55 protein-coding genes, 2 tRNA genes and 2 pseudogenes (2 of these 59 running past the window's edge) are annotated in these 56,111 nt (G+C 59.6%); 40 read left to right on the top strand and 19 right to left on the bottom strand.

The genetic code is table 11. The features are described from left to right. The 4 genes in view from livH to CKW18_RS11835 are tightly spaced (each overlapping or abutting the next) and all read left to right on the top strand, a layout consistent with a single transcriptional unit that may run on beyond the window. A protein-coding gene (livH, locus tag CKW18_RS11850) for a high-affinity branched-chain amino acid ABC transporter permease LivH (RefSeq protein WP_007918526.1) crosses the window boundary here: on the top strand, positions 1-809 show its 3' portion. 115 nt of this gene lie to the left of the window's left edge; only the last 809 of its 924 coding nucleotides appear in the window; the start codon falls outside the window, past its left edge; it ends in the stop codon at positions 807-809. Then, on the top strand, positions 806-2,062 hold the full coding sequence (locus CKW18_RS11845) for a high-affinity branched-chain amino acid ABC transporter permease LivM (protein WP_095188963.1): 1,257 nt from the start codon (positions 806-808) through the stop codon (positions 2,060-2,062). Before livH ends, CKW18_RS11845 begins: the two co-directional genes overlap by 4 nt. After that, positions 2,059-2,826, top strand: a complete 768-nt coding sequence (gene livG, locus CKW18_RS11840) for a high-affinity branched-chain amino acid ABC transporter ATP-binding protein LivG (protein ID WP_095188962.1) — start codon at positions 2,059-2,061, stop codon at positions 2,824-2,826. The genes CKW18_RS11845 and livG overlap by 4 nt, the downstream gene beginning before the upstream one ends. After that, positions 2,827-3,528: an ABC transporter ATP-binding protein gene (locus CKW18_RS11835; protein ID WP_095188961.1), complete on the top strand. Its 702-nt coding sequence runs from the start codon at positions 2,827-2,829 to the stop codon at positions 3,526-3,528. Positions 3,529-3,628: 100 nt separating this feature from the next. Here CKW18_RS11835 and acpP read toward each other — a convergent pair whose 3' ends face one another. Together acpP and CKW18_RS11825 are read right to left on the bottom strand one after the other, a co-directional pair. Beyond that, positions 3,629-3,853 carry an acyl carrier protein gene (gene acpP / locus CKW18_RS11830; RefSeq protein ID WP_095188960.1) on the bottom strand — a complete coding sequence of 75 codons (225 nt, stop codon included), beginning with the start codon at positions 3,851-3,853 and terminating at the stop codon, positions 3,629-3,631. 106 nt (positions 3,854-3,959) lie between these two features. Continuing rightward, positions 3,960-4,226, bottom strand: coding sequence for a hypothetical protein (locus CKW18_RS11825; RefSeq protein WP_095188959.1), 267 nt, complete (start codon positions 4,224-4,226; stop codon positions 3,960-3,962). Positions 4,227-4,577: 351 nt separating this feature from the next. Here CKW18_RS11825 and CKW18_RS11820 point away from each other — a divergent pair, with 351 nt between their 5' ends. From CKW18_RS11820 to CKW18_RS11805, 4 genes are read left to right on the top strand one after another with little or no spacing between them, the layout of a single operon-like run. Further along, on the top strand, positions 4,578-4,883 hold the full coding sequence (locus CKW18_RS11820) for a DUF2282 domain-containing protein (RefSeq protein WP_095188958.1): 306 nt from the start codon (positions 4,578-4,580) through the stop codon (positions 4,881-4,883). A gap of 25 nt (positions 4,884-4,908) precedes the next feature. Then, positions 4,909-5,796, top strand: coding sequence for a DUF692 domain-containing protein (locus CKW18_RS11815; protein ID WP_095188957.1), 888 nt, complete (start codon positions 4,909-4,911; stop codon positions 5,794-5,796). After that, positions 5,793-6,551 carry a DUF2063 domain-containing protein gene (locus tag CKW18_RS11810; protein WP_095188956.1) on the top strand — a complete coding sequence of 253 codons (759 nt, stop codon included), beginning with the start codon at positions 5,793-5,795 and terminating at the stop codon, positions 6,549-6,551. Before CKW18_RS11815 ends, CKW18_RS11810 begins: the two co-directional genes overlap by 4 nt. After that, the gene (locus tag CKW18_RS11805) at positions 6,548-7,024 is read left to right on the top strand and encodes a DoxX family protein (RefSeq protein ID WP_095188955.1); all 477 of its coding nucleotides are present in this window, start codon (positions 6,548-6,550) and stop codon (positions 7,022-7,024) included. The genes CKW18_RS11810 and CKW18_RS11805 overlap by 4 nt, the downstream gene beginning before the upstream one ends. A 130-nt stretch (positions 7,025-7,154) precedes the next feature. Here the strand turns inward: CKW18_RS11805 and CKW18_RS11800 are convergent. After that, positions 7,155-8,074, bottom strand: a pseudogene (locus CKW18_RS11800) (LysR family transcriptional regulator). Positions 8,075-8,178: 104 nt separating this feature from the next. Between CKW18_RS11800 and CKW18_RS11795 the strand changes: the two are divergent. From CKW18_RS11795 to CKW18_RS11785, 3 genes are all read left to right on the top strand, one after another. Further along, a complete protein-coding gene (locus CKW18_RS11795; RefSeq protein ID WP_095188954.1) occupies positions 8,179-8,778 on the top strand; it encodes a short chain dehydrogenase in 600 nt (199 codons plus the stop codon). Between the two features lie 135 nt (positions 8,779-8,913). Next, positions 8,914-9,567: a COG3650 family protein gene (locus tag CKW18_RS11790; RefSeq protein WP_095188953.1), complete on the top strand. Its 654-nt coding sequence runs from the start codon at positions 8,914-8,916 to the stop codon at positions 9,565-9,567. A gap of 97 nt (positions 9,568-9,664) precedes the next feature. Continuing rightward, complete coding sequence (locus tag CKW18_RS11785; protein ID WP_095188952.1) at positions 9,665-11,278, top strand: NAD(P)/FAD-dependent oxidoreductase; 1,614 nt, start codon at positions 9,665-9,667, stop codon at positions 11,276-11,278. Positions 11,279-11,413: 135 nt separating this feature from the next. Here CKW18_RS11785 and CKW18_RS11780 read toward each other — a convergent pair whose 3' ends face one another. Then, a complete protein-coding gene (locus tag CKW18_RS11780) occupies positions 11,414-12,508 on the bottom strand; it encodes a PLP-dependent cysteine synthase family protein (protein WP_095188951.1) in 1,095 nt (364 codons plus the stop codon). 254 nt (positions 12,509-12,762) lie between these two features. On the opposite strand from CKW18_RS11780, the gene nhaA reads away from it, so the two are divergent. The 5 genes and pseudogenes from nhaA (at position 12,763) to CKW18_RS11755 (ending at position 16,630) form a co-directional block, all read left to right on the top strand. Then, positions 12,763-13,965, top strand: a complete 1,203-nt coding sequence (gene nhaA, locus CKW18_RS11775; protein WP_095188950.1) for a Na+/H+ antiporter NhaA — start codon at positions 12,763-12,765, stop codon at positions 13,963-13,965. A 105-nt stretch (positions 13,966-14,070) separates the two neighbouring features. Continuing rightward, entirely contained in the window at positions 14,071-14,340 is a 270-nt protein-coding gene (locus CKW18_RS11770) for a hypothetical protein (protein ID WP_095188949.1), read from the top strand. Then, positions 14,337-15,078: pseudogene (locus CKW18_RS11765) on the top strand (zeta toxin family protein). The gene CKW18_RS11770 and the pseudogene CKW18_RS11765 overlap by 4 nt, the downstream one beginning before the upstream one ends. Positions 15,079-15,191: 113 nt before the next feature. Continuing rightward, positions 15,192-16,364 (top strand): S-type pyocin domain-containing protein, encoded by a 1,173-nt coding sequence (locus tag CKW18_RS11760; protein WP_095188948.1) that lies wholly within the window; start codon positions 15,192-15,194, stop codon positions 16,362-16,364. Positions 16,365-16,381: 17 nt separating this feature from the next. Then, entirely contained in the window at positions 16,382-16,630 is a 249-nt protein-coding gene (locus CKW18_RS11755; RefSeq protein ID WP_095188947.1) for a pyocin S6 family toxin immunity protein, read from the top strand. A gap of 87 nt (positions 16,631-16,717) precedes the next feature. Here CKW18_RS11755 and CKW18_RS11750 read toward each other — a convergent pair whose 3' ends face one another. Further along, entirely contained in the window at positions 16,718-17,182 is a 465-nt protein-coding gene (locus CKW18_RS11750) for a glycine zipper 2TM domain-containing protein (RefSeq protein ID WP_008086349.1), read from the bottom strand. 167 nt (positions 17,183-17,349) lie between these two features. On the opposite strand from CKW18_RS11750, the gene CKW18_RS11745 reads away from it, so the two are divergent. After that, positions 17,350-17,586, top strand: coding sequence for a hypothetical protein (locus tag CKW18_RS11745; protein ID WP_095188946.1), 237 nt, complete (start codon positions 17,350-17,352; stop codon positions 17,584-17,586). Positions 17,587-17,591: 5 nt separating this feature from the next. Here CKW18_RS11745 and pdxH read toward each other — a convergent pair whose 3' ends face one another. The 5 genes from pdxH to dinG all read right to left on the bottom strand — a co-directional run bounded on the left by pdxH (position 17,592) and on the right by dinG (position 25,578). Then, entirely contained in the window at positions 17,592-18,239 is a 648-nt protein-coding gene (gene pdxH / locus CKW18_RS11740; RefSeq protein ID WP_095188945.1) for a pyridoxamine 5'-phosphate oxidase, read from the bottom strand. Between the two features lie 24 nt (positions 18,240-18,263). Beyond that, complete coding sequence (locus CKW18_RS11735; protein ID WP_095188944.1) at positions 18,264-19,367, bottom strand: OmpA family protein; 1,104 nt, start codon at positions 19,365-19,367, stop codon at positions 18,264-18,266. A gap of 113 nt (positions 19,368-19,480) precedes the next feature. After that, entirely contained in the window at positions 19,481-20,626 is a 1,146-nt protein-coding gene (locus tag CKW18_RS11730; protein ID WP_095188943.1) for a serine hydrolase domain-containing protein, read from the bottom strand. Positions 20,627-20,842: 216 nt separating this feature from the next. Beyond that, positions 20,843-23,338: a beta-galactosidase gene (locus CKW18_RS11725; protein WP_095188942.1), complete on the bottom strand. Its 2,496-nt coding sequence runs from the start codon at positions 23,336-23,338 to the stop codon at positions 20,843-20,845. 95 nt (positions 23,339-23,433) lie between these two features. Beyond that, positions 23,434-25,578 carry an ATP-dependent DNA helicase DinG gene (gene dinG, locus CKW18_RS11720; RefSeq protein ID WP_095188941.1) on the bottom strand — a complete coding sequence of 715 codons (2,145 nt, stop codon included), beginning with the start codon at positions 25,576-25,578 and terminating at the stop codon, positions 23,434-23,436. Between the two features lie 98 nt (positions 25,579-25,676). On the opposite strand from dinG, the gene CKW18_RS11715 reads away from it, so the two are divergent. Next, positions 25,677-26,135: a CopD family protein gene (locus CKW18_RS11715; RefSeq protein WP_095188940.1), complete on the top strand. Its 459-nt coding sequence runs from the start codon at positions 25,677-25,679 to the stop codon at positions 26,133-26,135. Between the two features lie 107 nt (positions 26,136-26,242). Here the strand turns inward: CKW18_RS11715 and CKW18_RS11710 are convergent, their stop codons facing one another. The 4 genes from CKW18_RS11710 to CKW18_RS11695 all read right to left on the bottom strand — a co-directional run bounded on the left by CKW18_RS11710 (position 26,243) and on the right by CKW18_RS11695 (position 28,943). Further along, entirely contained in the window at positions 26,243-27,001 is a 759-nt protein-coding gene (locus tag CKW18_RS11710) for a collagen-like protein (protein WP_095188939.1), read from the bottom strand. Then, positions 26,994-27,275 (bottom strand): DUF1145 domain-containing protein, encoded by a 282-nt coding sequence (locus tag CKW18_RS11705; protein ID WP_095188938.1) that lies wholly within the window; start codon positions 27,273-27,275, stop codon positions 26,994-26,996. Before CKW18_RS11705 ends, CKW18_RS11710 begins: the two co-directional genes overlap by 8 nt. Positions 27,276-27,435: 160 nt before the next feature. Continuing rightward, positions 27,436-28,158, bottom strand: coding sequence for an OmpA family protein (locus CKW18_RS11700; RefSeq protein ID WP_095188937.1), 723 nt, complete (start codon positions 28,156-28,158; stop codon positions 27,436-27,438). Positions 28,159-28,247: 89 nt separating this feature from the next. Continuing rightward, positions 28,248-28,943: an OmpA family protein gene (locus tag CKW18_RS11695; RefSeq protein WP_095188936.1), complete on the bottom strand. Its 696-nt coding sequence runs from the start codon at positions 28,941-28,943 to the stop codon at positions 28,248-28,250. Positions 28,944-29,142: 199 nt separating this feature from the next. On the opposite strand from CKW18_RS11695, the gene CKW18_RS11690 reads away from it, so the two are divergent. From CKW18_RS11690 to CKW18_RS11675, 4 genes are all read left to right on the top strand, one after another. Further along, the gene (locus tag CKW18_RS11690) at positions 29,143-29,640 is read left to right on the top strand and encodes a DUF6231 family protein (protein WP_095188935.1); all 498 of its coding nucleotides are present in this window, start codon (positions 29,143-29,145) and stop codon (positions 29,638-29,640) included. 4 nt (positions 29,641-29,644) lie between these two features. Beyond that, complete coding sequence (locus tag CKW18_RS11685; RefSeq protein WP_095188934.1) at positions 29,645-30,121, top strand: YchJ family protein; 477 nt, start codon at positions 29,645-29,647, stop codon at positions 30,119-30,121. Between the two features lie 103 nt (positions 30,122-30,224). After that, a complete protein-coding gene (locus CKW18_RS11680) occupies positions 30,225-30,719 on the top strand; it encodes an LEA type 2 family protein (protein WP_095188933.1) in 495 nt (164 codons plus the stop codon). Beyond that, positions 30,716-30,916 carry an SEC-C metal-binding domain-containing protein gene (locus CKW18_RS11675; protein WP_034146774.1) on the top strand — a complete coding sequence of 67 codons (201 nt, stop codon included), beginning with the start codon at positions 30,716-30,718 and terminating at the stop codon, positions 30,914-30,916. Before CKW18_RS11680 ends, CKW18_RS11675 begins: the two co-directional genes overlap by 4 nt. A 242-nt stretch (positions 30,917-31,158) precedes the next feature. Here CKW18_RS11675 and CKW18_RS11670 read toward each other — a convergent pair whose 3' ends face one another. Continuing rightward, entirely contained in the window at positions 31,159-31,716 is a 558-nt protein-coding gene (locus CKW18_RS11670; RefSeq protein WP_095188932.1) for a cysteine hydrolase family protein, read from the bottom strand. A 192-nt stretch (positions 31,717-31,908) separates the two neighbouring features. Between CKW18_RS11670 and CKW18_RS11665 the strand changes: the two genes are divergently transcribed. From CKW18_RS11665 to pdeM, 10 genes are all read left to right on the top strand, one after another. Then, a complete protein-coding gene (locus CKW18_RS11665) occupies positions 31,909-34,359 on the top strand; it encodes a penicillin acylase family protein (protein ID WP_095188931.1) in 2,451 nt (816 codons plus the stop codon). 192 nt (positions 34,360-34,551) lie between these two features. Further along, a complete protein-coding gene (locus CKW18_RS11660) occupies positions 34,552-35,586 on the top strand; it encodes a ligase-associated DNA damage response exonuclease (RefSeq protein WP_095188930.1) in 1,035 nt (344 codons plus the stop codon). Beyond that, complete coding sequence (locus CKW18_RS11655) at positions 35,583-37,271, top strand: ATP-dependent DNA ligase (RefSeq protein WP_095188929.1); 1,689 nt, start codon at positions 35,583-35,585, stop codon at positions 37,269-37,271. The genes CKW18_RS11660 and CKW18_RS11655 overlap by 4 nt, the downstream gene beginning before the upstream one ends. A 325-nt stretch (positions 37,272-37,596) precedes the next feature. Then, on the top strand, positions 37,597-38,379 hold the full coding sequence (locus CKW18_RS11650) for a transporter substrate-binding domain-containing protein (protein ID WP_095188928.1): 783 nt from the start codon (positions 37,597-37,599) through the stop codon (positions 38,377-38,379). A gap of 56 nt (positions 38,380-38,435) precedes the next feature. After that, entirely contained in the window at positions 38,436-39,164 is a 729-nt protein-coding gene (locus CKW18_RS11645) for an ABC transporter permease (protein ID WP_095188927.1), read from the top strand. After that, entirely contained in the window at positions 39,161-39,871 is a 711-nt protein-coding gene (locus CKW18_RS11640; protein WP_095188926.1) for an ABC transporter permease, read from the top strand. The genes CKW18_RS11645 and CKW18_RS11640 overlap by 4 nt, the downstream gene beginning before the upstream one ends. A gap of 10 nt (positions 39,872-39,881) precedes the next feature. After that, the gene (locus CKW18_RS11635; RefSeq protein WP_095188925.1) at positions 39,882-41,000 is read left to right on the top strand and encodes a succinylglutamate desuccinylase/aspartoacylase family protein; all 1,119 of its coding nucleotides are present in this window, start codon (positions 39,882-39,884) and stop codon (positions 40,998-41,000) included. 13 nt (positions 41,001-41,013) lie between these two features. Next, complete coding sequence (locus tag CKW18_RS11630; protein ID WP_095188924.1) at positions 41,014-41,778, top strand: ABC transporter ATP-binding protein; 765 nt, start codon at positions 41,014-41,016, stop codon at positions 41,776-41,778. 192 nt (positions 41,779-41,970) lie between these two features. Continuing rightward, entirely contained in the window at positions 41,971-44,460 is a 2,490-nt protein-coding gene (locus CKW18_RS11625) for a ligase-associated DNA damage response DEXH box helicase (protein WP_095188923.1), read from the top strand. Continuing rightward, entirely contained in the window at positions 44,457-45,113 is a 657-nt protein-coding gene (pdeM, locus tag CKW18_RS11620) for a ligase-associated DNA damage response endonuclease PdeM (protein ID WP_095188922.1), read from the top strand. The genes CKW18_RS11625 and pdeM overlap by 4 nt, the downstream gene beginning before the upstream one ends. A gap of 46 nt (positions 45,114-45,159) precedes the next feature. On the opposite strand, the gene CKW18_RS11615 is transcribed toward pdeM, so the two are convergent. Beyond that, positions 45,160-45,369: a hypothetical protein gene (locus CKW18_RS11615; protein WP_095188921.1), complete on the bottom strand. Its 210-nt coding sequence runs from the start codon at positions 45,367-45,369 to the stop codon at positions 45,160-45,162. A gap of 107 nt (positions 45,370-45,476) precedes the next feature. Continuing rightward, positions 45,477-46,043, bottom strand: a complete 567-nt coding sequence (gene dcd / locus CKW18_RS11610) for a dCTP deaminase (protein ID WP_007904652.1) — start codon at positions 46,041-46,043, stop codon at positions 45,477-45,479. A 353-nt stretch (positions 46,044-46,396) separates the two neighbouring features. Between dcd and CKW18_RS11605 the strand changes: the two genes are divergently transcribed. After that, positions 46,397-46,606, top strand: a complete 210-nt coding sequence (locus CKW18_RS11605) for a cold-shock protein (RefSeq protein WP_002554837.1) — start codon at positions 46,397-46,399, stop codon at positions 46,604-46,606. A 154-nt stretch (positions 46,607-46,760) separates the two neighbouring features. Here CKW18_RS11605 and CKW18_RS11600 read toward each other — a convergent pair whose 3' ends face one another. Further along, positions 46,761-47,768 carry a DUF481 domain-containing protein gene (locus tag CKW18_RS11600; protein ID WP_095188920.1) on the bottom strand — a complete coding sequence of 336 codons (1,008 nt, stop codon included), beginning with the start codon at positions 47,766-47,768 and terminating at the stop codon, positions 46,761-46,763. 163 nt (positions 47,769-47,931) lie between these two features. Between CKW18_RS11600 and CKW18_RS11595 the strand changes: the two genes are divergently transcribed. The 4 genes from CKW18_RS11595 to CKW18_RS11580 all read left to right on the top strand — a co-directional run bounded on the left by CKW18_RS11595 (position 47,932) and on the right by CKW18_RS11580 (position 52,704). After that, on the top strand, positions 47,932-48,285 hold the full coding sequence (locus CKW18_RS11595; protein ID WP_095188919.1) for an MGMT family protein: 354 nt from the start codon (positions 47,932-47,934) through the stop codon (positions 48,283-48,285). Between the two features lie 43 nt (positions 48,286-48,328). After that, complete coding sequence (locus CKW18_RS11590) at positions 48,329-49,888, top strand: AmpG family muropeptide MFS transporter (protein WP_095188918.1); 1,560 nt, start codon at positions 48,329-48,331, stop codon at positions 49,886-49,888. 129 nt (positions 49,889-50,017) lie between these two features. Further along, on the top strand, positions 50,018-51,733 hold the full coding sequence (locus CKW18_RS11585; RefSeq protein WP_095188917.1) for a proline--tRNA ligase: 1,716 nt from the start codon (positions 50,018-50,020) through the stop codon (positions 51,731-51,733). A 17-nt stretch (positions 51,734-51,750) separates the two neighbouring features. Then, positions 51,751-52,704: a hypothetical protein gene (locus tag CKW18_RS11580; RefSeq protein ID WP_095188916.1), complete on the top strand. Its 954-nt coding sequence runs from the start codon at positions 51,751-51,753 to the stop codon at positions 52,702-52,704. A gap of 102 nt (positions 52,705-52,806) precedes the next feature. Here CKW18_RS11580 and dinB read toward each other — a convergent pair whose 3' ends face one another. Next, positions 52,807-53,868, bottom strand: a complete 1,062-nt coding sequence (dinB, locus tag CKW18_RS11575; protein WP_095188915.1) for a DNA polymerase IV — start codon at positions 53,866-53,868, stop codon at positions 52,807-52,809. A gap of 280 nt (positions 53,869-54,148) precedes the next feature. Between dinB and CKW18_RS11565 the strand changes: the two genes are divergently transcribed. The 3 genes from CKW18_RS11565 to mprF all read left to right on the top strand — a co-directional run. Further along, positions 54,149-54,225: transfer RNA gene (locus tag CKW18_RS11565), tRNA-Met, on the top strand. A 221-nt stretch (positions 54,226-54,446) separates the two neighbouring features. Continuing rightward, positions 54,447-54,523: transfer RNA gene (locus CKW18_RS11560), tRNA-Met, on the top strand. Positions 54,524-54,802: 279 nt separating this feature from the next. Next, positions 54,803-56,111: the 5' portion of a bifunctional lysylphosphatidylglycerol flippase/synthetase MprF gene (gene mprF, locus CKW18_RS11555; protein WP_095188913.1), read on the top strand. 1,331 nt of this gene lie beyond the right edge of the window; 1,309 of the gene's 2,640 nt are visible here — the first part of the coding sequence; it begins with the start codon at positions 54,803-54,805; its stop codon lies off the right edge, out of view.

Here is a 56,111-nt window from a genome sequence, read left to right as displayed (position 1 = left end):
ACTTCGCCCACGGCGAGGTCTACATGATCGGCTCTTATGTGGCGTTCATCGCCATTGCCGGGCTGACCATGATGGGACTCGACAGTGTCCCGCTGTTGATGACGGCGGCGTTCATCGCCAGCATCGTCGTCACCAGCTCTTACGGTTACAGCATCGAACGCATTGCCTACCGCCCGTTGCGCGGCAGCAACCGTCTGATCCCGCTGATTTCCGCCATCGGTATGTCGATCTTCCTGCAGAACACGGTTCTGCTGGCGCAAGACTCCAAGGACAAAGCAATCCCCAACCTGATTCCGGGCAACATTGCCTTCGGCCCAGGTGGTGCACAAGAAGTGCTGATTTCCTACATGCAAATCGTGGTGTTCGTGGTGACCCTGATCGCCATGCTCGGCCTGACGCTGTTCATCTCACGCTCTCGCCTGGGTCGCGCCTGCCGCGCCTGTGCCGAAGACATCAAGATGGCCAACCTGCTGGGCATCAACACCAACAACATCATCGCCCTGACCTTCGTCATTGGTGCTGCGCTGGCGGCGGTTGCTGCTGTGCTGCTGAGCATGCAATACGGGGTGATCAACCCGAACGCCGGTTTCCTCGTCGGCCTCAAGGCCTTTACCGCTGCGGTACTGGGCGGCATCGGCAGCATCCCCGGCGCCATGCTCGGCGGGCTGGTGCTTGGGGTGGCGGAAGCCTTTGGCGCCGATATCTTTGGCGACCAGTACAAGGACGTCGTGGCATTCGGCTTGTTGGTTCTGGTGCTGTTGTTCCGTCCGACCGGGATTCTGGGCCGTCCGGAGGTTGAGAAAGTATGACTAGGAATCTTAAACAGGCGCTGTTCAGTGCGCTCTTGGTTTGGGCAGTTGCGTATCCTGTGCTCGGACTGAAACTGACCATCGTCGGCATCAACCTGGAAGTGCACAACACCAGCCCGGCCGTGCTGGCGACTATCGCCATCTGTTCGGTACTGATGTTTTTGCGCGTGCTGTTCAACCAGCAGATCAGCAAGGCCTGGCGTGCTTCGCCGGGCATGCCGCTGATCCCGGCCAAGGCCAGCAACTTCCTGACCCTGCCAACCACCCAGCGCTATTTCATCATTGCGCTGATTCTGCTGGCGCTGGTGTGGCCGTTCTTCGGCTCCCGTGGCGCGGTGGACATTGCTACGCTGATCCTGATCTACGTGATGCTCGGCCTTGGCCTGAACATCGTCGTCGGTCTGGCCGGTCTGCTCGACCTGGGTTACGTCGGTTTCTATGCCGTCGGCGCCTACAGCTACGCGCTGCTGTCGCACTACTACGGCCTGAGCTTCTGGATCTGCCTGCCGATTGCCGGCCTGATGGCGGCGACGTTCGGCTTCTTGCTGGGCTTCCCGGTGTTGCGACTGCGCGGTGACTATCTGGCGATCGTGACCCTCGGCTTCGGCGAGATCATCCGTTTGTTCCTGCGTAACCTGACCGATATTACTGGTGGCCCGAACGGCATCAGCAACATCGAGAAACCGACGTTCTTCGGCCTGACCTTTGAACGTAAGGCCGCAGAAGGCATGCAAACCTTCCACGAGTACTTCGGCCTGCAATACAACTCGATCAACAAGGTGATCTTCCTCTACCTCGTTGCCCTGTTGCTGGCGCTGGCGGCATTGTTCGTCATCAACCGCCTGCTGCGCATGCCGATCGGCCGTGCGTGGGAAGCGCTGCGTGAAGACGAAATCGCCTGCCGCGCACTCGGTCTCAACCCGACGATCATCAAACTGTCCGCGTTCACCCTCGGTGCTGCGTTCGCCGGTTTCGCCGGCAGCTTCTTCGCCGCCCGTCAGGGCCTGGTGACGCCGGAATCGTTCACCTTCATCGAGTCGGCGATCATCCTCGCCATCGTCGTGCTGGGTGGCATGGGCTCGCAACTGGGCGTGATTCTCGCGGCCGTGGTGATGATCCTGTTGCCGGAAATGATGCGTGAGTTCAGTGAGTACCGCATGTTGATGTTCGGTGCCCTGATGGTGTTGATGATGATCTGGCGTCCACAAGGTCTGCTGCCGATGCAACGCCCACACATGGAGTTGCGAAAATGAGCCGCGAGATACTTAAAGTCGAAAACCTGAGCATGCGCTTCGGCGGCTTGCTGGCGGTCAATGGCGTGGCCCTGACCGTCAAAGAGAAACAAGTGGTCGCACTGATCGGGCCCAATGGCGCGGGCAAGACCACCGTGTTCAACTGCCTGACCGGTTTCTATCAGCCATCGGGCGGCAGCATTCTGCTCGACGGTGAACCGATCCAGGGTTTGCCTGGGCACAAGATCGCCCTCAAAGGCGTGGTGCGCACTTTCCAGAACGTGCGGTTGTTCAAGGACATGACAGCGGTCGAGAACCTGTTGATCGCCCAGCACCGTCACCTGAACACCAACTTCCTGTCCGGCCTGTTCAAGACCCCGGCGTTCCGCAAAAGCGAGCGCGAGGCGATGGAATTTGCCGAGTACTGGCTGGAAAAGGTCAACCTCAAGGAGTTCGCCAACCGTCCCGCCGGCACCCTGGCCTACGGTCAGCAGCGTCGTCTGGAAATCGCCCGCTGCATGATGACCCGCCCGCGGATCCTCATGCTCGACGAACCGGCCGCAGGGCTCAACCCGAAGGAAACCGAAGACCTCAAGGCGCTGATCGGCGTGCTGCGTGAAGAGCACAACGTCACCGTGCTGCTGATCGAACACGACATGAAGCTGGTCATGAGCATTTCCGACCACATCGTCGTGATCAACCAGGGCACGCCTCTGGCTGACGGCACACCGGAACAGATTCGCGACAATCCTGAAGTGATCAAAGCCTACCTGGGGGAAGCGTAAATGCTGCAGTTCGAAAACGTTTCCACCTTCTACGGCAAGATCCAGGCCCTGCACAGCGTCAACGTCGAAGTCCGTCAGGGCGAGATCGTGACCCTGATCGGCGCCAACGGTGCCGGCAAGTCCACACTGCTGATGACGCTGTGCGGTTCGCCGCAAGCGCACAGCGGCAGCATCCGCTACATGGGTGAGGAACTGGTCGGCCAGGACTCGTCGCAGATCATGCGTAAAAGCATCGCCGTGGTGCCGGAAGGTCGTCGGGTGTTTGCCCGTCTGACTGTCGAAGAAAACCTGTCCATGGGCGGTTTCTTCACCGACAAGGGCGACTATCAGGAACAAATGGATAAGGTTCTCGGACTTTTCCCACGCCTGAAAGAGCGCTTCGCCCAACGCGGCGGCACCATGTCCGGCGGCGAGCAGCAAATGCTCGCCATCGGCCGTGCGCTGATGAGCAAGCCGAAACTGCTGCTGCTCGACGAGCCATCACTGGGCCTGGCACCGATCATCATCCAGCAGATCTTCGACATCATCGAACAGCTGCGCAAGGACGGTGTGACGGTGTTCCTGGTCGAGCAAAACGCCAACCAGGCGCTGAAAATCGCTGACCGTGCGTACGTTCTGGAGAACGGCCGCGTCGTGATGCAGGGCACCGGTGAAGCGCTGCTGACCGACCCGAAAGTGCGCGAGGCGTATCTGGGCGGTTGAGTCATTGCTGTAAATAAAAAACGGCCTTCGGGCCGTTTTTTATTTACAACAACTTCGACTCTCCGAACATTTCCGCACACCAAAATTATTGATTGGCGGGCTATAAAACATAGTCCAAGGCTTGCTGTACAGTTGTAATTCGTTCAACTTCTTCGTCTGAAATTTCAGTCTGAAGCAAATTTTCCAACGCCATTACCAACTCGGCCGCATTTAATGAGTCCGCGCCTAAATCCTCTACAAAATTGGCTGACGGTACAACTAGATCTCTGTCCACACCCAACTGCTCTGAAATGATTGTTATTACTCGATCCTCTAAAGTACTCATTCGACACTCCTTAGTCCTTGGCCGAAGCCATTCAGGGTTTCCTTGACAATTCCGCCTCAGCACACCGTTTTAACAGCCTCCATAGCGGAACAGGGACTGATATCCCTTAATAGAGATGATCACTTCTCAATATTGAAGTGAGCATTTCCTTGGGAGATAAAAGCCCAACAAATCGCAGCAAGTTATTCACAGCACGTAGAGCCCCGACATCCTCAAGAGTTGCCTTCTTATTAAAAATACGCTGGAGAAAAAAATACAACTGCATCTCCCCTAGTGCGGCGCCGTCATGAACCATATTCTCATTGAGGATTACCTTGGCGCTGCCGTTAATCTTGTCCTCTAAGTATTTTTCCAACTCAGCCTTTTCATACACCTTCTCCTTATTAATACGCTAACGAGGTTTTACTATATTCAAATGAACAATATTCACCACTGTCAAAAATGACAGTTTTTATACTTATCAGCGATAGACCACCGACATTTATTTCATATCTGCATGAGGCGCTAATACTCGTTCACGACCAAATTGCTTCAGCCCCAAATTCCTAAAAAAAAGACCCTCCGTCCGTGTCTTTTTGACTCTCCGCCCTTCGGCAGCGCCTACACGGGGGAATATTTTTGAAAAAAGTTTTGGCTGAGCTGTAACGCATCGCCACCTCGCTTCTCTAGTGGGGTAAGCAAGCGCACTTCGCTTGTAAACCCAAGCTCAAATCGGAGAAACATCATGACTGCTACCACCCGCACCCTGTCCGCTACCGCCCTGGTTCTGGCCCTGGGTTCTGCCCTGAGTATCGCCGCTGTTTCCACTGTCCACGCTGCTGACGCCGACATGGAAAAATGCTTCGGCGTAGCCATGAAAGGTAAGAACGATTGCGCCGCAGGTGCAGGCACCACCTGTGCTGGCACATCAAAAACGGACTATCAGGCCAACGCCTGGAAACTCGTGCCGAAAGGCACCTGCGCCACCACCGAAAGCAAGACCTCGCCGACCGGTTTCGGCCAGATGGAAGCGTTCAAAGCCAAGTCCTGATCCGTCGGCTGCCTGAGTAACGATCATGTTCACACCCCAAGACCATGCCCAGTCCTGCACTCAGGCAGCTCGCTCAGGGCTCCCGCCCCGTGCCGGGCTGGGGCTCAAGACCGGGCACTTTCGTGAAGTGCTCGGCTCATCACCGGACATCGGCTTCTTCGAAGTCCACGCCGAAAACTACATGGTGGCCGGCGGCCCGTTTCATCATTTTCTGGGATTGATTCGCGAGCAGTATCCACTGTCACTTCACGGCGTGGGGCTGTCCATCGGGGCCGAAGGGCCGCTGGACATTGAACATCTGCAACGCCTGAAAGATCTGATCGAGCGTTATCAACCGCACTCCTTTTCCGAACACCTGGCCTGGTCGAGCCATGGCCCGGTGTTCCTCAATGACCTGCTGCCCCTGGCCTATGACACGCCGACGCTGAACCGCGTTTGCGCGCATATCGATCAGGTGCAGAACACGCTCAAGCGGCCCATGCTGCTGGAAAATCCGGCGACCTATCTGGCCTTTCAACGCTCGACCATCGATGAGGCGGACTTCATTGCCGAAGTCATCCGCCGCAGCGGCTGCGGGTTGTTGCTGGACGTCAATAACGTCTACGTCTCGTGCATCAATCATCAGCGCGATCCAATCGCCTATCTCGATGCCCTGCCGTTGCACGCTGTCGGTGAGATTCATCTGGCCGGTTTTGCCGAAGACTCCGACAGCCTCGGTGACCGCTTGCTGATCGATGATCACGGTGCGCCGATCGATCAAGCGGTCTGGAGCCTGTACCGGCAAGTGCTGGAACGGATCGGCCCGGTGGCAACGTTGATCGAACGTGACAATCAGGTGCCCGCGTTCAACGTTTTGCTGGCCGAGGCGCAACAGGCCGAGGCGTTATTGGTAGATGCGGGGGGGCGATCATGAGCACTCAAGCCGACTTCACAGCAGCCCTGCTCAATGTGCAATTGCCCTGCCCCGAAGGCCTGTGCAGCGCCAACGGTGCCGATCCCGCCAGTCGTTTCTCGGTGTACCGCAACAATGTGCAGAGCTCGTTGATCAACGCACTGCGCGACAGTTATCCGGTGGTTGCGCAGTTGGTTGGCGAGGAATTTTTCCGCGCCATGGCGGCTGTATTCGTACAACGCCAGCCACCACAAAGTCCGTTGATGGGCCGCTACGGCGAAGGTTTTTCGGACTTCATTTCAACGTTTGAACCGGCCTCAAGCGTGCCGTATCTGGCCGACGTGGCGCGCCTTGAGCAGTTGCGCACCCTCGCCTATCACGCTGCCGACGCAAGCCCGATCCGGCCGGAACAGCTCGCCGCTGCGCTGAATGACCCTCAAGCCCTGAGCGAGCTTGGATTCGAGCTCCACCCTTCCCTGCATCTGCTCGATTCAACCTGGTCAGTGGTCGCGATCTGGGCTGCGCATCAGCGCGAGGCCACGCTGGAAGGCATCGACCTCAACCACGGACAACACGCACTGGTGTTGCGCAACGATCTCGACGTCGAGGTCTTTGCCCTTGATCACGGCGCCAGCGTCTTCATCCGGAATTTGCTCGCTGGCCAGCCGCTATTGGCAGCGGCAGAAAACAGCCCTGTATTTGATCTCGGCCAGACCCTGGGACTGTTGATTGCCCACAACGCCATCACCCAACTGAACAACAAGGAATCGCCATGAACTGCCTCATCACCCGCGCCATCAAACTACTGGAAAGAATCCCCCACAGCCTGATCGCATTCATTGCGCGTTTCTCGATTGCCGCGGTGTTCTGGAAGTCCGGGCAGACCAAGGTTGAGGGCCTGGCCATCGATCTGTTCGACGGCACCTTCGAGCTGGGCTGGCCGCGTCTGGCAGACTCAACGATTCCGCTGTTCAAGAGCGAATACCACGTACCGCTGCTGTCGCCGGAAATCGCCGCACATATGGCCGCGTTTGCCGAGCACTTGTTCCCGATGCTGATCCTGATCGGTTTCGCTACGCGGTTTTCGGCACTGGCGTTGCTGGGAATGACTTTGACCATTCAGTTGTTCGTGTATCCGGATGCCTACCCGACTCATGGCACGTGGGCGGCGGTGTTGCTGTATCTGATGGCGACAGGACCGGGGAAATTGTCGATCGATCATCTGATCGCCAGACACTACAACCGTTGAATAGCTGAAGCGTCTGAAACAGCTGAACCCTTCGAATCCCTGAAACCCCTGTAGGAGCTGCCGAAGGCTGCGATCTTTTGATCTTGAAAATCTAAAGATCGCAGCCTTCGGCAGCTCCTACAGGGGCTCTTCACTGTTGCTGGGATAGGCGATCCAGCGCCTCACCGCTGCGCTTGAACCAGCCGATCAGATAGTCCGCCAAACCTGCGTACGTTTCGGTAATCCGCCCTGATACGGATGCACCAGATACATCGGCATGCGCCGGGTCTGGTAATCGCGCAGAAGCCAGCGCAGTCGCCCGTCAGCCAATTCCGCCTGCAGCAGGTACGAAGGCAACCGGGCGATGCCGGCCCCGGTCAGCGCGGCTTTCTTCAGCAGGTTGTAATGATTGCTGGCAAACAGCCCCGACACCCGCACCCGCAGCAATTCGTGTTGCTGGTGATACAGCCATTCCTCGCGACCACTGTAGTGGCTGTTGAGCAGACACCGGTGTTCGGCTAATGCCTGCGGCGTCTGCGGCTTGCCGAAGCGTTCGAGATAGGCCGGGCTGGCGCAGGTCATTTCCTGCCAGGCCAACAGCGGCTTGGCGACCAAGCGTTCGTCATTGGCCACCTCGCTACGGATCGCCAAATCAAAACCGTCCCGGGACAGATCGCGATAGCTGTTGTTCAGCTCCAGTTCGATCTGCACCTCGGGATACTTTTGCGAAAACTCCAGCAGCAGACCATCGAAGAAGGTTTCCCCCAGCGACACCGGAACCGTCATACGCACCGGCCCGGCCATGTCGTCCTTCAATCGTGCCAAGGCCTGACGCGCTCTCTCGACCTGGACTACAAGGGCCTGGGCTTGTGGCAACAATGCCGCGCCGGCTGCGGTCAGGCTCAGACGACGGGTCGTGCGTTGCAGCAGTACCACGCAAAAGCGCGCTTCGAGTTGGCTGATGCGTTTGGACAACTGGCCCTTGCTGCAGCCCAATTGCTGCGCCGCCAAGGTGAAACTGCCCGCTTCGATCAGCACTGCAAACGCGGCCAGATCATCCATCTCGCTCATGGATTGTTTCCATTTGAAAACCAAAGGTTGCCCATTAGCGCCCTTATCTGCAGAAAAAACCACTCTAGACTGCAACCTCGTTCAATCAATCGAGGCACAGCACGATGAAAATTCTGTTGATAGGCGCTGGCGGCACCATTGGTTCGGCCGTGGACAAAGAACTCTCGCAACGCCACGAAGTCATTCGTATCGGCCGCAACAGTGGTGATTTGCAGGTGGATATCAGCGACAGCGCATCAATCCGCAAGCTGTTCGAACAGACCGGCAAGTTCGATGCACTGGTCTGCGCTGCCGGAAACGTGACCTTCGCACCGCTGGGTGAGATGACTGAAGACAGCTTCGCCCTCGGGCTTAAAGACAAACTGATGGGTCAGGTCAATCTGCTGCTGATCGGCCGTGAGTTCGCCAACGACGGCGCCTCGTTCACCTTTACCACCGGCGTGCTCAGTCACGATCCGATCCGCAGCGGGGCCTCGGCAGCGCTGGTCAACGGTGCACTGGACAGCTTCGTTCGCGCCGCCGCCATCGAACTGCCACGCGGCCTGCGAGTGAACTCGATCAGCCCGACCGTGCTACTGGAAGCGATGGGCAGCTACGCCCCGTATTTCCGTGGTTACAAGCCGGTTCCTGCGGCTGATGTGGCGTTGGCCTACGCGAAAAGTGTCGAAGGCTTGCAGACAGGTCAGACATTTCACGTCGGATAAGATCAAAAGATCGCAGCCTGCGGCAGCTCCTACAGAGGTATTTGCGTTTCCCTGTAGGAGGGGCCGCAGGCTGCGATCTTTTGCATTTGCCTGACAGGCTGCGTAACGTGGCGGCACTTGTCTGGAGAGCCGAAGATGCGTGTTGCCCGTTCGTTAGTCGTTATTACCCTGCTTCCGCTGTTTGCCGCCTGCCAGTTGTTCGATGGCCAGCGTGAAAGTGCCTCGCATGTGGGGCAGACGCGGATGCAGGGGCAACTGACCGCGGCCGACGGCAAACTGGTGTTCCAGCCGTGTCAGGATCAACGCCAATACGTGATCAACGACATCGGCAGCACCAGCGTCCTGCAAGAAGCCGCGACCCTGGCCGATGAGCAGGGCAAATTATTCGCCGACGTGCGCGGCAAGATCGCCGGTGACCGCCTCGACCTGGCCCAGTTATATCGCGTCGAGCGCTCCGGCACCGCGTGCGATGATCCCAATTTCAAACTGCTGATTCTGCGCGCCGCTGGTCATGGCCCGGAGTGGAACGTCAAAGTCAGCGGCCGTGGCATGGTCATCGACCGCGACGGTCAGCCACCACTCGCCGTGCCTTACGTTGAAGAACAATTGGGCGACGGCCGCTTCAATCTCAGCAGCGAAGCCAACAATCAGCGCATCGAATTGTGGGTCGCGCCGCAACGTTGCGTCGACAGCAGCAACGGCAGCGTGCAGCACATGAGCGCCGAATTGCGCATCGACGGCCAGGTGCAGCGTGGCTGCGGGTATTTCGGCGGATCGCGTAACGACTGAGCGTTTTTGCCTCACCGGATCCGGTCTTTGCGGCTTATAATCGCGGCCTTCAAACGCCCTGGCGCAGTTGTGCGCCCCGCGAACCCGGATCCTCGCCATGTTACGAATCACTGAACTCAAGCTGCCAATCGACCATCCCGAAGAAGACCTGCGCGTTGCCATCGTGCAGCGCCTGGGCATCGCCAGCGATGACCTGCTCGATTTCACCTTGTTCAAGCGCAGCTACGATGCGCGCAAAAAGTCCTCCGAACTGTGCTTCATCTACACCATCGACCTCAACGTGCGCGACGAGGCCAAGGTGTTGGGCAAGTTCGCCGACGACCGTAACGTCAACGTGGCGCCGGATGTCAGCTATAAATTCGTCGGTAAGGCGCCGAGCGACCTGAGCCAGCGCCCGATCGTGGTCGGTTTCGGCCCGTGCGGGATTTTCGCCGGCCTGTTGCTGGCACAAATGGGCTTCAAGCCGATCATCCTCGAACGCGGCACCGAAGTGCGCCAGCGCACCAAGGACACTTGGGGCCTGTGGCGTAAAAGCGTGCTCAACCCCGAGTCCAACGTGCAATTCGGCGAAGGCGGCGCGGGGACGTTCTCCGACGGCAAGCTGTACAGCCAGATCAAGGATCCGAAGTTCCTTGGCCGCAAAGTCCTGCACGAGTTCGTCAAGGCCGGCGCGCCGGAAGAGATTCTCTACGTCAGCAAGCCGCACATCGGCACGTTCCGTCTGACCGGCATGGTTGAAAACATGCGCGAGCAGATCCGCGAACTGGGCGGCGAAGTGCGCTTCCAGGAACGTGTCAGCGACGTGCTGATCGAAGACGGTCAATTGGTAGGCGTTCAATTGGCCAGCGGCGAAACCCTGCATTCGAAACACGTGGTTCTGGCCCTCGGCCACAGCGCCCGCGATACCTTCCGCATGCTCCACAGCCGTGGCGTGTTCATGGAAGCCAAGCCGTTCTCGGTGGGTTTCCGTATCGAACACCCGCAGTCGCTGATCGACCGTGCACGTCTGGGCAAGTACGCCGGCCACCCGAAACTCGGTGCTGCCGACTACAAACTGGTACACCACGCCAAAAACGGCCGCTCGGTCTACAGCTTCTGCATGTGCCCGGGCGGCACCGTGGTGGCGGCGACCTCCGAGCCAAACCGCGTGGTCACCAACGGCATGAGCCAGTACTCCCGTAACGAGCGCAACGCCAACTCCGGCATCGTCGTCGGCATCACCCCGGAAGTCGATTATCCGGGCGGCCCACTGGCCGGCATCGAGCTGCAGGAACGTCTGGAGTCCCACGCCTTCATTCTCGGCGGCAGCGACTACAAGGCCCCGGCGCAACTGGTCGGTGACTTCATCAACGACATTCCATCGACCGAACTGGGCGAAGTCGAGCCATCGTATAAACCGGGCGTGGCGCTGGGTGATCTGGCATTGGCCTTGCCGGACTTTGCGATTGAAGCGATTCGTGAAGCACTGCCTGCATTCGAGAAGCAGATTCGCGGCTATTCGCTGCATGACGCGGTGTTGACCGGGATCGAGACACGCACGTCTTCGCCACTGCGCATTACCCGCGACGAGACGTTGCAGAGCATGAACGTCAAAGGCCTGTTCCCGGCCGGTGAAGGTGCGGGGTATGCCGGTGGGATTCTGTCGGCGGGTGTGGACGGGATTCGGATCGCTGAAGCGGTGGCGCGGGACATCCTGGGCCTGGAAGCCTGATCAGCATTAGCTGACACAACACAAACTCCTGTGGGAGCGGGCTTGCTCGCGAAAGCGTCGTTTCAGTCGATACATTTATCGCCTGACACACTGCCTTCGCGAGCAAGCCCGCTCCCACATTTGGTTTTCGGTGTGTCAGATGTTGGCGCGCAGGACTGAGGTCGGTAGCGGCTCACCGCGCTCTGCACTCGCCGCCACCGCCTCAATCAACCCGCTCAACTCATACCCCTGCGCCTTGAGCCAGTCCTGATCGTAATAGGTGTCGGCGTAACGCTCGCCGCCATCACACAGAATCGCCACGATCGAACCCGACTCCCCCGCCGCTTTCATCTGCTGCGCCGCCATCAGCGCGCCGATCAGATTGGTGCCGCTCGAGCCACCAACATGTCGACCCAACCGCTGCGCCAGATAATGCATGGCTGCCAGCGACAAGGCGTCGGGCACCTTGACCATCGCGTCGATCACTTTGGGCAGGAACGACGCTTCCACACGTGGCCGGCCTATGCCTTCAATCCGCGAGCCGCAATCCAGACGCAGAGTCGAATCGCCAGTCTGATAGAAATCGAAAAACACCGAACGCTCGGCGTCTGCACACAGTACGCGGGTGCAGTGTTGGCGATAGCGCACATAACGGCCGAGGGTCGCCGTGGTGCCACCAGTACCGGGGCTGGAAATCAGCCAGCTCGGCTCGGGATGTTTCTCGTAGCGCATTTGCTGGAAGATCGACTCGGCGATGTTGTTGTTCGCCCGCCAGTCGGTAGCGCGCTCGGCGTAGGTGAACTGATCGATGAAGTGGCCGCCATGCTCGCGAGCCAGTCGCTCGGATTCGGCGTAAATCTGCGTCGGATCTTTCACCAGATGGCTCTGACCACCGTAGAAAGCAATTTGAGCAATCTTTTCTTTCGACGTCGTCGCCGGCATCACCGCAATGAACGGCAGACCCAGCATCCGCGCGAAATACGCTTCGGAAATCGCCGTCGATCCGCTGGACGCCTCGATCACTGGCGCGCCGGGTTTGAGCCAGCCATTACACAGCGCATACAGAAACAACGAACGGGCCAGCCGATGCTTGAGACTGCCGGTCGGATGGCTGGATTCGTCCTTGAAGTACAACTCGATGCCCGTAAAACCCGGCAGCGGCAAGGGGATCAGGTGGGTGTCGGCGCTACGCTGAAAATCCGCTTCGATGATGCGGATGGCTTCGCAGGCCCACTGTCGGGTGTCGCTCATGGTTATGGTTCTCGTTGAAACGGGTAGGAGACTGGCCTCCCAAAAGGCTCATTCGTCAGCTTAAGAAAAAACCTGCATCGCGCACAGATACAGCTGAGTCTCAATATGTCCGGCAACTGCTAGGTTCAGCGTGGGTTCATGGGTAATCAGTCTTGTAACGACATATAACAAAAAAGAATATAACTTTTGTTTTAACAACTAACGGTACGGGTTAGGGTGTTCCACCTTTTTTGACTTATCGATGGAGAGCGACCTTGCCTCTGCGTAGCACTTTCACGCGTTTCTTTCAGTTGGAAGCTGCCAGCGGTCTATTACTGATCGCCGCGGCCATTCTCGCCTTGATTATCAACAACTCGCCGCTGTCGTGGCTGTATACCGGCCTGCTCGACACCCCGGTGGTGGCGCAGATCGGCGCGTTGAAAATCGCCAAACCCCTGCTGCTGTGGATCAACGACGGCCTGATGGCGCTGTTCTTCCTGCTGATCGGCCTGGAAGTGAAGCGCGAGGTGCTCGACGGTCAGCTGTCGAAGCCGTCGCAGATCGTCCTGCCCGGGGCGGCGGCTATCGGCGGCATGCTGGTGCCGGCGCTGATCTACTGGTTCCTCAACCGCGACAACCCGGCAGCCCTGAGCGGCTGGGCAATCCCCACCGCCACCGACATCGCCTTCGCCCTCGGCGTGCTGGCCCTGCTCGGCAAGCGCGTACCGGTGTCGCTGAAGCTGTTCCTGATGACCCTGGCGATCATCGATGACCTCGGCGCCATCGTGATCATTGCGATTTTCTACTCCGGCGAACTGTCGACCCTGTCGCTGGGCCTCGCTGCCGCTTGTATTGCTGCGCTGGTGGCAATGAATCGGCTCGGGGTGGTCAAGCTCGGACCCTACATGATCATCGGCTTGATCCTGTGGGTCTGCGTACTGAAGAGCGGCGTGCATGCGACGCTGGCCGGTGTAACCCTGGCCTTCTGCATCCCGCTACGCACGAAAAACGCCGAGCCCTCGCCATTGCTGACGCTGGAACACGCGCTGCATCCATGGGTCGCCTATGGCATCCTGCCGCTGTTCGCCTTCGCCAACGCCGGCCTGTCGCTGAGCGGCGTCACCGTCGAAAGTTTCACTCACCATGTACCGATGGGTATCGCGGTCGGCCTGCTACTGGGCAAGACCGTTGGTGTGTTCGGCCTCACTTGGCTGGCTGTGAAGATCGGCATCGCCGCTCTGCCCCAAGGTGCCAATTGGGGTCAGGTGCTGGGGGTGGCGATTCTCTGCGGGATTGGCTTCACCATGAGCCTGTTTGTCGGCTCGCTGGCCTTTGTTCCGGGTGCAAGTGAATACGCGGGCATGGACCGGATGGGCATTCTGACGGGGTCGATTCTGGCGGCGTTGATCGGGTATGCGGTGACGGCGGCGGCGAGTCGTCAAAGCACCCTACAATCTGAGAAACAAGCTGCTTCATGAGTATCAGCACGCTTCGCGCAAGGCTTAGCAATGAGCCGCGCAAGTGTGCTATATCTTTCGTTAACCCCAGCCACCTCTCCAGCACGGTATTTCTCGGAGCCATCCATGTCACGTAAAGCAGAAAAGCGCCCAATGACGGACGATCAGATTGCCGTGCAGGAATCCCGGATTCCAGATATCGCCCTGAAGGCATTCAACAACGCCTATAGAATGGCACTCGCCAACGGCGCAGCCGTTCTTGTTGCTAAAGATGGCCAACTGTTCGAGGTGACGGAGAAGACCTCCGTTGCTTTGCGCGCGATCGGCACTTATGGAAATCTGAAAAGCGGTACTCGCCTGCACATCAATAAATCTTCAAAACAGGTTACTTCTTGAGCACACCAAGAATACGGATATTTGCGGGACCTAATGGATCGGGAAAAAGCACCTTCAATCGACTTGTTCCTGCCCATTTGCTCGGAAACCACATCAATCCTGATGATATCGAACGGGCGATTAAAGATACGGGATACTTTGACTTCACCTCATATCGAATCGAATCTCATAAAGAAGAGATTTTTGATTTTTTCCGTGAACATGCGCTTTTAAAGAAATCCCCTCGTTCGCTGGCAAAGTTGGACTCACTGGCGATTGAAGGTGAAAGACTCAGCTTCGCAAATACCGAAATCGACTCCTACGTTGCTTCAGCCCTTTCCGATTTCATACGCCGGTCGCTGATCAAAGAACGCATTAGCTTTACGTTTGAAACGGTCATGTCCTCCTCTGACAAAGTTAACCTGCTCGCCGAGGCCCATAATTCTGGCTACAGAGTCTACGTTTATTACGTCGCTACCGCTGATCCAGAAATCAATATAGCCAGGGTTGCCTACCGCGTATCGCAAGGCGGGCATAACGTTCCTCCTGAAAAAAATAAAGGCCCGTTACTGGAGATCTCTGGAGCTTTTGTCTGAAGCTATCCTGACATCCAACAGAGCCTACATTTTCGATAACTCGGATGAAGGCAGTGAAGGGCTGACACAAATAGCAGAAATCACTGATGGCGAGCTGATTGAAATCAAATCAGACATTCAGCCGCCCTGGTTCAAAGAGTTCGTGCTCGATAAATTGTTGTAGTCGAACAATCCCTCGTCTTTAGAGACGCGTCCTACAGCCACAAATTTCCTGCTTCGTTAACGTCGCGCAGCCCCTTCCGAGGGGCTGCCGATGGATGAACGAAAGGACGATCAGTGGCTCGTAACAAGGACATTCCCCGGGTTCCCAACCCACCGCAAGGCGACGGGCATCACGTCACCTACCGCTATATGACGGCCACTGAACTGGCCGAACGCGACGCCAGACAGAACGCTTACGACGCCATGCTGGCGCGGCAGGAGGCCTTCGAGCGCAGCCGAGAGGTGGCAGTCAAAAAAGCCGATCCCGTGCGTGCTGGCTGCGTCTTCGCCAAATCCTGCAAGTTGCCGGATGCAATTATCGATTACTCCAGTCCTTCGGGGATGGTGCCGACTGACAGCCTGAAGGGTTACGGCGAACTGATTCTGTTGGGCGCACGTGACGCCGATGAAAACGGCGCGGTTGCGCTGAAGAAAATCAGCGCAACCGCCATCCCCACAGGATTCGGCAATTTTGCTTTGGCCGGCTCCGCATTCGAAGCGTTGCCTGCCGTTGCCGCCAGCACGGTTGCTGCCACGCTGGTTGGACTGGTCGCGCTGTTCATGCCTTCGAGCCTGGGCGATAGCGCCCTCTACACCGACGATCAACTGCGGGCCCTGAAACAGGCCCGCACCCGAGTGCGACTGCGCATCGAACAAGAAGCGGACGGCAGCCTAAAGGGCTACGGCTTCTACACCGGCAAGAACCGCGACTGGGAAATGGTCGATGTCGTTCAGTTCACCGCCCGCGGCGACCGCTTCGTCGCCGACCTGGGTGAAGGCACCGAACTGCTCTGGACGCCGGCCGTGGATGCCTCGGACATCCTCGGTATTCCAGCGCTGGAGGCTGCACCGCAAGCGCCACATATCTGGGTGTATCCGCCGACGAAAGCGGCGGAAGGGATTCTGGTGAATCCGGTTTATCCGCCGGAGTACAGGGACTTCATTCTGGTGTTCCCGGCGGACTCGGGGGTCAGGCCACTCTATATAGTGGTTGCGCGTCCGGTGTCTGGTGACCACGACTACCATATGCCGCCCAAGCTACTTCCAGCCTTCCCCGATGCATTACCGGTTCGTAAAAAAGGGCATCGCAGGCGTTGGGAAAGTAAAAAGCGCATTTATGAGTGGGACTATCAACATGGAGCTGTCGAGGTTTATAACTGGGAAGGAGACCATCTCGGCGAGTTCGATATACAAACGGGTGAGCAGACCGGTAAAGCAAAACCCGAAAGACGCACCACGACCAAGTGACAATCGAGTATTCAAGAATGATTTTTTTAGCTCTTTCCGGTTTTTTCCCTGAACCAAATCCAGACAACTCACTGCAATATGACAAAGATGTGCCGCACACTTCAGAGCAGGCGGTTCTTAACGTCATGGGATGGGAGTCTCTGAAAGATGTACCGATGGGTGAACATGATCTGACGGAAACTCAAGCCAGAGAAATCATGCAACTCGTCAACACGCCCTTCAGGGACGATTTGACTTACTGCATCGGGCTCTGTCGCGAAGACTGACAAACCTGACTCAGAAAAGCTGAAAAGCACCAAAAAAAACCCCGACCAGTCACCTGATCGGGGTTTTCTTTTACCGCTCGTTCCCGCTTAGTGCGAAACGCGGCTGGTGCCGCCAACAGTGGAGATGCGCACGCGCTCACCCACGCGGAACACTTCATTCTCCTGAACCTGCTGCACATAGGCACGCATGCTGCCGTCGTCTTCACGCACGGTGATTTCCACACCTTGGGTGCGGGTCAGGCCTTCTTCGGTGGCGGAGCCGATCAGACCACCGGCCACAGCACCGATAACCGCAGCGACGATGCTGCCTTTACCGCCGCCGATGGCGCTGCCGCCAACGCCGCCGACTGCCGCACCGGCGATGCCGCCGATCGGGGTCTTGGTGCCTTCGATTTTCACCGGGCGCAGGGATTCGATAGTGCCCATGCGAATCGTCTGCACGCGACGCGCTTCGTCACGGGAGTAGGAGTCACCGGTCAGGCTCGATTGGCAGCCGGTAAGCAACATCGCCATCGTGGAAAAGGAAGCAACCAGCAGAACAGACTTACGCATAGCATCAACTCCAAAGGACAGGTATTCATTAAACTCCACAGCTTGACGCCTGTCACTGCCCCGCCCGGATAAAATTGCTTTCATTCAGGCCCGGTACAGGCGCCCTGCGAACTCACCCAACATTAGCGCCAAATTCCATTTCTTGCGCCGCCGACCCAAGGATTTTCATGGATTACTTGATCATTGTCGTGACCACCGCAGCGGGTCTGTACTTCCATTGGTGGCTGTACGTGCGGATCAAACGCTGGATGGATCGTGATCTGGCATTGTCGCTGGCCGGCGAGGATGCAGGCAAACGCACCTTCATGCTCGAACAATTGGCCCACGCCCAAGCGCAGAAGATCAAGCGCCGGGACCTGCCGAAGTGGCTTGAGGCCGCTGCGGCCGGCTATCCCGCTCGGTAGACTGCTTAGGGCGCTAGACGTTCAAGAATCCAGGCGGCGCCTTGCAAACGGTAGTTGAGGCGATCGTGCAGACGGCTCGGACGGCCCTGCCAGAATTCGATGCGCTCGGGCAGCAAACGGTAGCCGCCCCAGTGTTCCGGGCAGTCAGGCTGGGTATCGCTGAAACGTTGCTCGGTCGCCTTGAGCAAATCCTCCAGCTCCCCACGCCCGTTGATCACCCGGCTCTGTGGCGAAGCCCAGGCACCGAGACGGCTGCCCAGCGGACGCACCTGATAATACGCATCGGACTCTTGCGGCGTGACCTTCACCACCCGCCCTTCGATGCGCACCTGGCGCTCGAGGGTCGGCCAGAAGAAGGTCATGGCGGCAAACGGATTGGCCGCCATCTGCTGGCCCTTGGCGCTGTCGTAGTTGGTGAAGAAAGTGAAACCGTGCTCGTCCAGGCCCTTGAGCAGCAGAATGCGGCAATGCGGACGCCCGTCCGCATCAACCGTGGCCAGGGTCATGGCGTTGGCTTCCACCGGCGCCTGCTCGGTTTTCACCGCGTCGGCGAACCACTGGTGGAACAGCGCAAACGGCTCGGCCGGGGCTTGCGCCTCGGTCAAACCGTCCCGGGTGTAATCACGACGCATATCTGCCAGAGCCTGGGTCATGGCGCATTCCTTTTCGTTAGCGAATCACTTCTTGGTGGCATCGGTCGCGGCGACTTTCTTGTCGGTCGCGGCGGCTTTGGCTGGAGCGGTTTTCTTCGCTGGAGCCTTGGCCGGGGCTTTTTTTGCCGGTGCCTTGGCGGCGGCTTTCTTGGCTGGCGCCTTTTTGGTGGCCGTTACAGCGGCTTTCTTCGCAGCTGGCGCCGGGGTCACCGGTTTGGCCACTGGCTTGACGTCCTGCGCCGCGACCATGGTCACTGGCTTCGGCGCCGGCATGTTGTACTTGCTCAGTAGCGCAACCATGGTGTTCTGCGGAGTCACCAGCATTTCAACGCGACGGTTGAGGGCACGCCCCTCGACGCTGTCGTTAGCGGCACGTGGTGCTTCAGAACCCATGCCGCGCAGCATCAGGCGATCACGCTGCAGGCCGCTGAGGCGGAAGATCGCGGCAATGGCTTGCGCACGTTCCTGGCTCAGTTTGACGTTAGCCGGCGCTGCACCACTGGAGTCGCTGTGACCGAGAACCAGAACAGCGGTTTTCGGATCGGCTTCGAGGATTTTCGCCACGCGGGTGAACGGGCCGAGAGTGACTGGCAGCAGCATCGCCGGACGATCCGGGTTGAACGAGCCTTCCACTGGCGCGGTCACGACCAGCACGTTGTCGCGGCGCTCGAGTTGCAGATTGCTGTCCTGGATCGCGGTACGCAGACGCGGCTCGTAGTCGTCCAGCCAGGCTTGAGTGACTTTCGGGTCAGGCATCGGCACCACTTTGGCGGTGTCCTGATCCTTGCCGCCGAACGGCCACCACCATTTGCCACCCTTGTCTGCCTCGGCTTTGGCCACTTCAACCGGTTTGGCTGCAGATTTTACCTCAGGCTTGGCATCGGCCTTGGCGGTCGAATCGCCGGAGCCGAACGGCCAGTACCATGGGTTGCTGCTTTCATTTTTGGCTACTGGCGCAGTAGCAGCAGGTTTCAACGGGGACGGGGCTGGGGCCGGCTCTTTGGCCGCCACTTTGTCGGAGGATCCAAACGGCCACCAGCTACCGCCGTCCGCGTCGTTTTTCGGAGTCTGTGCACAACCGGTGATCGCAACACACAGGGCCAGGGCGAGAGTCGTTTTAGCTGACATTGAAAATCCACAAAATGAAGTAATGAAAAATCAGAGCACTTTCGCCCGGATAAACAGACGCTTTGAATCGAAAAACCAGTCGAGGTTCCGGCCCTGGAACCTCTCTTGACGCTTTACAGACAAGTGGCAAGTACCCGCGCGAGCTTTTGCGCGCGCGGATCCATCAAGACGTACGGCCCAAGGGTATTTGTCACAAAACCAAACGCGACATCATGCTCAGGGTCGGCAAAACCGATCGAGCCGCCCGCCCCCGGATGGCCGAATGCCCGTGGGCCGAGGCCGTAAGTAGCGTTCGGCACGTCCGGTTGATCGAGCATGCAGCCCAGACCAAAACGGGTGCGGGTCAACAGGGTCTTGTCCTCGCCGAGGCTGTGTTCGCGGGTCAGCTCTTCAAGCATGTCGCTTTCGAGCAGGCTGCCGTCGAGCAAACCGGCGTAGAACCCGGCCAGACTGCGCGCATTGCCGTGGCCATTGGCCGCCGGTTGCTGCATCCGTCGCCATTCCGGTTTGTTGGTGCTGGTGAGCACCGACGGTGGATTAGTGAAGGCTCGGGTGGTCATGGCGGTCGGTTCGCGCATGGTTACTTGCAGCAAACGCTGCGCCGCGGCGTCACCAGCATTCCCCTTACCCCGCGCGATGTGCGCGACACGGTGAAATTCTTCGTCGGCCAGACCGACGTGAAAATCCAGACCCAATGGCTTGGCGACACGGGCGACAATGGATTCGCCGGGCCCGCGACCATCGGCTCGACGGAGCAATTCGCCGATCAGCCAGCCGTAGGTGATCGCGGCGTAACCGTGACCCGTGCCCGGCGTCCACCACGGTGCTTCGGCCGCGAGGGCGTCGACCATGGTTTGCCACTCATAAAGGGCTTCGGGCGCCAGCAGTTCGCGCAGGGCCGGCAGACCGGCCTGATGGCAGAGCAACTGGCGCAGGGTGACGGATTCTTTGCCGGCGGCGGCGAACTCCGGCCAGTAGCGGGCGACCGGAGCATCCAGTTGCAACTTGCCTTCGCCGACCAGTTGCAGCGCCGTAACGGCGGTGAAGGTTTTGGTGCAGGAGAACAGGTTGGCGATGGTATCGCTGTGCCAGGCCTCGGCGCCGTCCTTGTCGGCGGTGCCGGACCAGAGGTCGAGGACGGTTTCTCCACCGACCTTGATACACAAGGCTGCGCCGCGTTCCTGGGGGTCGTCGAACAGTGCCGCGAAAGCTTCGCGCACTGCTTCGAACTGAAGCTCGTAATGTCCCTGAATCTGCACCCGCAACTCCCCCGCGAAAACGCTCTACAAAGTGGCCCGCATTGTTCCAGCCCTTGAGGGATTTGGGAACAGCTGTGGGCTGGGCGGTTAATGTTGTAGCGACACCACTGACGCCTTCGCGAGCAAGCCCGCTCCCACAGGGGATCTGCAGTGTTGCCAAGATCCAGTGTGGGAGCGGGCTTGCTCGCGAAGAACGATAACGCGGTCAATCAGAACTCAGTGTCCATTGCCCGAATGCCCACCGGCATGGCCGGCGCCCTGCCCCGGGCCTTTGCCAGCCTCACCTTTCCTGCCACCTTCGGCTTCATGGACTGCGGCGGCTTTCTCGGTCTCTTTGCCAAGCTGATCAACCGCCTGCAAATTGCTCTTGCGCACCGTCTCGACAAAACCCTGATACGGCAGATCCGTCACGCCGACCAGACCGAAGTGACCATTCTCGCCATCGAGCAGACGGCCGGTCACCGGTTGATCCAGATACTGGAACCAGTGCACGCCGACAATCGACGGCTCGCTCAGTGCCTGCTTGAGGAAATTGGCATAAGCCGCGCCACGATCTTCTTCCCTGGCCAGTTGCGTCACACCGCCCCAGAACGGGCCGCGATCGGCGGAGCCGAAGTTGAACTCGGTGATCAGAACCGGTTTATCCAGAGCATTCAGCGCGGCGAAGTCATAACCGTCCTGCGGCTTGAGGGTATACATGTTGAAGCTCAACACATCGCAATACTGCGCGCAGGAGGCCACGGCTTCCGGGGTGCTGATGGCGAAGCGGCCGCCGAGCAGCAGTTGATTCGGCGCGTGCCATTTCAGCGAGTCGGAGATGGTCTTGAAGTAGGTGTCGGCGAAAACCTTCTGGAAGTATCTGAAGTCGGCTTCGATTTCCGGGTGCTCAGGGTTCGGCAACGGCGGCACGAAACCCGGGTCTTCCATCAATTCCCACGCCGGAAGATCGATGCCCCAGGCCTTCGACAGCCCCGCCTGGTTGCGGTACTTGTCACGCAACTGCTTGAGGAAGGCGCGTTTGGCCGGCACGTCGGTGGTCATTTTCAAGGTGCCGTAAGCCAGTGCGTAGCGCGATTGCGGATCGTCACCTGCGCCCGCCCAGGCCAATTCGTTGTCGGCAAAGTAACCGATCAGCCACGGATCGTCGCGGTGATCGCGGGCAGCGATGGCCACGGCGCGCTCAGTGGCCATGGCGAAACGCGGGTCGAACGGGTCAGGCATGGCGCCCCACCAGTCGTTGCCGGTGCTGATGCTGGTGTAATCGCCGACGATCGACAGCGGCAAGGTATAGGGCACGCGTTCGGCGTCGCTCAGCGAGTCAGCGCTCCAGTTGCCAACCGTGTTGAAGCCCCAGGCTTGCAGCCGGTCAAGGGTATGGCTGGCCCACTTCTGCTCATCGACCGTAGCGGTACACGGAGCAGTAACGGGTTGATCCGCCGCTTTTTCAGCCGTCGTCGCTACGGCGTCGATTTTCGCCGCTTCGGCGACACCGGCCTTCGCCTCGTTGGACTCTGGAACAGGCTCGGCGGCTTTCACTGCGGTCTCTTCAACCGCACCCGCCTTGGCCGCTTCAGCGATTCCGGCCTTGGTATCGCTGTCCGGTTTGCAGGGTTCGCCATAAACCCGCTGCAGGTTAGCGCCATAGAAGTCATACCAGCGTCCGTTGCCGTAGCCTCGGCCCTGATCGGCGCCGTTGCCGCCACGGTTATCGCCTTCACCGAAGTGGTTGGCGAGGGGCTCGCCAAGTTTTGGCAGGGACTCGAACATCCACTCGCGCCCGGCCACGTAAGTCTGGTTGACCTCGGGGCTGAGGGTGTTAACGCCGAGGGAATAGAACGGATGACCTTCTGGCGTCACCAGATACCAGCGACCGTCGCGTTTTTCCGTGCGGAAGAAGCCGCTGGCCTTGAAGGCCGGGCCTTTGCTCCAGCCACCGAACTTGTCCAGCGAGGACTTTTCACGCTCGGCCAGCCAGGTTTTCAGCTGTTGCTGTTCCTTGGCGGCGGCGGACTTCAGTTGTTCGTCATTGGCGATTTTTTCTGGCCATTTGCTGCGGGTCGATTGGCCATAGGCGTCGACCAGATTGCCGTACACCGCCTGCGTCACAGCCTCGCCGTCCTGCACGCCAAAGCGCTCGAGCAACAGGCTCTGGGCCACTTTCGGCTGATCCATCGACAGGCTCACCGACACCACTTGGCTACGATCAATCTCACCGCTGCTGCTGGCCAGCAGAATGCGCTGACCATCGACGGTCATCGGCATCGGCGGCACGGCTTTCATGCCTTGGCTCAGTGGCGTGGTCGCCACCAGCGGCACCAGCAAGGTTTGCGCCGGGCCGGCAGGCAGATCGACGCGGCTGATCAGGGTTTTGCCGTCATTACTCTGGATCTGCACGTAAACCGTCACAGCCCAGTTCATTGCGCTCTGCAGACGCAAGCTCATCATGCCGGACTGCGACCAGTCCCAGGCGCCGGTTTGCGGGGTCAGGCGCAAGGTCGGGCGGGCCACCGGGTTGAAGATGACGCGGCGCAGCACTTCACCTTCAGCGGTTTGCTCGGCGTTGGCTTGTGGCAGGTCGGCGTTTTCCGTGGCGATTTTCACCACGTCGGCGGGACGGACAAAGTTGAACAGCGTCTGCTGGCCAGCAGGCGCCGCCAGTAACGGGGCGGCGAAGATCATGGCAAACACAGCAGGCAACGAACGGCGGATCATAAGAACGGAGTTCTCCCTAACGACCAACAATGGCCAATGGAAAAGCGATGGCAGAGAGATAGACAACGCGGTGGGCAAAATTGCCCACCGTTGTCTCAGGATATTTCACGACGGAAAGGCGGCAAGGCATTGAGGATCGCCTTGCCGTAGCGCTGGGTGACCAGGCGTCGGTCGAGCAAGGTGATGGTGCCGCGGTCTTCTTCGGTACGCAGCAGGCGGCCGCAGGCCTGGACCAGTTTCAGCGAGGCATCGGGCACGGAGATTTCCATGAACGGATTGCCGCCCCGGGCCTCGATCCACTCCGACAGCGCGGCCTCGACCGGATCGTCCGGCACCGAGAACGGGATCTTGGCAATCACCACGTGTTCGCAATACGCGCCCGGCAAGTCCACCCCCTCGGCGAAACTGGCCAGACCGAAGAGCACACTGGAATCGCCGCCATCAACCCGCGCCTTGTGCTTGTTCAGGGTTTCCTGTTTCGACAGGTTGCCTTGAATGAACACTTGCTTGCGCCAGTCGCGGTCGAGACCGTCGAACACGTCCTGCATCTGTTTGCGCGAAGAGAACAGCACCAGCGTGCCGCGGGAGCCTTCGACCAGATCCGGCAACTCGCGAATGATCGCCGCGGTGTGAGCGGCGGCGTCGCGCGGGTCGGCCTTGAGGTCCGGCACCCGCAGCACACCGGCGTCGGCGTGGTGGAACGGGCTCGGCACCACGGCGGTGATGGCTTTTTTCGGCAGACCGGCACGCATGCGGAAACGGTCGAAGGTGCCCAGCGCGGTCAGGGTTGCCGAAGTCACCAGACAGCCGTAAGCCACGTTCCACAGGCTGCGGCGCAAGGTTTCCGCAGCGAGAATCGGACTGGCGTTGACCTCGATGTCGAACAGCGAGCCGCTCTCGGCCAGGGTCAACCAGCGAGCCATCGGCGGGCTGTCTTCCGGGTCTTCGGCGGTAAACGCCGTCCACAGTTCCCAGTTGCCCGAGGCACGCGATAGCAGACTGCCGAACAGTGGATACCACTCTTCAGCCTGATTGCTGGCAATGCCGATGTTGACCTCGCCGTCCATGCCTTCCTTGAGCAGGTCGGTCAGGCGGGTGAACAGGTCGTTAAGACGCGAGTAGCCTTTTTTCAGCTCGATGCCCATTTCGCGCATGTGCTCGGGAATCACCCCGCCGACGAAGCGATGGCGTGGCCGCTCGCGACCCTCGACGTCTTCGCCGGGTTTGAAATCGGCGACCTGCTCGCAGGCGCTGAACATGAACTGCTGCTGGGTCTTGATCTCCCGCGCCAGCTCCGGCACCTGCTCGATCAACTTGCCAAGATCCCCCGGCAGCGGATGCTGAGCGAGCAATTTGGTCAGGTTTTTCGCGGTGGTTTCCAGCCAGTCGGCGGTGGAACGCAGGCGCGTGTAATGGGCGAAGTGGCCGATGGCCTTGTCCGGCAGATGGTGGCCTTCGTCGAACACGTAAATGGTGTCGCGCGGATCAGGCAGAACGGCGCCGCCGCCCAATGCCAGGTCAGCCAGAACCATGTCGTGGTTGGTGACGATCACGTCGACCTTGCCCATGCCTTCGCGGGCCTTGTAAAAGGCGCACTGGCCGAAGTTCGGGCAATGGCGGTTGGTGCACTGGCTGTGATCGGTGGTCAAACGCGCCCAGTCGGCATCTTCCAGCGCCGTGGACCAACTGTCGCGGTCGCCGTCCCATTTATTGCCGGCGAGCTTCTCGATCATGCTGGTGAACAGCTTCTGACTGGCCTCATCGATCTCGATTTTGAAGCCTTCTTCCTCGAACAGCTGAGCAGTAGCGGTTTGCGCATGGCCTTCCTGCAGCAGCATGTCGAGCTTAGACAGGCACATGTAGCGGCCACGGCCCTTGGCCAGGGCGAAACTGAAGTTCAGCCCGCTGTTGCGCATCAGGTCGGGCAAATCCTTGTAGACGATCTGCTCTTGCAGGGCCACGGTCGCGGTGGCGATCACCAGGCGTTTGCCGGCGAGTTTCGCCGTCGGGATCGCGGCCAGGCTGTAAGCGACGGTCTTGCCGGTACCGGTGCCGGCTTCCACCGCAACAATTGCGGGGTCGCCACTGCGCCGGCCTTCGTCGTCGGTGTCGATATCCCCGAGGACTTTGGCGATTTCAGCGATCATCAGGCGCTGGCCGTAACGCGGCTTGAGGCTCTTGGCCTCTAGAAAACGCGAGTAGGCGCCCTGGATCGTGGTTTTGAGTTCAGTGCTGATCATTGAGTGTCGGGCGTAAAAACGCTGGATAAATTTTCAGTAGTTTCGGATGGCGGCTATCATACCCCGCTAATTAATCCCGCGCAGAACGGAGTGCCCCAATGACACCTTTTAGCCTCGTTTATCCACTGCATGTCTTGTCCGCTCTGGTCTGGGTCGGCGGCATGTTTTTCGCCTGGATGGTCTTGCGCCCCGCGGCTGTGAAGGCTCTGGACGGGCCCGCGCGACTGACCTTGTGGGTGGAAGTGTTTCAAGGTTTTTTCCGCTGGGTGTGGGTCGCGGTGATCCTGTTGCCGATCAGCGGCGTGGGCATGTTGCATTTGCAGCAGGTCGGCTTTGAGACGGCGCCTAAGTACGTGCAGGTGATGATCGGGTTGTATGTGGTGATGACGGCGCTGTTTATCCGCATTCAGGGGTTGATGCTGCCTGAGCTGCGTACGGCGGTCGCCGCGAAAGACTGGCCGGCGGGTGCCGCGGTGCTGGGGCGGATTCGGCGGGTGGTGGGGATTAATCTGATTGTCGGGTTGGTGCTGGTGGCGATTGCGGCGGCGCGGCCGTGATCGTTCCCACGCTCTGCGTGGGAATGCCGCAAGGGACGCTCTGCGTCCAGTGACGCGGAGCGTCACGGGCTGTGTTCCCACGCAGAGCGTGGGAACAATCAGTGATTTTATAAACGTTGCACGGTAACCGAGCCCGCCGCGCCAACCGGCCCCGGCTGGCCATCCGCCCCGGCCTTGCCGTTCTTGCCTCCATCGGCGCGGTACACCAGGCAGCCTTTGGACTTGCCGCCCTTGCCGGCCTTGCCCCCCACACCCGCCGGGCCACCGGCACCGCCGGCCACGTTGACCTTGATCAGCTCGACCGGAAAATCGCGCGGCACCTCAAGGCGCACCAGCGCACCCGGTGCGCCCGGTTGGCCGTCGCTGCCATTACTGCCATCAAAACCGTGCCCGGCCGAGCCATAAGTGCAGCCCGGGTCTTCACCATTACCGCCATCGAGGCCGACAAAACCAGGGGCACCGGTGCCGCCACGGGCATCGACCAACAGTTGTGGCGCGTTCAACGCCTTGAATTGCAGATTCAGATTGCGCCCCGCACGGGCGGCTTTTTCATAAGTCCCCGGCGCCCCGCGCGCGGTGATCTGGCTGCCTTCACTGAGTTCGGCACGCGCCACTTTCAGCTCCAGCGCCTGTTCCGCCGGAACGATGGCAATGCGCGCTTCATGGCCAAGGCGCAATTCGCCCACGGTCAGTTCGGTCACGTTGGCGGGAATAAGCAGGGTGCCGTAATCGGCGACGTCCAGACGTTCGAGTTGCAAAGTGCTGGTGGTATTGGGCAAACGCATCAGCGAGTTGGTCTCAACACTGACCACTTGAGCACAGGCCAATGGGCTGATAAATGCAGCGAGCAGACACAATTTACGCATGGGAAGAAGCCTCCGGAGCGGCCGGGGCCGGGATGGTTTGCAGGTGGAATACGCCGAACAGCAGGATGCGGCCACGATCACGCCAAGGGTGCGTACGCCCCTTGAGGCTGCGGTTGCACAGCAGCACTTCGAACACATGGATCAGCAGCAACAGACCGCCGGCCAGATTGACCAGCAGATGCAGCGGATGTACGAACGGCACTAGCTGATTGACCAGTACCACGCAGCAGAACAGCAGGGTCAATAACCGCCCCAGCCCCCAAAACACTTTCATACGCTCCCCCGTGTTGCGAATTATTCTTTGGGCGCACAGTAACGGCTTCTGCGGGGGATAAGCCAGAGGCAAAAAAGAAAAAAACCTCCCGGGCCGCCAATTGGCTGCCGGACGACGATGATCGCCCCGGCAGCTCTAGTTAGCGGACTACAGACACATCCTATCGATTGATGTGCAACTCCACGCGACGGTTTTGCGCGCGGCCCTCGTCGGTAGCGTTATCCGCCACTGGTTCACTTTCGCCACGTCCTTCACTGGTGAGTTTGTTCGGGGTCAGGCCCTGACTCAGCAGATACGCGGCCACGCTGCTGGCGCGACGTTCGGAAAGCGCCTGGTTATAGGCATCCGATCCTTTGCTGTCGGTATGGCCGATCACCTTGATGCTGACCACATCGGCATTACGCAACTTGTCCATCAGCGTATCGAGCTGGGCTCTCGCCGACGGCGTCAGGTCGGACTTGTCGAAATCGAACAGGACGTTGCCAGCGTCGCTCAACGTGATGACTTCGGTTTGCGGGGCCGGTTCGACCGTTTTCTCAACAATAGGATATTGCGGTAGCGGGCAACCACGGTGATCGACCGGGGTATTGGCCGGTGTATCCGGGCAACGGTCGCGCCGGTCGAACACGCCGTCGTCGTCTTCATCGCCGTCCTGGGCATAACAGATCAGTCCGCCGGTAAGGATCCCCAGCGCAGCGCCGCCACCAGCCCAGCCAGCGCTTTCAATAGCGCCGAGGCCGCCGCCGACCAGCCCGCCAATAAGGCTGCAGATCGGCCACGTACGTTGATTGAGGGGTGCAGTGCCATCGCTGTGCGTGGCGCAACCGGTGAGCAAGCTGCCAAGCAGCAGCACCGGCAAGACGGACCTTGAGAAAACAGTCATTGTGAAAGCTCCTGTGTCACCGGCCCATACCGGTTACACAGGAGTAAAGACCCGCATCCGCGACTGCACAAGCCGCGGATGCGAGAGTGCTAGCGGACGATTTTGATTTCGGTACGACGGTTTTGCGCGCGACCGTCAGCGGATTTGTTGTCGGCCACAGGTTGGCTTTCACCCAGACCCGATACCGAAACGAAGCTGGCGCGCGGTACACCTTGCTGGATCAGGTATTCCACCACCGAATGCGCACGACGGTCCGACAGTTTCTTGTTGTAGGCATCACTGCCCACGCTGTCGGTGTGACCGGTCACGGTCAGTTGCGCAGTCGAGGATTCCTGTTTCAGGCGCGTGGCGACCTTGTCGAGCACTTGTTTATCAGGGCCGGTCAGCGTCGCTTTGTCGAACTGGAAGTGAACATCACGAATAACGATGGTTTCTTCCTTGACCACTACAGCTTCTTCAACCACAGGTGCAGGCGCTGGTGGCGGGCAACCGTCAGAATCGACCTGTACGCCTTTAGGCGTGCCCGGGCACTTGTCGCGACTGTCCGGCACACCATCGCCGTCTTCGTCGCCATCACCGTGCACCCAGCAATAGGCTGCTGCCGTACCACCGACAATCAGCGCGCCGTAGCCCGCCCATGCCGAACTTTCCGTCGCGCCAATACCGGCACCGACAACACCACCGACCGCCGCACAGGTCGGCCAGTCGGTTTTCTGCAAACCTGCGCAACCAGTCAACACACTGGTTAGCAGAACCAAGGGTAATGCTGTCCGAACTATGCTCATCTAGTGTTCTCCTGAGGGATCGGCTTAGAACCGATTCAGGGAGTAAAGACTGGAGTTTTAATCTCCGCCAGCAATAGGCCACTGCTGTTTGCGACCGTGTTCACAGGACTTCGGCGCATTTGCCGCAAAACAGCGAGGCAGGGCACTTTGCCGCCGCACTCAGGCAGGCTAGTCTTGGCGGTCTGATTGAGGAGCTTCGATGAACGTCGCCATTTCTTCCCGTACGCCGCAACAGGCGTTGGCCGCTTTGCTGGATCGCTATGCACCGGCGCGTCTGTTGCTGATCGGCGCCAGTGAGTTCCCGGCGCTGACTGCTTTTAAAGAGGCGCATCCGGACACCTGCGTGGCCCACGCTGCGCCCGGCGCCCTGCCTGCAGAACTGGCAGCGCAACGTTTCGATCTGGCGCTGGTGGTCGACTGCCTGGAACATTTGCCCAAACGCGACGGCCTGAACCTGTTGGGCGGGATCCGCAACCTCAACGCCAGCCGCATCGCGGTGCTGGCGGATCTGGCGGCCAGTGGCTGGCAGGAAACCGACTTCTATTCACTGGCGCTGCAGGCCAGCGAACGCTTCCAACGCGACGATCAGGTGCTGACCCTGTTCACCTACGATCTGCTTGACTACAAACAAGTCCCCGACTGGCTCAACTCGCGGTTCTGGGCCAATCCGGAAAACTTCGGGAAATACTGGTGGTAATGCAATGAGTACAGCCATTTGCCCCTGCGGCAGCGGCAATCTGCTGGATGCCTGCTGCGGTCACTATCACGAAGGCCTCCCGGCCCCATGCGCCGAAGCCTTGATGCGCTCGCGCTACAGCGCCTACGTGCTGGGGCTGATCGACTATCTGGTGGCAACCACCCTGCCCGCCCAGCAACAGGGGCTGGATCGCCAATCGATCAGTGCCTGGAGCGCGCAAAGCACCTGGCTTGGCCTCGAGGTCGAAAGTTCGGAAGTCTTCGGCGGCCAGCCGGAACACGCTTTCGTCACCTTCACCGCACGCTGGCACGACAGCCAGGGCGAACACAGCCACCGCGAGCGCTCCTCGTTTGTGCAGAACGCCGGGCGCTGGTACTTCATCGACCCGACCGTGCAACTGAAGCTGGGGCGTAATGACAGTTGCCCGTGTGCCAGCGGGCAGAAGTTCAAGAAGTGCTGTGCGGGGTATTTCGGCGCTTGAGATCAAAAGATCGCAGCCTGCAAGGGATTGCGCGGCCCTCTGTAGGAGCTGCCGAAGGCTGCGATCTTTTAGCGTCTAGACTGGCCCCAAAGGGAGTAAGTCCATGCTCGGTCACTGGCGCACATTCAAATTCGTCACTTTGCTGCTGTTTCTGGGCCTGGTGGGCTGCGCCTCTTGGTTCAGCGACGACAGCGTCGACCCCGCCGTGCACCTGGTCAAAGTCGAAGTGGTGCGCGCCAAGTTGCTTGAGCAAAAATTCATCCTGCACTTTCGCATCGACAACCCCAACGACAGCGATCTGACCGTACGCGGCCTGGAATACCGCATTCATCTGGCCGACATGCTGCTGGCCGAAGGGGAACATGAACACTGGTTTACCGTTGGCCCCAAACGCAGCGCGTACTTCAAAGTACCGATCCGCACCAACCTGTGGCCAAAGGTGAAGGACGTGGTGAAAATGCTGAAAAATCCGAATCAGCAGATTCCCTATCGTTTGCAGGGTGAGATGGAAACCGGTTTATTCATCGCTCACTACGTGCACCTTGAGCGCAATGGCGTGATAATCCCCGCCGATTTAATTCCGGAGCAACACCGATGACTCAGCAACCCCATGTCCATGGCCCTGACTGCAACCACGATCATGACCATCACGATCATGACCACGGCCATGTCCACGGCCCGAACTGCGGCCACGCCCACCAGGAACCGGTGCGCAACGCCCTGAAAGACGTCGGCCGCAACGACCCTTGCCCATGCGGCAACGGCAAGAAATTCAAGAAGTGCCACGGGGCTTGATGCTTCAGGCGAAGACCCTCTTCGTCTGATCAATCGCCTTCGCGAGCAGGCTCGCTCCCACATTTGAATGCACCGTGATTCCTGTGGGAGCTGGCTTGCCAGCGATGGGGCCGGAACCTTCAATATTGCTGTCGCCTGACCCACCGCTATCGCTGGCAAGCCAGCTCCCACAATGGCCGGTGTTTCAGCAATGTGGGAGCGAGCCTGCTCGCGAAGGGGCCAGCACATTCAGTAAAAGCTTTTCAGGCTGCAGCCAGAATCCACGCCGAACTGACCACCGTCGCATACTCCCCGTGCAAATTACCCAGCGACATCCCGTGTACCTCTTCGGCTGAACGCGGCGTGCCGAAATAATCGGCCTTGTCGAAGGTGAAGCACGCATCCTCCGCCACCCAGGCATCAAACCCCAGATTGCCCGCCGTGCGCGCTGTCGACTCCACTGAGTTGTTGGTAGCCACGCCAACGATGATCAACTGTCCGATCCCCGCTTCCCGCAACCGCGCCTGCAGCCCGGTGGCACAAAACGCATCCGGCACGTGTTTCTGGATCAGCCACTCACCGTCCTGCGGCAAAAATCTTTGCTGAAACTCCACCCCGGATTGCTCGGGCCAGAACACCGAATCCGGCGAACGCGACAAGTGCTGCACATGAATCACCGGCCGCCCGCTGCGGCGCCAAAGCCCCAGCAGATCGAGGATTCGTTCTTCGGCCTGCGGATTGTTCCGGCGCCCCAAGCGCGGCTGCAGGATGCCCTTTTGCTGGTCGATGATGATCAGTGCAGCGTTGGCCTGCAGCTCCATGGTGGTCTTCTCATAAGGGACATTTGATTTCCTGCACTTCAACATCCCTCGCTGCAACCAGGCAAGCCATGAAACGAACATCGATCAGTGGCAAGAAATAACCACTCGCCCCGCTTGCGCGGCCACCTGCGCCTCACTAACGTAGCGGCTTTATTGCGCCCCCAGCCTCTACACCCCCGCAGGAGCTTTGCCATGGCCTCGCCAGCCCTTACACATTTTCTTCCCCGGTTCGGCGTTGCCGCAGCAGTGACCGGTGTTTTGAGCCTCTCCGGTTGCCAGACCTGGAACGCTCAGGACACCCTCCCGCCCACCTCCGGCGTGCAACCGCTCAAGGGGCTGGCGCAGAACGTTTCGGTGCGCCGCAATGCCATGGGCATGCCGTTGATCGAAAGCAACAGTTTCCATGACGCGCTGTTCTCGCTCGGTTATGTCCACGCCAGCGACCGCATCAACCAGATGGTCACCCTGCGCCTGCTGGCTCAGGGCCGTCTGGCAGAAATGTCCGGCGCCTCGATGCTCGATGCCGACCGCTACATGCGCGCCGTCAATCTGAAGAAAAGCGCCGCCGAGCTGTACAAGGCCTCGTCGCCGCGCCTCAAGCGTTTCTTCGAAGTGTATGCGCGGGGCGTCAACGCCTACCTGTTCCGCTATGCCGACAAACTGCCGGGCGACCTCGCCACCAGCGGTTACAAGCCGGAATACTGGAAACCGGAAGATTCGGCGCTGATTTTCGCTCTGCTGAACTTCAGCCAGTCGGCCAACTTGCCGGAAGAAATCTCGTCACTGGTGCTCGCGCAAACCGTGACCAGCGACAAACTCGCCTGGCTGACCCCGTCCGCCCCGGATGAAAACCTGCCGCTGGCCGAAGCCGACAAGCTGCAAGGCCTCAAGCTCAATGGGCAAATCCCAGGGCTGAGCGAACTGAGCAATGCCAGCCAGCAACTGTCGGCATTGAACCTGCTCGGCACCACCTCTTCGAATAACTGGGCAATCGCCCCGCAACGCAGCCGCAGCGGCAAAAGCCTGCTGGCCAGCGACAGCCATGGCCCGCTGGCCGCGCCGTCGCTGTGGAGCTTCGTGCAGATCCGTGCGCCGAAATATCAGGCCGCCGGCGTGACCGTCGCTGGTTTGCCGATGGTGCTGGGTGGTTTCAACGGCAAAGTGGCGTGGAGCATGACCAGCGTGCTCGGCGACAACCAGGACCTGTTCCTGGAAAAAATCCGTCGTCAGGGCAGCACACTTTCCTACGAAGTAAATGGCAAATGGCAGCCTGTAGGCGTGCGCAACGAAACCTACTTCGTCAAAGGCCAGCGGCCGATTCGCGAAGCGGTGTACGAAACCCGCCATGGCGCACTGCTCAACAGTGCCCAGGCTGCCGCACAAGGCAACGGTTTCGGCCTGGCCCTGCAGACGCCAAGCTTCACCGACGACAAATCGCTGGATGCGTTTTTTGATCTGAGCCGCGCACAAACCGTTGAACGCGCCTCGGACGCGAGCCGGGAAATCCGCGCTATCGCGCTGAATCTGGTATTCGCCGATGCGAGCAATATCGGCTGGCAAGTCACCGGCCGCTTCCCGAATCGCCGTGAAGGCGAAGGCCTGCTGCCGTCGCCGGGCTGGGAAGGTCGTTACGACTGGGACGGTTACGCCGACCCGATGCTGCATCCGTACGATCAAGACCCGGCGCAAGGCTGGCTCGGCACGGCCAACCAGCGCGTTATTCCCCACGGCTACGGCATGCAACTGTCGAACTCCTGGGCCGCACCGGAACGTGGCGAACGTCTGGCCGAGCTGGCCGGCAGCGGCAAGCACGACAGCCGCAGCGTGATCGCCATGCAGTACGACCAGACCACGACCTTCGCCGCCAAACTGAAGAAAGTCTTCGAAGCACCGGGCATGAAGCAACCGCTGAAACAGGCGATCGACGCCCTGCCAGAAGCCGATCGCAGCAAGGCACGCGAGGCATTTACAAGGCTGATGGCGTTCGACGGCAAGCTCAGCCCGACCTCGGCGGATGCAGCGATCTACGAACTGTTCCTGCAAGAAAGCATGAAGCAGATCTTCCTCGACGAACTCGGCCCCGAGTCCAGCCGGGCGTGGAAGGCGTTTATTGCCAACGGTGATTTGTCCTACGCAGCGCAGGCCGATCATCTGCTGGGGCGCGAAGACAGCCCGTTCTGGGATGACATCCGCACGCCGCAGAAAGAGGACAAGGCAGTGATGCTTGCCCGCAGCTTCGCGGCCGCAATCACGGCCAGTGACACTCAGTTGGGCGGCGATCACAAAGCCTGGCAGTGGGGCAAATTGCATAGCTATACGTGGAAGAATGCCAATGGCCAGACCGTTCGCGGGCCGCTGGCGGCCGGTGGTGATCACACCACGTTGAACACCTCGGCGTTCGCCTGGGGCCAGGACTTCACCACCACGCGCGCGCCGTCGATGCGCTTTATCGTCGACTTCGGCCAGGCCGAACCGCTGATGGGGCAGAACGGTACGGGACAATCGGGGAATCCGGTCAGCCCGAACTACCTCAATGGCATCGACGCGTGGTTGAAGGGGCAGTACATCGGGTTGCCGATGCAGCCGCAGAACTTCGATCGGGTTTACGGCAAAACGCGTTTGACTCTCACCCCCGGCAAATAAACGCAATTCCCCTGTGGGAGCGGGCTTGCTCGCGAAGGCGTCGTGACAGTCAATACTTTTGGCGTCTGACACACCGCATTCGCGAGCAAGCCCGCTCCCACATTGGCGTTGTGCCGTCCTGAACATAATTGATAGAACTTCCAGGCCAGCGCCAACCTCATAGCTAACAAGCCCCCCATTTCTGGTAACGACATGGACCTTGTCATCGCCCGCCCGGAAGGTTTGTACTGCCCCGCCGGGGATTTCTATATCGACCCCTGGCGCCCCGTCGAGCGATCGGTGATCACCCATGCTCACGGCGATCACGCCCGCACCGGCAACCAGCATTACCTGGCCAGCAGCGCCAGCGAAGGGATTCTGCGCGCACGCCTGGGCCAGGACATCAATCTGCAAACCCTCGCCTACGGCCAACGACTGACGCACCATGGCGTCACTTTGAGTTTCCACCCTGCCGGCCACGTCCTCGGCTCGGCTCAGGTACGTCTGGAATACGGCGGCGAAGTCTGGGTCGCGTCCGGCGATTACAAAATCGAGCCCGACGGCACCTGCGACCCCTTCGAGCCGGTGCGCTGCCACACCTTCATCACTGAATCGACCTTCGGCCTGCCGATCTACCGGTGGCAACCGCAGGCGCAAGTGTTCAGTGAGATCAACGAGTGGTGGAAAGCCAACATCGCCGCCGGCAAGGCCAGCGTGTTGTTCTGTTATTCGTTTGGCAAAGCCCAGCGAATTCTCCACGGCATCGACGAAACCCTTGGCCCGATCCTTAGCCACGGCGCGGTCGAGCCGTTGAACCGGGTTTATCGCGACGCCGGCGTGTATCTTCCGCCGACGATCTATGCCGGTGATCTGAAAAAGAACGACCCGATTATTCAACAAGCCCTGATTATCGCCCCGCCGTCGGCTGGGGGCAGTAGCTGGATGCGTCGTTTCGGCGAGTTCAGCGACGGCTTCGCCAGCGGCTGGATGCGCTTGCGCGGTACGCGGCGGCGGCGCGGCGTCGACCGTGGCTTCGTGCTGTCCGATCACGCCGACTGGCCCGGCCTGCTCTGGGCGATCAACCAGACCGGCGCCGAACGGGTGATGGTCACCCACGGTTCGATTGGCGTGCTCGTACGGCACCTGCGCGAACAGGGGCTGGATGCTCAGGGCTTCAACACCGAATACGGCGATGACGAAGAAGAAAACATCGCCGCCGAACCGGCCATCGCCGAGATGCGCGCATGAAAGCCTTCGCCGAGTTGTACGCCGAACTCGACGCCACAACGTCCAGCAACGCCAAACTGGCCGCGATGCAGCATTACTTCGCACAGGCCGCCCCCCAGGACGCTGCTTGGGCGGTGTACTTTCTGTCCGGCGGTCGGCCACGGCAACTGGTGCCGGTGCGGGTCTTGCGCGAGCTGGCCGTCGAGGTCTCCGGCCTGACGCCGTGGCTGTTCGAGGAGAGTTATCAGGCGGTCGGCGATCTGGCGGAAACGATCTCGTTGGTGCTGCCGGATAACCCGCACAGCTCAAGCGCCGGGCTCGCCGAATGGATCGAAGGCAAGTTACTGCCGTTGCGCGGTGAAACCCCGGAGTACCTGTCGCGTCAATTGCCCGCGCTGTGGGCGCAACTGGATCGGCCGAGCCTGATGCTGTGTATCAAGCTGATCACCGGCAGTTTCCGCGTCGGCGTATCCAAGCTGCTGGTGACCCGCGCATTGGCGTCGATGGCCGACCTCGACAGCAAGCGCGTGGCGCAACGACTGGTGGGCTACACCGACCTGTCCAATCGGCCGAACGCCGCCAGTTATCTGAAGCTGATCGCCCCGGAGTCCGCTGATGAGCATTCCCAGCGTGGTGGCCAGCCTTACCCGTTTTTCCTCGCACACGCCTTGTTGCAACCGGTCGAGGAGTTTGAAGCGTTGATCGGCCCGGCGAGCAATTGGCAGGTGGAGTGGAAGTGGGATGGTATCCGCGCGCAAGTGGTCAAACGTGACGGCCGGTTGTGGGTATGGTCGCGCGGTGAAGAACTGGTCACCGAGCGCTTCCCTGAACTCGGTGTGCTGGTGCACGGCTTACCCGATGGCACGGTGATCGACGGTGAAATCGTGGTGTGGAAAAGCACCCAGCCGCGCACCGAAGACGCCTTTGATCCGCAATCCACCGAACCGCCGGCGGTGCAACCGTTCGCCTTGCTGCAACAACGCATCGGCCGCAAAACCCTCGACAAGAAAATCCTCGAGGACGTACCAGTGGTGGTGCTCGCCTACGACCTGCTGGAATGGCAGGGCGAAGACTGGCGCAATCAACCGCAAGCCAGGCGCCGCGCGCAACTGGAAGACGTCATCGCCCGGTGCAACAGTCCGGTGCTGCTGCCCTCCCCGGTGCTGTCCGGTACGGATTGGTTCGACCTCGCCCGCCAACGCGAAGCCTCCCGGCGTCTGGGCGTCGAGGGCATGATGCTCAAGGCCCGCGACTCGCTCTACGGGGTCGGTCGCACCAAAGACATGGGCGTGTGGTGGAAATGGAAGGTCGACCCGTTCAGCGTTGATGCGGTGCTGATTTACGCGCAACGGGGGCATGGCCGTCGCGCCAGTCTGTACAGCGATTACACCTTTGCGGTGTGGGACGGTCCGCCCGAATCCAGCCAACGCGCACTGGTGCCGTTTGCCAAAGCGTATTCCGGGCTGACGGATGCAGAGATGCGTCAGGTCGACAGCATCGTGCGCAAGACCACCGTGGAAAAATTCGGCCCGGTCAGCAGTGTGACACCGAGCCTGGTATTCGAATTGGGCTTCGAAGGCATCGCCCTCTCGCGCCGGCACAAGAGCGGAATCGCCGTGCGCTTCCCGCGGATGCTGCGCTGGCGGCAGGATAAAACCGTGGAAGAGGCAGATAGCCTTGCCACATTGCAGGATCTTCTGGCCTGAACCCAATCTCCGGGACATTGATCGTTCCCACGCTCTGCGTGGGAATGCAGCCCGGGACGCTTCGCGTCCCTTCCAGAGCCGAACGCAGAGCGTCCGTTGAGGCATTACCACGCAGAGCGTGGGAACGATCAGCTCTATATCAGTGCAAGCCTTTTTCAGTGCCCGTTTACGGGCACTCATTCGCTCATCCAGTCGCTGCACCAACCTTTTAAAACACTTGTTCGGGACTCTGGTTCGGAAATTGCTACTTTCTATAGGTCGTACGCGTTCCAGTAACAATAATTCTGCGCCACAAGCGCTCATATTGGTTCTTAGGGATTGAATAATGAAAAAAGCATTGCTGACCCTTTCTGCACTGGCGTTGTGCATGGCCGCCGGTTCCGCGCTGGCCAAGGAATACAAAGAGCTGCGCTTTGGCGTTGACCCTTCGTATGCACCGTTTGAGTCGAAAGCGGCCGACGGCAACCTGGTGGGCTTCGACATCGACTTGGGCAACGCGATCTGCGCCGAACTGAAGGTCAAGTGCAAGTGGGTCGAAAGTGACTTCGACGGCATGATTCCGGGCCTCAAAGCCAATAAGTTCGACGGTGTGATCTCGTCGATGACCGTGACCCCGGCCCGCGAAAAAGTCATCGACTTCTCCAGCGAGCTGTTCTCCGGCCCGACCGCTTACGTGTTCAAGAAAGGCTCGGGGATCACCGCTGACGTTGCGTCTTTGAAAGGAAAAACCGTCGGTTACGAGCAAGGCACCATTCAGGAAGCCTATGCCAAAGCCGTACTGGACAAGGCCGGCGTGAAAACCCAGGCCTATCAGAACCAGGACCAGGTGTATTCCGACCTGACCTCCGGCCGTCTCGACGCCGGCATCCAGGACATGCTGCAAGCCGAACTGGGCTTTTTGAAGTCGCCAAAGGGCGCCGACTATGAAGTCAGCCAGCCAGTCGACAGCGAATTGCTGCCGGCCAAAACCGCTGTCGGTATTAAGAAAGGTAACACTGAGTTGAAGGCGCTTTTGGATAAAGGTATCAAAGCGTTACACGATGATGGCACCTACGCCACCATCCAGAAGAAACACTTTGGCGATCTGAATCTGTACAGCGGCAAATAATGCCCCGGCGCCCATCCTCGATGGGCGCCTTTTCCATCCGCTCAGGTTGCTGATTTATGTTCGAAAACCTCCTGCAAAATCTGGGGCTATCCGCCTTCAGCCTCAAGGGTTTTGGCCCGTTGCTGCTGGAAGGCACCTGGATGACCATCAAATTATCGGCGTTGTCGCTGCTGGTGGCCGTGTTGCTCGGCCTGCTCGGCGCCAGTGCCAAGCTGTCAAAAGTCAAACTGGTGCGCCTGCCTGCCCAGGTCTACACCACGCTGATTCGCGGGGTGCCGGATCTGGTGCTGATGCTGCTGATTTTCTACAGCCTGCAAACCTGGCTGACCTCGCTCACCGATTACATGGAATGGGAATACATCGAGATCGACCCGTTCAGTGCCGGGGTGCTGACCCTGGGCTTCATTTATGGCGCGTATTTCACTGAAACGTTCCGTGGCGCGATCCTCTCGGTGCCGCGCGGTCAGGTCGAAGCCGCGACCGCGTACGGCCTCAAACGCGGCCAGCGCTTTCGCTTCGTGGTGTTCCCGCAAATGATGCGCTTCGCCCTGCCGGGCATCGGCAACAACTGGATGGTGATGCTCAAGGCCACCGCGCTGGTGTCGATCATCGGCCTCGCCGATCTGGTCAAGGCCGCGCAGGACGCCGGTAAAAGCACCTATCAGCTGTTCTACTTCCTGGTTCTCGCTGCCTTGATCTATCTGCTGATCACCAGTGCTTCCAACTTCATTTTGCGTTGGCTTGAACGTCGCTACGCCGCCGGTGCGCGGGAGGCCGTACGATGATCGAACTCTTGCAAGAATACTGGAAGGCCTTCCTTTACACCGACGGCAACAACATAACCGGGCTGGCGATGACGATGTGGCTGCTCAGCGCGTCGATCTTCATCGGTTTCCTGGTCTCGATTCCGCTGTCGATCGCCCGTGTGTCGTCGCACTTTTACGTGCGCTGGCCGGTGCAGTTCTACACCTACCTGTTCCGCGGTACCCCGCTGTATATCCAATTGCTGATTTGCTACACCGGCATCTACAGTCTCGCCGCCGTACGCGCGCAGCCGATTCTCGACAGTTTCTTTCGCGATGCGATGAACTGCACGATCCTCGCCTTCGCCCTCAACACCTGCGCCTACACCACGGAAATTTTCGCCGGGGCTATCCGTAGCATGAACCACGGCGAAGTCGAAGCAGCCAAGGCTTACGGCCTGACGGGCTGGAAGCTGTATGCCTACGTGATCATGCCTTCGGCGCTGCGCCGTTCGTTGCCTTACTACAGCAACGAAGTGATCCTGATGCTGCACTCGACCACCGTGGCCTTCACCGCGACCATCCCCGACATCCTGAAAGTCGCCCGGGACGCCAACTCGGCGACCTTCCTGACCTTTCAGTCGTTCGGTATCGCCGCGCTGATCTACCTGACCATTACCTTCGCGCTGGTCGGCCTGTTCCGCCTCGCCGAACGCCGATGGCTGGCCTTCCTCGGGCCGACTCACTAGGAACCTTGTAATGCGACACCAGATCCATGACCTGCTGGCCCCGCTGCCGGGGACCGCACGACAGATCCACAGTTTTCACTTCGGCCCGGAGCAGGCTAAAGGCAAGATCTACATCCAGTCGTCACTGCACGCCGACGAATTGCCGGGCATGCTCGTCGCCTGGCACCTCAAGCAGCGTCTGGCGAAGCTGGAAGCCGCCGGGCGCCTGCGCAGCGAGATCGTCCTGGTACCGGTGGCCAACCCGGTCGGCCTGGAACAAGTGTTGATGGACGTGCCGCTGGGCCGTTACGAACTGGAAAGCGGGCAGAACTTCAACCGCTGGTTCGTCGACCTCAGCGAAGAGATCGGCAACGATATCGAGGGCAAGCTGGGCGATGACCCGCAGCGCAACCTCGAACTGATCCGCACCCGCCTGCGCCATGCCCTCGCACGCCAGACCGCCAGCACCCAACTGCAATCCCAGCGCCTGACCCTGCAACGGCTGGCCTGCGATGCGGACATGGTGCTGGACCTGCATTGCGATTTCGAATCGGTGGTTCACCTCTACACCACGCCCGAAGCGTGGCCGCAGGTCGAGCCGCTGGCGCGTTACATCGGCTCGCAGGCCAGCCTGTTGGCCACCGATTCCGGCGGGCAGTCGTTCGATGAATGTTTCACGTTGCTGTGGTGGCAACTGAAGGAGCGCTTTGGCGAACAATTCGAGATTCCGCTGGGCAGTTTCTCGGTGACCGTCGAGTTGCGCGGCCAGGGCGATGTCACCCACCCGATGGCCAGTCGTGACTGTCAGGCGCTGCTCGACTACCTGATCCAGTTCGACGCGATCGTCGGCGAAACCAAACCGCAGCCACCGCTCCCCTTCCCGGCCACGCCCCTAGCCGGGGTGGAACCGGTGACCACGCCGGTTGGCGGCCTGTTGGTGTACACCGCCACGGCGGGACAACACCTGGAAGCCGGCCAGCAGATCGCCGAAATCATTGACCCGATCAACGACCGGGTCACGCCCATTCATTGCACCACTGCCGGCCTGATGTATGCCCGTTCGCTACGGCGCATGGCCACGGCCGGCATGGTGATTGCCCATGTTGCAGGCACCGAAGCCTATCGCACCGGCTATCTACTTTCGCCTTGAGGATGTCTGTCCCATGTACAAACTGACCGTTGAAGGCCTGCACAAAAGCTATGGCGACCATCAGGTGCTCAAAGGCGTTTCGCTCAAGGCCAAGACCGGCGACGTGATCAGCCTGATCGGCGCCAGCGGCTCGGGTAAAAGCACCTTTTTGCGCTGTATCAACTTTCTCGAACAACCCAACGACGGCGCCATGAGCCTCGATGGCCAGGCCATCCGCATGATCACCGACCGCCACGGCATGCACGTCGCCGACCCCGATGAACTGCAACGCCTGCGCACCCGCCTGGCCATGGTGTTCCAACACTTCAACCTGTGGAGCCACATGACCGTGCTGGAAAACATCACCATGGCCCCGCGCCGGGTGTTGGGTTGCAGCAAACAGGAAGCCGAGGATCGCGCGCGGCGCTATCTGGACAAGGTCGGTTTGCCGGCGCGTGTAGCGGATCAGTACCCGGCGTTTCTCTCCGGGGGCCAGCAGCAACGCGTGGCAATTGCCCGAGCGTTGGCGATGGAGCCGGAAGTCATGCTGTTCGACGAGCCGACGTCGGCGCTGGATCCGGAACTGGTGGGTGAAGTGTTGCGGGTGATTCAGGGCCTGGCCGAGGAAGGCCGGACCATGATCATGGTGACTCACGAAATGAGCTTCGCGCGCAAGGTCTCCAGCCAGGTGCTGTTTCTGCACCAGGGATTGGTGGAAGAAGAAGGCGCGCCAGAGGATGTGCTAGGCAATCCAAAGAGTGAGCGCCTGAAGCAATTTCTTAGCGGCAACCTGAAGTAACCTGCACAGATAAAATCTGTGGGAGCGAGCCTGCTCGCGAAAGCGGTCTGTCAGTCAACGATGATGTTGAATGTGACAACGTCTTCGCGAGCAGGCTCGCTCCCACAAGGATATTCATCTACTGACGAAATTAAACTTGTCAGTGGGCACTGCGGTCACTGGAATAACCCCTCCAGAGCGCGCGCAGCCCGCATGGCGAAATCCCCTGACCTCGCAAAAACCTGGTTCAGCGCCCGCGCCTGGAAGCCGTTCGCCTTCCAGAAACAGGTCTGGGCCGCCGTCAAGAACGGCGAATCAGGACTGCTGCACGCCAGCACCGGCGCCGGTAAAACCTATGCGGTGTGGTTTGCCGCACTCAATCGCTTCGCCCGATCAGTTCCCGTCGCTGAAACATCGCGCAAACGCAAACCGGTTACCGACCCGCTGACGGTGTTATGGATCACCCCCATGCGCGCCCTCGCCGCCGACACCGCGCGCGCCCTGCAAACGCCCGTCGATGACTTGCAGCTCCCGTGGAGCATCGGCCTGCGCACCGGTGACACCAGCAGCAGCGAACGTGCGCGCCAGAGCCGGCGCCTGCCGACCACACTGATCACCACGCCGGAAAGTCTGACGCTGCTGCTCGCCCGCGCCGATGCTCACACTGCGTTGTCGACCTTGCGCATGATCGTGGTGGACGAATGGCACGAGTTGCTCGGCAACAAACGCGGCGTACAGTTGCAATTGGCGCTCGCCCGCCTGCGCCACTGGCAACCTGAACTGATCGTCTGGGGCGTTTCCGCGACACTCGGTAATCAATCCCACGCCCAACAGGTGCTGATCCCACAGGGCGGCGGCGTAAGTATTCAGGGCCAGAGCGAAAAATCCCTGAAGGTCGACACCCTGCTCCCACCCACCATCGAACGCTTTCCATGGGCCGGGCATATCGGTCTGAAGATGCTGCCGCAAGTGGTCGCCGAACTCAATGCCTGCGCCAGCAGCCTGGTGTTCACCAACACTCGAGCACAGTCGGAAATCTGGTATCAGGCGCTGCTTGAGGCACGGCCGGACTGGGCCGGATTGATCGCCTTGCATCACAGCTCGCTGTCCCGTGATACCCGAGACTGGGTGGAGCAGGCGTTGAAGGATGGGCATTTGAAAGCCGTGGTGTGCACGTCGAGCCTCGATCTGGGGGTGGACTTCCTGCCGGTGGAACGCGTGCTGCAAATAGGATCGGCCAAAGGTGTAGCGCGCTTGATGCAGCGCGCCGGGCGTTCTGGCCATGCACCGGGGCGTACCTCGCGGGTCACGCTGGTGCCGACGCACAGCCTTGAGCTGATCGAAGCCGCCGCTGCCCGCGATGCCGTCGAGCAACGGCGCATCGAACCGCGCCGGTCGCCGCACAAACCGCTGGATGTGCTGGTACAACATTTGGTCAGCATGGCGCTGGGCGGCGGATTTTTACCCGATGAGCTGTACGAAGAAGTCCGCGGAGCCTGGGCCTATCGTGACCTGACAGCCGCGGATTGGGCTTGGGCGCTGGCTTTCGTACGCCATGGCGGGATGTCTCTGACGGCCTATCCGGATTATCGCCGGGTCGAACCGGACGAGCATGGTGTGTGGCGCGTGCCCGATGCACGGCTGGCCCGGCGCCATCGCATGAGCATCGGCACCATCGTCAGCGACGCGAGCATCCAGTTGAAGTTCTGGAGCAAGGGCGGCGGTGGCAAGCAGTTGGGCAGCGTCGAGGAAGGCTTTATCGCGCGCCTCAAACCGGGCGATGGTTTTCTCTTCGCTGGGCGTTTGCTGGAGCTGGTACGGGTGGAAAACATGACCGCGTACGTCAAACGCAGCACCGCGAAAAAAGCCGCCGTACCGCGCTGGAATGGCGGACGCATGCCGCTCTCCAACGAGTTGGCCGAAGCGGTGGTGACACGGTTTACCGACGCCGCGCGGGGTGAGTTCGTCGGCCCGGAAATGCAGGCGTTGCGACCATTGCTGGAAACCCAGGCGCGCGGGTCTGGCCTGCCCACCACCGACAACCTGCTGGCCGAGGTGCTGAAATCCCGCGAGGGCTGGCACCTTTTCCTCTACCCGTTTGCCGGGCGTCAGGTGCATCTGGGGCTGGCGAGTCTGCTGGCATGGCGGATCAGCCAGCGTCAGCCAGTGACGTTCTCGATTGCGGTCAACGATTACGGTCTGGAGTTACTCAGCGCCACGCCGGTGGACTGGTCGCAACAGCTCGATGCCGAACTGCTCAGCCCCGATCACCTTTTGCGCGATGTCCTGGCCAGCCTTAATGCTGGAGAACTGGCGCTACGGCGTTTTCGGGAAATCGCGCGGATTGCCGGGCTGGTATTCGCCGGCTACCCCGGCGCACCGAAAAGCACCCGACAGGTGCAGGCCTCCAGCGGCTTATTCTTCGAAGTGTTCAAACAATATGACTCAGGCAACCTGCTGCTAGCGCAGGCCGGGGAAGAAGTCCTACGGGAAGAACTGGATATTCGCCGACTGGAACAGACACTGGAGCACATAAATCGGATGAGACTGGATGTGCATCAAATCAAACGTCCTACACCGCTAGGCTTCCCGCTGTTGGTGGAGCGCATGCGCGAAAGCATGAGCTCGGAAAAACTCGCCGACCGGATCAGACGGATGGTCGGTGATCTGGAGAAATCCGCCGACAAGGCGAACCGCACATGAACGCGCCCTACCCGGTACGCCTGGCTGGCGAGGAACTCTGGTTGTTGCCGGAAAAAGCCCTGTATTGGCCCGAACAGCAGGCGTTGCTGATCGCCGACGTGCATTTCGGCAAAGCGGCTGCCTATCGCCGCCTCGGCCAACCCGTCCCACAAGGCACCACGACGAGCAATATCGCGGTCATCGATCGGCTGTTGGCGAAACTGCCCTGCCGACAACTGATATTTCTGGGCGACTTCCTGCATGGGCCCGGCTCGCATGCGGCGGGCACTTTAAGCGCGCTGTCTGAATGGCGATCGCGCCACGCCGATCTGCCGATGACGCTGATTCGTGGCAATCACGACAAACGCGCGGGCGACCCGCCGGCCTCGTTAAATATTCGCGTGGTACCGGAGCCGCTGCTGCTAGGACCGTTCGCCTTGCAGCACGAGCCTGACCCCCATGCTGAAAGGCATGTGTTGGCCGGTCATGTGCACCCGGTCTATCGACTGCATGGCAAGGGGCGGCAGAGTTTGCGTCTGGCGTGCTTCAGGCTCGGCGAGCGCATCAGCCTGATGCCGGCGTTTGGCGCGTTTACCGGCGGTTATCCGGTCGATCACGAAGAGAGCTGCAGGATTTTTGTCATTGGCGATAACCAAATATGGCCAGTCAGTTGAAGTCTTGGCGGACTTCAACTGACTGGCCATTCATTGCCCATCGGGATCAGGCCACAGGCACCGGTGGCGGCTCGTCGGGAAGGGTCGGTTCACCCGGCTCGACCGGTTGTTCGTTGGGGGTATCGGGGTCAGGTTGACCGGGTATTCCGCCAGCCATGCTGATGGACGGGTGTGCCAGCAAGGACCAGGCTAAAACGCCAATCTGATTGGGCTCAAGCCTTGCCAGTTCGGCACTGATATGCGGATCGATCTTCATAGGGCACTCCTCGGCGAAGGCCCGTTTCGGCACGAGCAAAAACGGGCAGTACACCCCATAGAGTGTCTGCCCGCCAAAGAATTCCCGACAATTGCCGGATGGACGACTCAGGTACGCGGCAGAGTGACGCCACGCTGGCCCTGGTACTTGCCACCACGATCCTTGTAGGAGACTTCACATTCCTCGTCGGATTCGAGGAAAAGCATCTGCGCCACGCCTTCGTTGGCGTAGATTTTCGCCGGCAGGTTGGTGGTGTTGGAGAATTCCAGAGTCACGTGGCCTTCCCACTCAGGCTCCAGCGGGGTGACGTTAACGATGATGCCGCAACGCGCGTAGGTGCTTTTACCCAGGCAGATGGTCAGTACATTGCGCGGAATACGGAAATATTCGACGGTGCTGGCCAGTGCGAAGGAATTCGGCGGGATGATGCAGACGTCGCTGTGGATGTCGACGAAACTGCCGGCGTCGAAGTTTTTCGGGTCGACGATGGCTGAGTTGATGTTGGTGAACACCTTGAAGTGGTTGGTGCAACGCACATCGTAGCCGTAGCTCGACACACCGTAGGAGATCACCCGGCTGTCGTCGCTGCCGCGCACCTGACGCTCGACGAACGGTTCGATCATGCCGTGTTCCTGCGCCATGCGGCGAATCCACTTGTCCGATTTGATGCTCATGGCGGGTGTCCTGAATAGCGAGGTGGAAAAATTCTGTCCGGCATCTTACCGGGCGCGCCGCCGGGTTCAAAGTGCGCGGTGCAATTCTCGCCGAACACCCATGAAATACGGGCTTTGGCGACGAACCGTCACACCGCCGATCCCGAAAACAGAGAAACCTTCGCAAGAACCATTGGCACTTCTCGGAAAAAGGGTTAAGGTGGCGTCACTGTGTTGCTTGTGTCACTGAGAATCTCTACACGATATGTTGAATTTCGATCCAACCATCTACAAGAATTTTTCCTGCTCTTTGCACTCAGTCTCGGCCAGGGTTCTTCCTGAGTCGCAGTTATCTTTGTTCAAGGAGTTACACCATGTCTAATCGCCAAACCGGTACCGTTAAGTGGTTCAACGATGAAAAAGGCTTCGGCTTCATCACTCCACAATCCGGTGACGATCTGTTCGTTCACTTCAAAGCTATCCAATCCGACGGCTTCAAAAGCCTGAAAGAAGGCCAACAGGTTTCTTTCATCGCTACCCGCGGTCAGAAAGGCATGCAAGCTGAAGAAGTACAAGTTATCTAACTTGTAGCTTCTTTAGAAAAGAGCCCCGCCCTTAAAAGCGGGGCTTTTTTGTGGGCGTCTGTTTTTCAGGCGCAAAAAAAGATCGCAGCCTGCGGCAGTTCCTACATTGATTTCTGTAGAAGCTGCCGCAGGCTGCGATTTTTTTGTTTTTGCCTTACCAGGCCACGCCAAACCCTGCGGTGTAACGGGTCTTGTTCAAATCCGCATCGTTGGTGCCACTGATGATGTCGCGCTCCGCTTTCAGGTTCAGCGACGCCCAGTCGGTGACCTTGTAGCGCAAGCCCAGCTCGGCATCCAGCGCATAGTCAGCTACGCCGGACAATGGCTTGCCGACTTCGCCACTGGTGAAGAACTCGACCTTCTTGCCGATCAGGTAGCGGTTGTAGTCCCACTTCATCGCAACGGAATAGAAGTTGTCCTTGCTGCCATCGCTGTATTGATAGTCGGTACGGTTCAACAGCGAGCCGAGCGAGAACGCCCCCAATTCGTCATCCCAGAACTGATAACCCGGACCCGTACCGACGACTCGTTGACGGGACAGCTCCTCAACGTGATCACGCTTGTAATTCAGGCGCCCTTGCCAGAACCACTTATCCGTCAGGAAGCGATCGAGTGCGTACTCGGCGCGCCAGTTATCGGTGGTGGTCACTTCATCCTGCACTTCACGGTTGTATTCGCCCTCGGCGGTGTGCCGCCAGCGACCGTGGCGCGCCGTAGTCTTGAAGCCGATGTCGTAATCGTCGGTGTCTTTTTCCGCGCGCTGGTAATCCAGCGCCAGATCGACATTGCCCTTCCACACCAGATCCTCGACCACCGGTTTGGGCTTGAGGATTTGCTGAATGCTTGCCAGCTCCACGGTTTTCGGCGCTTCACCGTTGGCCAGCGTGACCTTGCCATCGTCGGCAGCCGTCAGCGACTTGGCCTTTTCGCCGCTATAGGCATCCTGCTTGACCAGCAACTCCTGGTCACTTTCCAGGGTCTTGACCTCTTTCCAGTCGATCGAGACCGCACCAGCGTATTGGGTCTGAACCAAGAGTTTGCCGCCATCGAACACGGTAATTTTGCCGCTCAACTTGTCACCGTTCTTCAACCAGACGGTATCGGCAAGCAAGGGCGTGGACGCACTGAAAACAGCAAGGCACAGCAAGGTTCTGGAAAACATAAGCAAATCGGAGGCTCAAGTTTGCGAAAAAGGCCGGCATTATCCGTAGGAATAAGACCATGACAAGGACTGACCGAACTATTTCTATTGAGTTCATTTCTCATCCGCGCGATGAGGGATTACGCTTAAGCCATTAACCGACTCATGCTCAGGAACCGTGTAGGTGACAGACCCGATCCATGAAGGCGAGAGCGAAGCGCAAATCCGACGCACGGCGCTCTACTCGACGCTCGCGCAAGTGCCCGAAGGCAAAGTGGTCAGCTATGGTCAATTGGCTGAACTGGCCGGGTTGGGGCGCGCCGCGCGCTGGGTCGGCCGTACCTTGAGCCAATTGCCCGGCGATACCAGGCTGCCCTGGCACCGAGTGCTGGGCGCCGGCGGTCGGATCAGCTTGCCGGTGGGTAGCCCATCTGGCGATGAACAGCGAGCACGGTTACGCATGGAAGGCATCGCCGTCCTGAACAATCGTGTGGATATTCAGCGCCATGGCTGGCGTCCGGTAGAGCACAGCGGTTAGAGTGCGCGCTTTGTTTTCGCAATCTTGAGGCAGACTTCAGCCCATGCCCCGTAAAACCTGGCGCGCCGCGCTCGCCGCCTATGCCAGTCCTTCGACGCTCGTGCTGTTGTTGCTCGGTTTCGCCGCCGGCCTGCCGTACATGCTGGTGTTCTCGACGCTTTCCGTCTGGCTGCGTGAAGCCGGTGTGGCCCGTGAAACCATCGGCTACGCCAGCCTGATCGGCCTGGCCTACGCGTTCAAATGGGTCTGGTCACCACTGCTCGACCAATGGCGCCTGCCGTTGCTGGGCAAGCTTGGCCGTCGCCGCTCGTGGCTGGTGCTTTCGCAATCACTGGTGATCCTCGGCCTGATCGGCATGGGCTTCTGCGATCCGCAGAAGCATCTGTCCTGGTTGATCGCCATTGCCGTTGTCGTCGCCTTCGCCTCCGCCACCCAAGACATCGCGGTTGACGCCTATCGTCTGGAAATCGCCGACGACAGCCGCCAGGCCGCGCTGGCTGCCAGTTACATGTCCGGCTACCGCGTCGCCGCCCTGCTCGCCACCGCTGGCGCCTTGTTCTTCGCTGAAGGCTTCGGCTCTACCGGTTTCAATTATCAACACTCAGCCTGGGCTGGCACCTACGCGCTGTTCGGCGCACTGATGATCCCTGCCTTGCTGACCACCCTGCTGATGCGCGAACCGCCGGTGCCGCTACGTACGCAATTGCAGGCGGGCCGCTACACCTTCATGCATCAATTGATGTCGGTGTTCGTACTGATCGTGTTGCTGGTGTCCGTGCCGGCGATGTTCACTCAGCTCTACAATACCGACTTCGCCAGTGTGCTGTTCGAAGGCGTCAGTCCGCTCGACCTGCTGCTCGAAGACCGTGCCTTCCTGCGCGCCATTCTCTACACCCTGCTCACTTGGGCGTGCCTGTCAGCCATGGGTCGTCGTGGACTGGCGCCAGTACTGACGCCGGTCAACGACTTCATCCTGCGCTACCGCTGGCAAGCGCTGCTGCTGCTCGGGCTGATCGCCACCTATCGGATGTCGGACACGGTCATGGGGGTGATGGCCAACGTGTTTTACATCGACCAGGGCTTTACCAAAGACCAGATCGCCAGCGTCAGCAAGATCTTCGGCCTGATCATGACGCTGGTCGGCGCCGGCATGGGCGGCCTGCTGATCGTGCGCTTCGGCATTCTGCCGATTCTGTTTATCGGTGGTGCGGCCTCGGCCGCCACCAACCTGCTGTTCGTCATGCTCGCCGACATGGGCCCGAATCTGCAGATGCTGGTGGTGACCATCTCCCTCGACAACTTCAGCTCTGGCCTTGCGACCTCGGCATTCGTCGCCTACCTGTCGAGCCTGACCAACCTGAAGTTCTCCGCCACGCAATACGCCCTGCTCAGCTCGATCATGCTGCTGTTGCCGCGCCTGATCGGCGGCTACTCCGGGGTGATGGTGGAGAAGTTCGGCTATCACAACTTCTTCCTGATCACCGCCCTGCTCGGCGTGCCGACGCTGGTGCTGATCGCCCTGCACTGGTTCCAGGAAAGCCGCCGCGAGGGCCCCACGCCCAAGCCCGAGCCGGTACCGACACCGGTTGCCGAAGAGTCGTAAGACATTTCGCCAACGGCGGGAGGAATCCCGCCCTTGAACCTCTCCACCGGCCGCACGCCTGTACGTCAGCAAAACTCGCCGGTACACTGCTCCGTCATTTCCAGTCATAGCAACCGACAACGGCCAACCATGCGCACCAGTCAATTTTTGCTCGCCACACAGAAAGAAACGCCTTCCGACGCGGTCGTGATCAGCCACCAGCTGATGCTGCGCGCCGGCATGATCCGCAAACTCGCCTCGGGCCTGTACACCTGGCTGCCGATGGGCTTGCGAGTGATGCGCAAGGTTGAAGCCATCGTTCGTGAAGAAATGAACGCTGCCGGCTCTCTGGAAGTGTTGATGCCGAGCACCCAACCGGCCGAGCTGTGGCAGGAATCGGGGCGCTGGGAAGAATACGGCCCTGAGCTGCTGCGCATCAAAGACCGCCACGGTCGCGACTTCTGTGCGGGACCGACCCACGAAGAAGTGATCACCGATCTGATGCGCAACGAGTTGAGCAGCTACAAACAGCTGCCAATCAATCTGTACCAGATCCAGACCAAATTCCGTGACGAAATCCGTCCACGCTTCGGTTTGATGCGCGGCCGCGAGTTCATCATGAAAGACGCCTACTCGTTCCACGCCGATCAGGCTTCGCTGCAGGTCACCTACGACCGCATGCACCAGGCGTACTGCAACGTGTTCACCCGTCTGGGCCTGAAATTTCGTCCGGTTGAAGCCGATAACGGCTCGATCGGCGGCGCCGGCTCCCACGAGTTCCACGTACTGGCCGAGTCCGGCGAAGACGATATCGTCTTCAGCAACGGCTCCGACTACGCGGCGAACATCGAGAAAGCCGAAGCGGTGCCACGGGAAACGTCCCGCCCAGCACCGGCTGAAGAGCTGCGTCTGGTCGACACCCCGGACACCAAGACCATTGCCGCGCTGGTGGAAAAATTCAATCTGCCGATTGAAAAGACCATCAAGACCCTGATCGTGCATGCGGAAGAAGAAGGCAAGCTGATTGCCCTGATCATCCGTGGCGACCACGAACTGAACGAAATCAAGGCTGCCCAGCAGCCAGGCGTGGCCAGCCCGCTGGTCATGGCTTCCGATGCCGAACTGCGTGACGCCATCGGCGCCGGCGCCGGCTCGCTCGGCCCGCTGAACCTGCCGCTGCCAATCATCATCGACCGCTCGGTCGAACTGATGAGCGACTTCGGTATCGGCGCGAACATCGACGACAAGCACTACTTCGGCGTGAACTGGGAGCGCGATCTGCCGGTTCCGACCGTGGCTGACCTGCGCAACGTGGTGGCCGGCGACCCAAGCCCGGATGGCAAAGGCACGCTGGAAATCAAACGCGGCATCGAAGTCGGACACATCTTCCAGCTGGGTAACAAGTACAGCAAGGCGATGAAGTGCGAAGTGCTGGGCGAGAACGGCAAGCCTGTGACCCTGGAAATGGGTTGCTACGGCATTGGCGTATCCCGCGTGGTAGCCGCCGCAATCGAGCAGAACAACGATGCGAACGGCATCATCTGGAGCGACACCCTGGCGCCGTTCCAGATCGCCCTGGTACCGCTGCGTTATGAAACCGAGCAGGTTCGCGAAGCTACCGACAAGCTGTACGCAGAACTGACGGCGGCCGGTTTCGAAGTGCTGCTGGACGATCGCGACAAGAAAACCAGCCCAGGCATCAAATTCGCGGACATGGAGCTGATCGGCATTCCACACCGGATCGTGGTCAGCGACCGCGGCCTCGCCGAAGGCAACCTGGAATACAAGAGCCGTACCGAAGGCGAAGCGCAAGCATTGCCGGTGGCCGACGTATTGTCCTTCCTTCAGGCCCGTATCCGCCGCTGAAACCAGATAGAGACGTCATGTTCAAGCGAAACACCTTAGGCCTCGGTGGTGCCGCCCTGTGCGGCACCCTGCTGGTCAGCGGCTGTGCCAACCACATGTCACAGCGCAGCGAGCACGAAGAGCGGGTCGAGCGAAAATTGCTCGATCACAGCCTGCAGATTGATGTCGGCGAGCCTAAGGAGCTTGAGCTGCCGCAGCGACGCGTGAAGATCAACGAGCAGAAGACTTTCGAAGTCACCGAGTTCGAAGTCACTCGGCGTTACGACCGGTACACGCCTTACCAGCCCTGGCGGGAAATCTACGAGATTCCGCTGGGTGCCGTGGCGGTGGTCGGCGGCGTCGGCGCGAACGTGGTTAACGTATTCGCCCTCGGCAATCTGCCGGACAGCGTGACCAGAGACTGGCTGAGTTACGGTTTTGCCGGGCTCAACCCGTTCATGAACGTGCAGTCCAACGGTCGCGCGCAACAGAACCTGGCCGGCATCGATGAAGTCCAGCGCGACAAGCGCACGGAGTATTCGAGCCTGCCGTGGAGCGAGCGTCCGGTGCAGGTCAAGGCTGGCAAGCAGACCTTTGACATGACCACCGACCGTAACGGTGTGCTGCGTCTGAACCTGCTCGACAGTCCGTTTGCCGAAAATGATCTCAATCATGTCGGCAAATTGCAGATCAGCGTTGAAGACGCCAAGGATGACGTGCACTCGGACTCATCGCTGATGATCAGCAGTCATCTGCGTGGCAAGTTGCTGGAAGCGCACGGGCTGATTTACGACGACCTGGAAGACGACGAAGTGAGCCAGTGGGTACACCGGGTCAAACGCCTGTCGGAACTGGGTCTGGAAGAAGAAGCCAGCGAGCTGGAACAGAGCCTGATCGAACTGACGCGTAACGATCCTGAGTTGCAGGCTGAGTTTCTCAAGTCGCTGACCAGGGATGCCGGGCGTCTGGTGGCGGACCCAGGCCCGAATTAACAGCTAAAAGCTTCGCGAGCAGGCTCGCTCCCACAGGGTGGAATACATTCCAAATGTGGCAGCGAGCCTGCTCGCGAAGAGGCCCTGACACACACCGAAAAATTAACGCTCAAACAACTCCATCTGCTCAAACCCGCCGCGCAAATCCTCCAGCCTCACCCCAACCCCCAACAACCGCACCGGTTTCCCGCCGCGATTGAACGCCTGCGTCAGCATCAACTGATAACTGCCCAGGTCCCGCCCTGCCCCGGCCTGCTCCAGTGTCGTTTGGGTAAAGTCATGAAACTTCACTTTGACGAACGGCTTGCCCGGTCGATAACTGCTGTCGATCCGCGCCATGCGGGTTTTCAGGGTTTCCAGCAGCTCTGGCAATTTATCCAGGCAACTGCGCAGATCCGGCAGATCAACGTCGTAGGTATTTTCCACGCTGACCGACTGACGCCGACTGTCGTTGTGCACCAGCCGGTCATCGATCCCACGCGCCAGACTCCACAGTCGCTCGCCAAAACTGCCGAATTCGCGCACCAGCGCCAATTTGTCCCACTCGCGCAACTGCGAGCAATCAACGATGCCGAGCTTGCCCAGCTTGTCGGCGGTGACCTTGCCGACGCCGTGCAACTTGCTCACCGGCAAACCACTGACAAAGTCTTCGACCTGATCCGGCGTGATCACAAACAAACCGTTGGGCTTTTTCCAGTCGCTGGCGATTTTTGCCAGAAACTTGTTCGGCGCCACGCCCGCAGACACGGTGATGTGCAATTGATTGGAGACCCGCCGGCGAATGTCTTGGGCAATGCGTGTGGCACTGCCGCCGAAATGCGCGCTATCGGAAACATCCAGATAAGCCTCATCCAGCGACAGCGGTTCAATCAGGTCGGTGTAGTCGCTGAAGATCGTGTGTATTTCTTTCGACGCTTCGCGATAGGCGTCCATGCGCGGCTTGACGATGGTCAGGTCCGGGCACAGCTTCAAAGCATGTCCCGAAGCCATCGCCGAACGCACGCCATAGGCCCGCGCTTCATAATTGCAGGTGGCAATCACCCCGCGCCGGTCCGCCGAACCACCCACCGCCAACGGCTTGCCGGCCAGACGCAGGTCATCGCGCATCTCGATGGCGGCGTAGAAACAGTCGCAGTCAATGTGGATGATTTTTCGCTGAGTCATGTCAGAAAAGGAAACGTGGCGAACCGGATCGGCAGTATCTCACTGACACCTGTATATAGCACCAGTGGTATGAATGTTCTTTCCAGGCGGTAGGAAATGTCCTTTGAATTTATTTTCTCAATCGACGAGCGGCCGCCAATAGAGCTGAAAGCCTTGTCCTGCCTGACCTGTAGCGTGAAAAACACCCGGGGAAAAGCGCTAACCGATTGAACCTCAACAGTTTTTATCCAGATTGCGGGTTGACACCCCAGCGTTCCTCTGTAGAATGCCGACACACAGACGCGGGATGGAGCAGTCTGGTAGCTCGTCGGGCTCATAACCCGAAGGTCGTCGGTTCAAATCCGGCTCCCGCAACCAAACATCAAAAAAGGCTACTCGAAAGAGTGGCCTTTTTTGTGCGCGTCTGTTTTGTAGATTTCCTCTTCTTATAAAGAAGGATCGCCAAACAGGAATTCGTTGCATTTCCGAAACTTAACGCATCACCTGCGACCGTTTGACGCGATTGCACACTTATTTGACCCTTTACGGGATTAGCGGTTGACACCTCGCCGTTCGCCTGTAGAATGCCGCCACACAGACGCGGGATGGAGCAGTCTGGTAGCTCGTCGGGCTCATAACCCGAAGGTCGTCGGTTCAAATCCGGCTCCCGCAACCAAACATCAAAAAAGGCTACTCGAAAGAGTGGCCTTTTTTGTATCTGTTGAAAAAGTCCTTTCGCAACAATGATCTGTCACTGTGCAGTGAACCGCTTGGGATCTTCAGAAGTGCTGACTTGCGACTATGCTTGAGTCGCAGGCAAGGCCTCTGCAATCCAGGAACTGCCCTCGCCGATACCCGGTGAGAGGCGTAGTATTTTGTGATTATTTTTTTCTACAGGGATTGGTAACTTGGCTGGATACCTCCATCCTGTCGCGCACAATCCAAGAGGTGATTGATGCGCGCCAACTCGTCTGATCCACAAGACACCGTCACAGCGGAACATCCGATCAAACCCGAGCGTTTACGCTTGCTGGATCGGTTGAGCAAATACCGGCAACCGATCGGTCTGGCGGTCACTTTATTGCTGTTCGCCATTGCCCTGATTGCCTGTCGCCATCTGCTCGCAGAACTCGATCTCGATGCCCTGCACGACTCGATTCTCGACGTACCGAAACCCGCTCTGATCGGCGCCTTCGGTGCGACCGTGGTCGGCTTCATTATTCTGCTCGGCTACGAATGGTCGGCCAGCCGCTATGCCGGCGTGACCTTGCCGCCGCGCACATTGGCGCTGGGCGGATTCACCGCGTTTGCGATTGGCAATGCAATCGGTCTGTCGCTGCTGTCCGGCGGTTCGGTGCGCTACCGTTTATATGCACGACTGGGTCTGGGGGCGTCGGAAGTCGCGCACATGACCTTGTTCGCCAGCTTGTCGCTGGGCTGCGCCTTGCCGCCGCTGGCTGCTCTGGCGACGCTGAGTGACCTGCCCGCCGCTTCCCAGGCGCTAGGCCTCTCGGAAGGCCTGCTCGGCACTGTGGCCGTGACCGTGTTGCTGCTCGGCGCCATCCTGATGATCGGCATCTATCGCCGACGTCTGCCGGAACAACCGTATCGTGACAACCTGCTGGTCAAGGCTGGCCGCCGCACCCTGCGTCTGCCAGGTCGCCGCCTGACTTTCCTGCAACTGGTGATCACCGCCCTCGACGTCGCGGCAGCCGCCACCGTGCTTTATCTGTTGCTGCCTGAGGCGCCGCCATTCGGCGCGTTCCTGCTGGTGTACCTGCTGGCCCTGGCCGCTGGCGTACTGAGCCATGTGCCGGGTGGCGTCGGTGTGTTCGAAGCTATTCTGCTGGCAGCGTTCGCCGACAAACTCGGCGCTGCGCCGCTGGCCGCTGCATTGCTGCTGTATCGCCTGATCTACGTGGTGCTGCCGCTGCTGGTGGCTTGCGTACTGCTACTGATCAACGAAGGCCAGCGCCTGTTCCAGACTCAGACCATGCGAGCGGCGTCCGGTCTGGCCGCGCCGATTCTGGCGGTGCTGGTGTTCCTTTCCGGTGTGGTGCTGCTGTTTTCAGGTGCCACGCCTGAAATCGATACGCGCCTGGAGCACATCGGTTTTCTGATCCCGCATCGCCTGGTCGACGCTTCGCACTTCGGCGCCAGCCTGATCGGCGTGCTGTGCCTGATGCTCGCTCAGGGTCTGCGCCGTCGCCTGTCGGCCGCGTGGATGCTGACCACCATTCTGTTGCTGGTCGGTGCCCTGCTCT

This window comes from Pseudomonas sp. Irchel 3E19 (assembly GCF_900187585.1).
GTDB lineage: Bacteria > Pseudomonadota > Gammaproteobacteria > Pseudomonadales > Pseudomonadaceae > Aquipseudomonas > Aquipseudomonas baetica.
The sequence above is the reverse complement of the archived record's forward strand: the minus strand, read 5'-3'. Positions and strand labels throughout refer to the sequence as shown.

Bases quoted from the DNA above. Each gene is read 5' to 3' on its own strand.
- CKW18_RS11710 (WP_095188939.1), bottom strand. From the start codon at position 27,001: ATGCGTAAATTGTGTCTGCTCGCTGCATTTATCAGCCCATTGGCCTGT.
- CKW18_RS11600 (WP_095188920.1), bottom strand. From the start codon at position 47,768: ATGTTTTCCAGAACCTTGCTGTGCCTTGCTGTTTTCAGTGCGTCCACG.
- CKW18_RS11700 (WP_095188937.1), bottom strand. From the start codon at position 28,158: ATGACTGTTTTCTCAAGGTCCGTCTTGCCGGTGCTGCTGCTTGGCAGC.
- CKW18_RS11635 (WP_095188925.1), top strand. From the start codon at position 39,882: ATGCGACACCAGATCCATGACCTGCTGGCCCCGCTGCCGGGGACCGCA.
- CKW18_RS11805 (WP_095188955.1), top strand. From the start codon at position 6,548: ATGAACTGCCTCATCACCCGCGCCATCAAACTACTGGAAAGAATCCCC.
- CKW18_RS11650 (WP_095188928.1), top strand. From the start codon at position 37,597: ATGAAAAAAGCATTGCTGACCCTTTCTGCACTGGCGTTGTGCATGGCC.
- CKW18_RS11670 (WP_095188932.1), bottom strand. From the start codon at position 31,716: ATGGAGCTGCAGGCCAACGCTGCACTGATCATCATCGACCAGCAAAAG.
- dcd (WP_007904652.1), bottom strand. From the start codon at position 46,043: ATGAGCATCAAATCGGACAAGTGGATTCGCCGCATGGCGCAGGAACAC.
- CKW18_RS11680 (WP_095188933.1), top strand. From the start codon at position 30,225: ATGCTCGGTCACTGGCGCACATTCAAATTCGTCACTTTGCTGCTGTTT.
- CKW18_RS11615 (WP_095188921.1), bottom strand. From the start codon at position 45,369: ATGAAGATCGATCCGCATATCAGTGCCGAACTGGCAAGGCTTGAGCCC.
- CKW18_RS11795 (WP_095188954.1), top strand. From the start codon at position 8,179: ATGAAAATTCTGTTGATAGGCGCTGGCGGCACCATTGGTTCGGCCGTG.
- CKW18_RS11605 (WP_002554837.1), top strand. From the start codon at position 46,397: ATGTCTAATCGCCAAACCGGTACCGTTAAGTGGTTCAACGATGAAAAA.
- CKW18_RS11665 (WP_095188931.1), top strand. From the start codon at position 31,909: ATGGCCTCGCCAGCCCTTACACATTTTCTTCCCCGGTTCGGCGTTGCC.
- CKW18_RS11630 (WP_095188924.1), top strand. From the start codon at position 41,014: ATGTACAAACTGACCGTTGAAGGCCTGCACAAAAGCTATGGCGACCAT.
- CKW18_RS11790 (WP_095188953.1), top strand. From the start codon at position 8,914: ATGCGTGTTGCCCGTTCGTTAGTCGTTATTACCCTGCTTCCGCTGTTT.
- CKW18_RS11815 (WP_095188957.1), top strand. From the start codon at position 4,909: ATGTTCACACCCCAAGACCATGCCCAGTCCTGCACTCAGGCAGCTCGC.
- CKW18_RS11835 (WP_095188961.1), top strand. From the start codon at position 2,827: ATGCTGCAGTTCGAAAACGTTTCCACCTTCTACGGCAAGATCCAGGCC.
- CKW18_RS11655 (WP_095188929.1), top strand. From the start codon at position 35,583: ATGAAAGCCTTCGCCGAGTTGTACGCCGAACTCGACGCCACAACGTCC.
- CKW18_RS11675 (WP_034146774.1), top strand. From the start codon at position 30,716: ATGACTCAGCAACCCCATGTCCATGGCCCTGACTGCAACCACGATCAT.
- CKW18_RS11660 (WP_095188930.1), top strand. From the start codon at position 34,552: ATGGACCTTGTCATCGCCCGCCCGGAAGGTTTGTACTGCCCCGCCGGG.
- CKW18_RS11735 (WP_095188944.1), bottom strand. From the start codon at position 19,367: ATGTCAGCTAAAACGACTCTCGCCCTGGCCCTGTGTGTTGCGATCACC.
- CKW18_RS11770 (WP_095188949.1), top strand. From the start codon at position 14,071: ATGTCACGTAAAGCAGAAAAGCGCCCAATGACGGACGATCAGATTGCC.
- CKW18_RS11745 (WP_095188946.1), top strand. From the start codon at position 17,350: ATGGATTACTTGATCATTGTCGTGACCACCGCAGCGGGTCTGTACTTC.
- CKW18_RS11580 (WP_095188916.1), top strand. From the start codon at position 51,751: ATGTTCAAGCGAAACACCTTAGGCCTCGGTGGTGCCGCCCTGTGCGGC.
- CKW18_RS11820 (WP_095188958.1), top strand. From the start codon at position 4,578: ATGACTGCTACCACCCGCACCCTGTCCGCTACCGCCCTGGTTCTGGCC.
- livG (WP_095188962.1), top strand. From the start codon at position 2,059: ATGAGCCGCGAGATACTTAAAGTCGAAAACCTGAGCATGCGCTTCGGC.
- CKW18_RS11690 (WP_095188935.1), top strand. From the start codon at position 29,143: ATGAACGTCGCCATTTCTTCCCGTACGCCGCAACAGGCGTTGGCCGCT.
- CKW18_RS11725 (WP_095188942.1), bottom strand. From the start codon at position 23,338: ATGATCCGCCGTTCGTTGCCTGCTGTGTTTGCCATGATCTTCGCCGCC.
- CKW18_RS11785 (WP_095188952.1), top strand. From the start codon at position 9,665: ATGTTACGAATCACTGAACTCAAGCTGCCAATCGACCATCCCGAAGAA.
- acpP (WP_095188960.1), bottom strand. From the start codon at position 3,853: ATGAGTACTTTAGAGGATCGAGTAATAACAATCATTTCAGAGCAGTTG.
- dinG (WP_095188941.1), bottom strand. From the start codon at position 25,578: ATGATCAGCACTGAACTCAAAACCACGATCCAGGGCGCCTACTCGCGT.
- CKW18_RS11590 (WP_095188918.1), top strand. From the start codon at position 48,329: ATGCCCCGTAAAACCTGGCGCGCCGCGCTCGCCGCCTATGCCAGTCCT.
- dinB (WP_095188915.1), bottom strand. From the start codon at position 53,868: ATGACTCAGCGAAAAATCATCCACATTGACTGCGACTGTTTCTACGCC.
- CKW18_RS11695 (WP_095188936.1), bottom strand. From the start codon at position 28,943: ATGAGCATAGTTCGGACAGCATTACCCTTGGTTCTGCTAACCAGTGTG.
- pdxH (WP_095188945.1), bottom strand. From the start codon at position 18,239: ATGACCCAGGCTCTGGCAGATATGCGTCGTGATTACACCCGGGACGGT.
- CKW18_RS11625 (WP_095188923.1), top strand. From the start codon at position 41,971: ATGGCGAAATCCCCTGACCTCGCAAAAACCTGGTTCAGCGCCCGCGCC.
- CKW18_RS11750 (WP_008086349.1), bottom strand. From the start codon at position 17,182: ATGCGTAAGTCTGTTCTGCTGGTTGCTTCCTTTTCCACGATGGCGATG.
- CKW18_RS11645 (WP_095188927.1), top strand. From the start codon at position 38,436: ATGTTCGAAAACCTCCTGCAAAATCTGGGGCTATCCGCCTTCAGCCTC.
- pdeM (WP_095188922.1), top strand. From the start codon at position 44,457: ATGAACGCGCCCTACCCGGTACGCCTGGCTGGCGAGGAACTCTGGTTG.
- CKW18_RS11715 (WP_095188940.1), top strand. From the start codon at position 25,677: ATGACACCTTTTAGCCTCGTTTATCCACTGCATGTCTTGTCCGCTCTG.
- CKW18_RS11780 (WP_095188951.1), bottom strand. From the start codon at position 12,508: ATGAGCGACACCCGACAGTGGGCCTGCGAAGCCATCCGCATCATCGAA.
- CKW18_RS11640 (WP_095188926.1), top strand. From the start codon at position 39,161: ATGATCGAACTCTTGCAAGAATACTGGAAGGCCTTCCTTTACACCGAC.
- CKW18_RS11585 (WP_095188917.1), top strand. From the start codon at position 50,018: ATGCGCACCAGTCAATTTTTGCTCGCCACACAGAAAGAAACGCCTTCC.
- CKW18_RS11810 (WP_095188956.1), top strand. From the start codon at position 5,793: ATGAGCACTCAAGCCGACTTCACAGCAGCCCTGCTCAATGTGCAATTG.
- CKW18_RS11845 (WP_095188963.1), top strand. From the start codon at position 806: ATGACTAGGAATCTTAAACAGGCGCTGTTCAGTGCGCTCTTGGTTTGG.
- CKW18_RS11705 (WP_095188938.1), bottom strand. From the start codon at position 27,275: ATGAAAGTGTTTTGGGGGCTGGGGCGGTTATTGACCCTGCTGTTCTGC.
- CKW18_RS11755 (WP_095188947.1), top strand. From the start codon at position 16,382: ATGATTTTTTTAGCTCTTTCCGGTTTTTTCCCTGAACCAAATCCAGAC.
- CKW18_RS11685 (WP_095188934.1), top strand. From the start codon at position 29,645: ATGAGTACAGCCATTTGCCCCTGCGGCAGCGGCAATCTGCTGGATGCC.